This is a genomic window from Sphingopyxis sp. H053 (genome assembly GCF_001468225.1).
GTDB lineage: Bacteria > Pseudomonadota > Alphaproteobacteria > Sphingomonadales > Sphingomonadaceae > Sphingopyxis.
In genome coordinates this window covers 57,672-115,342 of record NZ_LNRU01000008.1, presented here as the reverse complement: position 1 = coordinate 115,342, position 57,671 = coordinate 57,672, and the positions used below count along the sequence as shown (strand labels likewise).

At 64.9% G+C, this 57,671-nt stretch carries 37 protein-coding genes (2 of these 37 cut by a window edge); 24 read left to right on the top strand and 13 right to left on the bottom strand.

Going from position 1 to position 57,671, the window contains the following annotated elements; translation table 11 throughout:
• Together ATE70_RS16850 and ATE70_RS16845 are read left to right on the top strand one after the other, a co-directional pair.
• Nucleotides 1–134, top strand: the 3' end of a protein-coding gene (locus ATE70_RS16850; protein WP_058539010.1) for an SDR family NAD(P)-dependent oxidoreductase. 652 nt of this gene lie to the left of the window's left edge; the window shows 134 of its 786 coding nt (coding positions 653–786); its start codon lies beyond the left edge, outside the window; its stop codon occupies nucleotides 132–134.
• A gap of 20 nt (nucleotides 135–154) precedes the next feature.
• Complete coding sequence (locus tag ATE70_RS16845) at nucleotides 155–1,288, top strand: tyrosine-protein phosphatase (RefSeq protein WP_058539009.1); 1,134 nt, start codon at nucleotides 155–157, stop codon at nucleotides 1,286–1,288.
• Nucleotides 1,289–1,414: 126 nt separating this feature from the next.
• Here ATE70_RS16845 and ATE70_RS16840 read toward each other — a convergent pair whose 3' ends face one another.
• Entirely contained in the window at nucleotides 1,415–5,206 is a 3,792-nt protein-coding gene (locus ATE70_RS16840) for a CHAT domain-containing protein (RefSeq protein ID WP_058539008.1), read from the bottom strand.
• Here ATE70_RS16840 and ATE70_RS24930 point away from each other — a divergent pair.
• Nucleotides 5,195–5,425: a helix-turn-helix domain-containing protein gene (locus tag ATE70_RS24930; RefSeq protein WP_156419697.1), complete on the top strand. Its 231-nt coding sequence runs from the start codon at nucleotides 5,195–5,197 to the stop codon at nucleotides 5,423–5,425. The genes ATE70_RS16840 and ATE70_RS24930 overlap by 12 nt on opposite strands.
• A gap of 290 nt (nucleotides 5,426–5,715) precedes the next feature.
• Here ATE70_RS24930 and ATE70_RS16835 read toward each other — a convergent pair whose 3' ends face one another.
• Nucleotides 5,716–6,621 carry a LysR substrate-binding domain-containing protein gene (locus tag ATE70_RS16835; protein WP_058539007.1) on the bottom strand — a complete coding sequence of 302 codons (906 nt, stop codon included), beginning with the start codon at nucleotides 6,619–6,621 and terminating at the stop codon, nucleotides 5,716–5,718.
• A 101-nt stretch (nucleotides 6,622–6,722) separates the two neighbouring features.
• Between ATE70_RS16835 and psrA the strand changes: the two genes are divergently transcribed.
• The 16 genes from psrA to ATE70_RS16755 all read left to right on the top strand — a co-directional run bounded on the left by psrA (nucleotide 6,723) and on the right by ATE70_RS16755 (nucleotide 31,038).
• Nucleotides 6,723–7,832 carry an iron-containing alcohol dehydrogenase PsrA gene (gene psrA / locus ATE70_RS16830; protein WP_058539006.1) on the top strand — a complete coding sequence of 370 codons (1,110 nt, stop codon included), beginning with the start codon at nucleotides 6,723–6,725 and terminating at the stop codon, nucleotides 7,830–7,832.
• 17 nt (nucleotides 7,833–7,849) lie between these two features.
• On the top strand, nucleotides 7,850–9,091 hold the full coding sequence (gene phnA / locus ATE70_RS16825; RefSeq protein WP_058539005.1) for a phosphonoacetate hydrolase: 1,242 nt from the start codon (nucleotides 7,850–7,852) through the stop codon (nucleotides 9,089–9,091).
• 1 nt (nucleotide 9,092) lies between these two features.
• Nucleotides 9,093–10,550, top strand: a complete 1,458-nt coding sequence (phnY, locus tag ATE70_RS16820; RefSeq protein ID WP_058539004.1) for a phosphonoacetaldehyde dehydrogenase — start codon at nucleotides 9,093–9,095, stop codon at nucleotides 10,548–10,550.
• Nucleotides 10,551–10,721: 171 nt separating this feature from the next.
• Nucleotides 10,722–11,930, top strand: coding sequence for an MFS transporter (locus ATE70_RS16815; RefSeq protein ID WP_231732910.1), 1,209 nt, complete (start codon nucleotides 10,722–10,724; stop codon nucleotides 11,928–11,930).
• 114 nt (nucleotides 11,931–12,044) lie between these two features.
• The gene (locus ATE70_RS16810) at nucleotides 12,045–15,275 is read left to right on the top strand and encodes a TonB-dependent receptor domain-containing protein (protein ID WP_058799880.1); all 3,231 of its coding nucleotides are present in this window, start codon (nucleotides 12,045–12,047) and stop codon (nucleotides 15,273–15,275) included.
• A gap of 38 nt (nucleotides 15,276–15,313) precedes the next feature.
• Entirely contained in the window at nucleotides 15,314–16,612 is a 1,299-nt protein-coding gene (locus ATE70_RS16805) for an alkaline phosphatase family protein (RefSeq protein WP_058539001.1), read from the top strand.
• An 8-nt stretch (nucleotides 16,613–16,620) separates the two neighbouring features.
• Entirely contained in the window at nucleotides 16,621–18,558 is a 1,938-nt protein-coding gene (gene acs, locus ATE70_RS16800; RefSeq protein WP_058539000.1) for an acetate--CoA ligase, read from the top strand.
• A gap of 516 nt (nucleotides 18,559–19,074) precedes the next feature.
• Nucleotides 19,075–21,531 carry a TonB-dependent receptor gene (locus ATE70_RS16795; protein ID WP_197411495.1) on the top strand — a complete coding sequence of 819 codons (2,457 nt, stop codon included), beginning with the start codon at nucleotides 19,075–19,077 and terminating at the stop codon, nucleotides 21,529–21,531.
• A gap of 26 nt (nucleotides 21,532–21,557) precedes the next feature.
• Complete coding sequence (locus ATE70_RS16790) at nucleotides 21,558–22,796, top strand: YdcF family protein (RefSeq protein WP_231732777.1); 1,239 nt, start codon at nucleotides 21,558–21,560, stop codon at nucleotides 22,794–22,796.
• A 22-nt stretch (nucleotides 22,797–22,818) separates the two neighbouring features.
• Nucleotides 22,819–23,808 (top strand): hypothetical protein, encoded by a 990-nt coding sequence (locus ATE70_RS16785; RefSeq protein ID WP_058538998.1) that lies wholly within the window; start codon nucleotides 22,819–22,821, stop codon nucleotides 23,806–23,808.
• Between the two features lie 449 nt (nucleotides 23,809–24,257).
• Nucleotides 24,258–25,631, top strand: a complete 1,374-nt coding sequence (locus tag ATE70_RS16780; RefSeq protein ID WP_231732776.1) for a 3-keto-disaccharide hydrolase — start codon at nucleotides 24,258–24,260, stop codon at nucleotides 25,629–25,631.
• Nucleotides 25,632–25,642: 11 nt separating this feature from the next.
• Nucleotides 25,643–26,956, top strand: coding sequence for a Gfo/Idh/MocA family protein (locus tag ATE70_RS16775; protein ID WP_058538997.1), 1,314 nt, complete (start codon nucleotides 25,643–25,645; stop codon nucleotides 26,954–26,956).
• A gap of 14 nt (nucleotides 26,957–26,970) precedes the next feature.
• Nucleotides 26,971–27,819 (top strand): FAD:protein FMN transferase, encoded by an 849-nt coding sequence (locus tag ATE70_RS16770; protein ID WP_058538996.1) that lies wholly within the window; start codon nucleotides 26,971–26,973, stop codon nucleotides 27,817–27,819.
• Nucleotides 27,812–29,077 (top strand): Gfo/Idh/MocA family protein, encoded by a 1,266-nt coding sequence (locus tag ATE70_RS16765; RefSeq protein WP_058538995.1) that lies wholly within the window; start codon nucleotides 27,812–27,814, stop codon nucleotides 29,075–29,077. The genes ATE70_RS16770 and ATE70_RS16765 overlap by 8 nt, the downstream gene beginning before the upstream one ends.
• A 14-nt stretch (nucleotides 29,078–29,091) precedes the next feature.
• Nucleotides 29,092–30,261, top strand: coding sequence for a Gfo/Idh/MocA family protein (locus ATE70_RS16760; protein ID WP_058538994.1), 1,170 nt, complete (start codon nucleotides 29,092–29,094; stop codon nucleotides 30,259–30,261).
• 42 nt (nucleotides 30,262–30,303) lie between these two features.
• The gene (locus ATE70_RS16755; protein ID WP_058538993.1) at nucleotides 30,304–31,038 is read left to right on the top strand and encodes a FadR/GntR family transcriptional regulator; all 735 of its coding nucleotides are present in this window, start codon (nucleotides 30,304–30,306) and stop codon (nucleotides 31,036–31,038) included.
• A gap of 24 nt (nucleotides 31,039–31,062) precedes the next feature.
• Here the strand turns inward: ATE70_RS16755 and ATE70_RS16750 are convergent, their stop codons facing one another.
• Nucleotides 31,063–32,070: a sugar kinase gene (locus ATE70_RS16750; protein ID WP_058538992.1), complete on the bottom strand. Its 1,008-nt coding sequence runs from the start codon at nucleotides 32,068–32,070 to the stop codon at nucleotides 31,063–31,065.
• Between the two features lie 588 nt (nucleotides 32,071–32,658).
• Between ATE70_RS16750 and ATE70_RS16745 the strand changes: the two genes are divergently transcribed.
• From ATE70_RS16745 to ATE70_RS16735, 3 genes are read left to right on the top strand one after another with little or no spacing between them, the layout of a single operon-like run.
• Nucleotides 32,659–33,972: an MFS transporter gene (locus tag ATE70_RS16745; protein WP_058538991.1), complete on the top strand. Its 1,314-nt coding sequence runs from the start codon at nucleotides 32,659–32,661 to the stop codon at nucleotides 33,970–33,972.
• Nucleotides 33,969–35,381 (top strand): glucuronate isomerase, encoded by a 1,413-nt coding sequence (gene uxaC / locus ATE70_RS16740; RefSeq protein ID WP_058538990.1) that lies wholly within the window; start codon nucleotides 33,969–33,971, stop codon nucleotides 35,379–35,381. Before ATE70_RS16745 ends, uxaC begins: the two co-directional genes overlap by 4 nt.
• A complete protein-coding gene (locus ATE70_RS16735) occupies nucleotides 35,378–36,706 on the top strand; it encodes a mannitol dehydrogenase family protein (RefSeq protein WP_231733425.1) in 1,329 nt (442 codons plus the stop codon). Before uxaC ends, ATE70_RS16735 begins: the two co-directional genes overlap by 4 nt.
• A gap of 125 nt (nucleotides 36,707–36,831) precedes the next feature.
• Here the strand turns inward: ATE70_RS16735 and manD are convergent, their stop codons facing one another.
• The 4 genes from manD to ATE70_RS16715 form a co-directional block, all read right to left on the bottom strand.
• Nucleotides 36,832–38,040 carry a D-mannonate dehydratase ManD gene (manD, locus tag ATE70_RS16730; RefSeq protein ID WP_058538989.1) on the bottom strand — a complete coding sequence of 403 codons (1,209 nt, stop codon included), beginning with the start codon at nucleotides 38,038–38,040 and terminating at the stop codon, nucleotides 36,832–36,834.
• Nucleotides 38,041–38,261: 221 nt separating this feature from the next.
• Nucleotides 38,262–41,210 carry a TonB-dependent receptor gene (locus ATE70_RS16725; protein ID WP_156419835.1) on the bottom strand — a complete coding sequence of 983 codons (2,949 nt, stop codon included), beginning with the start codon at nucleotides 41,208–41,210 and terminating at the stop codon, nucleotides 38,262–38,264.
• 355 nt (nucleotides 41,211–41,565) lie between these two features.
• A complete protein-coding gene (locus ATE70_RS16720) occupies nucleotides 41,566–42,960 on the bottom strand; it encodes an HlyD family type I secretion periplasmic adaptor subunit (protein WP_058538987.1) in 1,395 nt (464 codons plus the stop codon).
• The gene (locus tag ATE70_RS16715; RefSeq protein ID WP_082639729.1) at nucleotides 42,957–45,032 is read right to left on the bottom strand and encodes a type I secretion system permease/ATPase; all 2,076 of its coding nucleotides are present in this window, start codon (nucleotides 45,030–45,032) and stop codon (nucleotides 42,957–42,959) included. The genes ATE70_RS16720 and ATE70_RS16715 overlap by 4 nt, the downstream gene beginning before the upstream one ends.
• On the opposite strand from ATE70_RS16715, the gene ATE70_RS25480 reads away from it, so the two are divergent.
• On the top strand, nucleotides 44,982–45,143 hold the full coding sequence (locus ATE70_RS25480; protein ID WP_197411571.1) for a hypothetical protein: 162 nt from the start codon (nucleotides 44,982–44,984) through the stop codon (nucleotides 45,141–45,143). The genes ATE70_RS16715 and ATE70_RS25480 overlap by 51 nt on opposite strands.
• 214 nt (nucleotides 45,144–45,357) lie before the next feature.
• The gene (locus ATE70_RS16710; protein ID WP_197411494.1) at nucleotides 45,358–50,169 is read left to right on the top strand and encodes a calcium-binding protein; all 4,812 of its coding nucleotides are present in this window, start codon (nucleotides 45,358–45,360) and stop codon (nucleotides 50,167–50,169) included.
• 8 nt (nucleotides 50,170–50,177) lie between these two features.
• On the opposite strand, the gene ATE70_RS16705 is transcribed toward ATE70_RS16710, so the two are convergent.
• The 6 genes from ATE70_RS16705 to ATE70_RS16685 form a co-directional block, all read right to left on the bottom strand.
• Nucleotides 50,178–52,271, bottom strand: a complete 2,094-nt coding sequence (locus tag ATE70_RS16705; RefSeq protein ID WP_058799879.1) for a calcium-binding protein — start codon at nucleotides 52,269–52,271, stop codon at nucleotides 50,178–50,180.
• Between the two features lie 315 nt (nucleotides 52,272–52,586).
• Nucleotides 52,587–52,760, bottom strand: a complete 174-nt coding sequence (locus ATE70_RS24925) for a hypothetical protein (RefSeq protein WP_156419762.1) — start codon at nucleotides 52,758–52,760, stop codon at nucleotides 52,587–52,589.
• Nucleotides 52,757–53,896 carry a PepSY-associated TM helix domain-containing protein gene (locus tag ATE70_RS16700; RefSeq protein ID WP_058538984.1) on the bottom strand — a complete coding sequence of 380 codons (1,140 nt, stop codon included), beginning with the start codon at nucleotides 53,894–53,896 and terminating at the stop codon, nucleotides 52,757–52,759. The genes ATE70_RS24925 and ATE70_RS16700 overlap by 4 nt, the downstream gene beginning before the upstream one ends.
• A 4-nt stretch (nucleotides 53,897–53,900) precedes the next feature.
• Nucleotides 53,901–56,003 carry a TonB-dependent siderophore receptor gene (locus ATE70_RS16695; RefSeq protein WP_058538983.1) on the bottom strand — a complete coding sequence of 701 codons (2,103 nt, stop codon included), beginning with the start codon at nucleotides 56,001–56,003 and terminating at the stop codon, nucleotides 53,901–53,903.
• 183 nt (nucleotides 56,004–56,186) lie between these two features.
• Nucleotides 56,187–57,116: a hypothetical protein gene (locus ATE70_RS16690; RefSeq protein ID WP_058538982.1), complete on the bottom strand. Its 930-nt coding sequence runs from the start codon at nucleotides 57,114–57,116 to the stop codon at nucleotides 56,187–56,189.
• Nucleotides 57,113–57,671, bottom strand: the 3' portion of a protein-coding gene (locus tag ATE70_RS16685) for a dipeptidase (RefSeq protein ID WP_058538981.1). 506 nt of this gene lie beyond the right edge of the window; 559 of the gene's 1,065 nt are visible here — the last part of the coding sequence; its start codon lies beyond the right edge, outside the window; it ends in the stop codon at nucleotides 57,113–57,115. Before ATE70_RS16685 ends, ATE70_RS16690 begins: the two co-directional genes overlap by 4 nt.

Below are 57,671 nucleotides of genomic sequence, written 5' to 3'. Positions count from 1 at the left end.
TCCTGCTCGAACGCATCGGCGTGCCCGAGGAAATCGGACGCGTCGTGCGCTTCCTGCTCTCGAACGAAGCGAGCTACATCACCGCCGCCGAACTCGTCGTCGATGGCGGCAACATCTCGTCGCAGCGCGGCTGAGCGCAGGAAGGAAGCTGAAAATGCGGAATGACGATCACCGGATGTGGCGGGCGGCGCTTGCAGCCGCATTGGTCCTGACGCTGCCGGCATGTGCGACGGTCGACAAGCGGCCGGTCGCCGGCGCGGTTGCCGAACAGTCGGGCGTCATTCCCTTCACCGCCGCCAGCGTATCGGCGGATGGTACGATCAACTGGTCCGCGCCCGGCGCGGGTCAGGTCCGGGTTTATGCGGGCACCGATTCTGCAGTGAGCGACCGGTCGAAACCGGTGGGGCAGGGCGATGCTACGGGCAGCATCCACGTTTCCGGCCTAGCCCCCGGCAAGCGTTGGTTTTTCGCGCTCGTTCCCGATCGCGGCGCCCCGCTGGTCATCGCCGACCGCGGGCTTCACCTGGGGACGGCCCCCAATTTGCGCGACATCGGCGGCTATCGCACCACCGACGGCCGCTGGGTGAAGATGGGGATGATCTATCGTTCGGATCAGCTCGACCGCCTGAGCGATAGCGACCTCGGTGCGATGGGCGATCTGGGCCTCGCGCTCGTCGCCGATCTGCGCACCGCAAGCGAACGCAGCCATGAACCCGATCGTCTGCCCGCTGGCGCCGAGCATCTCTTGCTCGACGTCGTCGCGGACAGCAAGGGCAGCGTCGGCGGCGACATGCGTCAGGCAATGGCAACGATCGCGGCGGGCAAGGGCGCGGAGATGCTGACCGAGGCGAACCGCGATTTCGTCTCGTTGAACAGCGCGCGCAGCGCCTATCACACGCTGCTCTCCCGCATCAGTGCAGAAGGCGCCGGACCGACGCTATATCACTGCACCTCCGGCAAGGACCGCACGGGCTGGGCGAGCGCGGTGATCCTGACCCTCCTCGGCGTGCCGCGCGAAACGGTGATGGCCGATTATCTTGCCAGCAACGACTATCTGCGCGCCAAGAACGAAGCGACAATCGCCATGCTCGCCCGATTGCCGACGCCGATCGCGCGGGAAAATCTCGAGCCGGTCTTGACCGTGCGCGCCGCCTATATCGAGGCGGCCTTTGCCGAAGTCGATAAGCGCTATGGCTCGTTCGACCGCTATGTTCGCGAGGGGATTGGCCTGGATGATGCCGCGATCGACCGGCTTCGCACGACCTTGCTGGCGGGGGCGCCGCAATAGCCGCCGTGTTTGCGTCCGGCTCTGCACAGCAGGCAGCATTTGGCGTTCACCAGAAAACGGCCATGTTTCGTGGTCCAAATTAGCAAAATATAAGCGGACGCTCGGACTCGAGGATTCAGCCCCGTGTCAATTGTCCGTCGCAATCAGGGTGAATGGCGCCCAAGCGGCGGGATGCGCCCAGTCACTGGTCCAGCCTTCCACCACGGTGCCGTCTTCGCGCCTGCCCGATCGGATCGCGCGCATGGCCGATTGGAAGGCCGCCGCCTTGCCTGCCTTCCTGTTCCGCGCCGCGTTGACGAGTGTTTCGACCGTGAGCGCAGCCGTGACCCTATCGCCGACGCGCCAGCGGCTCGCGAGCAGTGCGTCGGTGCCGGCATATAGGAATGAACGTGCCAGCGCCGATAGGGCGTCGGCCCCGCCAGGCCCTTCGGTCGTTCCCGTGTTGCAGGCCGACAGAATGACCCACTCGGCCGAGAGGTCGAGCTCGGCGGCTTCGGCGGCGGTCAATATACCGTCGTCGGCGTATGTCGCGTGGCCTGGGGGCGTGAAGATCAGGCCGGGCTCGGCGAAACCTTCGATCTCGCCGGGCAATATGCCATGCGTGGCAAAGGCGACGATGCGCGCGTCGCGCAATCGCGTGTTCGTTCGGACGGCGGTCTCGGTGGCATCGGGGCCGAGGTGGATTGCGTCGATGTCGGCGTCGAGCGCGCGCGCCATCGCGTTCAGCTCGACCTCGGTGCCGGGAAGCGAAGGAAGCGCGCGCAGGCGTTCGGGATCGGCGAGGGTGCCGCCGATCCCTCCGGTTCGTGGCGAGAGTCCCGTGGCAGCGGCCCGTTTGCTCCCCGCTTTGGCCAGCACCGGTGCGCCATAACCGATGAAGGGGCGTGCGTTTCGCCCGGCCGACCGCGGCTTTCCCGTCCGCAAGGATTCGATCGACGGCAGGGTAACGATCGCAAATCGATCGCCGAGCCAGGGGGTGGCGGCGAGCGCCTTCTCGGAGTCGGGCCCTTTGGGTTCGGCGGTGATGAAGGCGGCGAAGGGAAGGTCGGCGAGCGCACCCGAAGTCGTCACATAGAGGGTCTTTACATCCTTGAGCAGCGGCTCATGCGGTTGGACGAGGAAGCGATAGAGATCCCAGGCGTAGCGGCGCTCGAACAGCGGCGACGCGGTCCAGATGCCGCTGCAAGTCTGGGGATCGACCTCGCAGCGAAACGCGTCGATCGTGCCGCGCAGGAAGGATTGGAGTCGCGGCACCGCGTGCCAGCCCGCCCCCTTGGTCGTCACGACAAAGGTGAAATCATAAAGTTCGCCCTCGGTGACGAGAAGCAGCGCCTCGCCCGGACGCAGACGGCGGCGCACCTCGTCTTCGCTCAGGGGCTGGGGCAGTGCGAGGCGCGCGTAATCGGGGTAGGAACGACGCAGCCGGGCGTCGATTTCACTAAGTTCCCGGCCCAGCGTCCCGATCCTGTCCTTCAAATTTTCGGCGGCGTCGGGCGCGCCGATCATGGCCGTGCCAAGGGTGTGGTTGAGGTCGCGGATTTCCGAGGCCAGATCCTGCTGGCGTCGCACCAGCAGGGCGAGCGGGGTATCGCCAAGCGCTTCGCGGGCGACGATACCGGCCAGCGCGCGGGTCGATGCGCTCGATGTCAAATCCTGCGCAATACGGAAGGATTCGGATCGCAGCTTCGCTTCCTCGCTCCGGACCTGCGTCGCCCGATTGGCGTAGAGGGTGAGCGCCAGCGCGAAGGTGCCGGCCCCCGAGGCGTCGGACCAGCCGCCTTCACTGACGGCGGCGGCGACCGCGCGCTCACCCGCGCTTGCTCCCGCCACATCCCGCGCCGACAGCACGCGCGTTCGTTCCGCGCGCGCGCGCGCGACCGCACCGCGCATAAGGCTGACATATTCGGGCGAAGCGGGATCCTTGCGCGCGATCGATCGGGCCAGTTCCATCGACGCGATCGCGACATGGCGGTGACCGGGATCGAGCGAGCCGGCCGCGCGCGCCAGCGCGCGCCGCTGATAATCGATCGCAGCTTCGGCCTTGCCCTGCTTGGCGAGGATCGCGCCCATTCGGCCGAGGTCGGCGATATTCTCTTCCAGGTTGCTCTCGGGAAGTGCGGAACGCAAGGCGATGACGCGTGCCTGGAGCGCGCCGGCATCGTCATATTTCGCGCTCTTGATGAGCAGGCCGACGAGATTGCCGAGCGAGCGGAGCGTGTCGGGATTGCCCGCTCCCAGGTGGCGCTCGCGGATCGCGATCGCCTGGCGCAGCCGGACCTCGGCTTCCAGCTCCTGCCCTTGACGGTCGAGGTTGGTCGACAGCAAGGCGAGCGTTCGCGCGGACCCAAGGCTTTCGCGCCCCTTCGTGCGGACGAGGGTTTCGAGATTACGGCGATAGATCGCCTCGGCGCCCGGCAGGTCGCCCATTTCCTCAAGGTTCAGCGCAAAATCATTATATTCCTCGAGGACGAAAGGGTCCTCGGGGCCGAGCGCCAGCCTGCCATATTCGATCGCCTTCTGGATTGCCGTCGAGGCTTCCGGCCGGCGGCGCTGCCCGGCGAGCACTTCGCCCAGGGTGCCCCACGCCGCCGACAATGATCGCGTTTCCCCATCCGATGGCGTGAGCAGTTCGATCGCGCGGCGCGCACTGGCTTCGGCCTCCGCATAGCGGCCGCGTACACTCTGGACGAGCGCGAGCCGCCGCAACGCCGCGGCGTGCGCGGCGCGGTCGCCGAGCCGCTCGCGAATGCCGATGGCGTTCCGCATCAGCGTTTCGGCGGTGTCAGCGCGGCCGGTCAGATAGAGAATGTTCGCGAGCGTCTCCATGTCGGTTGCCGCGCCCGGCGATCGGTCCCCGGCTGAACGCCGGGCCATCCGTGCCCGAACTGCGGCTTCGGCCTTGACGAACTTGCCGCCATCGATGAGTTCGCGGATCTCCTTTTCGGTATCGCCGACCATGGCGATGCTCGCCGGGTCTGGCGGCGCTGAATCGCCTTGCTGTTCATGGGCGGGAGCGCGCGCTTCCGCACCGCGGCGGAGTATCGTGGCAAGCTGGTAGAGCGACGCGCGGGTGTCGGCGTGATCGCGCCCGAGCACGCGGGCCTGGATTGCATAGGCCTGTTCCGCGGTCGTTTCGGCCTCTGCGATGTCGCCCTGCAGCACCAGATAGAGCGACAGCAAATAATGTTCGCGCGCGGTTTCGACACTGTCGCGGCCTGTCGCGTCCGCGACCGCATCGACCTTGCGGCGTTGCCCCGCGGAGCGTTCGCGATAGGCCGACATCTTCGCTTCGGCATCGACGAGCAGTGATTGCAGTGCAGCGACCACCGCATTGTCGTCGCCGAGCATCCGCCGACCGGCGCCGACCCCTTCGCTATAGGCCGTAATAGCTTCCGGAAGCCGGCCGCGGGCTTCGAGTATCCGTCCGGCATTGCCCCAAGCCGCGATCAGCCGATCGTCGGCCAGGCCGGGTGCCGAGAGCAGGGTTATGGCGCGCCGCGCTGCGGCCTCGGCCTCTTCATACCGCCCGCGTTCGAGCAAGACCGATGCGAGGCGGTTGAGGCTGCGGCCCGTCAGCCTGTCGTCGCCCAGCTGTTCGCGTGTTCGCACCGCGGACCGGATCAGGGGTTCGGCTTCCTCGGCGCGCTTTGTCATGGCGAGCAGGAGTGCCAGCCATTCGGTGTCGCCCGCAGCCGCGGCGGTCTCCATGCTGTCCGCTATGACATGCGCCTTCAGGCGATCGCGCAGGATCGTTTCGGCTTCGTCAAATTTGCGGGCATCGATGAGCGGCTGGACCGCGGTGTCGCCCGGTTGCGCCGCGGATGTCGTTTGCGCCCGGAGGGGCGCAGGCTGCACCGTCATCAGGATGCAGGCCAGCCAGCCAAGGCGATGGATGACGCGAAGTGAATGTTTTTCCATGAACGATTGCGGTCGATCGAAAATCGGTCCCATTGGGTGTTGGAACAGGCGGGCACGGCATTGGTTCCGCCAGCACGCTTCCCAGTTCGTACCGCTTTCATCCAGACAACACCCGCGAGCGAGGTGGCTTTCGATGCGGGCTTCGGCGACTTCTCGGAATTCAACCGGCGATTTCGCCGATTTACGGGAGCGACGCCGGTCGTGTTTCGTCCCCGCTGACGGCTGCCGGTTCCTCGCGACTGCGGCGTGCGCGTGACCACTGGCGAGGGGAGCCTCATCGAGGAGAAAGCTTACCTTTTGTACGGCTCGTTAGGTGGAGCAGCCGGCAGCGATCGCAGCGGTATATCCGGAGCTGCAACTCAGAGCGTCGAACCACAGCAAGCGCCTCCTCCTCCGATCGATAGGAGGCCTTCTTTACGCAAATGCTTAGTCTCGTGCGCATACTGCCTCATTGCCAAAGATCGCCGACGGCTGCTTCTCGCACAAAAGAGGCCGAAAGAAATTGTCTGCTATCGGCCAATAGCAGCCAAGGATCGGTGCTCGGTGGAATGCAATGCGCTGGTGACATCCAGAAACGCGGAAATCAGGCGCGATTGCAACCGGTCCTGCCGGCACACGATATGGGCATAGTTGAAGATTTCGGCATCGACGACCGGCAGGCTGCGGATGCGTTCGTCGGCGATATATTCGGCGCTCGAGACGAAACCGAAGCCGACGCCGCTCGCGACCGCCTCGCGCACCGCTTCGCGGCTGCCGATCTCCATCACGATTTTCGGCCGCACATTCGCCTTCGCCATGGCCTCGTCGCTCGCGCGGCGGGTGTTTGAGCCATGTTCGCGTGCCACCATCGGCTGGTCATGGAGGTCCGCGATGCGGATATGGTCGCGGTCCGGCGCGAATAGGGGATGGTCGCGGCGCCCGAATGCCACGATCGGGCTTTCGCTATATTGGGAATACCAGAGCCGGTCGTCATTTTCGACATAGGCCAGCACCGCGACGTCGGATTCAAACTCGAGAAGGTTGCGCAGGACGACGTTCGAGTTGCCGATCGACACCGAGATTTCGATTTCGGGATAGCGGGCGTGAAAGGCGACGAGCATCTCGGTCACATGAAAAGGTCCGACCGCGCCGACGCGGAGATGGCCGGTGCGCAGCTCGCGGCTCTCGGTCAGGAAATGCCGGGCGTCGGCTTCGTCGGCAATCATTCGCCGCGTGATCTGTTGAAGCTCGCGGCCGGCGTCGGTGAGGCGCATCCGCCGCCCGGTGCGCACGAACAGCTCGACCGCATATTCCTCCTCGAGCTGGCGGATTTGCGTGGTCAGCGTCGGCTGGCTGATGTTCAGCCGGTTCGCCGCGGCGGTGACGCTCTCGGTTTCGGCGACCGCGTGGAAGGATCGGAGCTGTGTGTATCTCATAGATTTTTTATATAGATGCGGCGAAAACTATCAATTGGATAATCTGTCGCGCTTCGGCTTCAAGGCTCTCCAACAAGAGCAAAGGGAGGACGAAAGCGCCGATGTCCGTTTCGTGGAAATATGGAAATCCTGTCGAGGTGACATTTTGCGAGGACGCCGTGACGGCGGTCGGCGACAAGGTGGCGGGCCGCAGCTTTTGCCTCGTCACCTATAATGACCATCCCTATTTCGACGACATCGTCGCGGCGATTTCGGCCCGTGTCGGCACCCCCGCAGTCGTAGTGCGCGAGGTTGAGCCGAACCCGAGCTTCAACGGGCTGCGCGGCCTGTGTCGCACCTTTGGCGCTGCCGCTACGACCCCCGAAGTCATCGTCGCGTTCGGCGGCGGATCGGTGATCGATTCGGCCAAGGCGCTCGCGGTCTCGAGCGGCGACTTCGCCAACGTCCAGGACTTCCTCGAAGGTCGCAAGGGCGCCGAGGCGGTGAAAGCGATGCCGATCATTGCGGTGCCCACAACCTTCGGCACCGGCAGCGAGGTGACGAGCTGGGCGACGATCTGGGACACCGATGCGCGCAAGAAATACTCGCTGAACCGCCCCGACCTTTATCCCGAGCACGCGATCATCGACCCATCCACGTCGCTGGGGGTGCCACGCGGGCTGACGCTGGCGACGGGCCTCGATACGCTGTCGCATGCGCTCGAAAGCATCTGGAACGTCAACGCCAACCCTGTCTCGGCCAACCACGCCATTTTCGCGGCGAGCGAGCTGATCGATGCGCTGCCCAAGCTGGTCGACGACCTTGGCAATCTCGAGCTGCGGACCCGCGTGGCGCGCGCCAGCCTTTTTGCGGGGCTCGCTTTCTCGAACACCAAGACCGCGCTCGCGCACTCGCTGTCCTATTATCTGACGCTGCACCACGGCACCGTCCACGGGATCGCCTGCTCGTTCATGCTGCCCGCCGTGATGCGCAGCGCGATCGGCCAGAACGCGGCCTGCGACCACGCGCTGGCGCGGATATTCGGCGCCGACCTCGCCGCGGGCGCCGACCGGCTCGACGCCTTCCTGACCGGGCTCGGCGTGTCGACCGACGCGACCGATTACGGCGTCACGCGCGAGAATTGGCTCGCGGCGATCGACGATGCCCTCGACGGCGAGCGAGGGCGCAATTTTATCGGCACCCGCGATGCCTTTTTGTCCAGCGCGGCCTGAGGAGAATATTTGTGAACATGCCTACCACCCCCGCCGACCTCGTCGTCAACGGCCGCGCCTACGCGCATCCTGACCGGCCTGTTGTCGTCATCTGCCTCGACGGTTCCGAACCCGGTTATATCGAGGCCGCGATCGAGGCGGGGGTCGCGCCGAACCTCGACCGCATCCTGAAGACCGGAACGAACCGGACCGCGCTGTCGGTGGTTCCAACCTTCACCAACCCGAACAATTTGTCGATCGTAACGGGCCGCCCGCCGGCGGTGCACGGCATTTCTGGCAATTTCTTCTATGACCGCGAGGCGGGCGTCGAGGTGATGATGAACGACGCCAAATTCCTGCGTGTGCCGACGATCTTCGCGACGGCGCAACAGGCCGGGATGAAGATCGCGGTGGTGACCGCCAAGGACAAGCTGCGCACCTTGCTGGGCAAGGGGCTGGATTTCGGAAGCGGCACTGCGATCGCTTTCTCGTCGGAAAAGGCCGACCAGGCGACCAGGGCCGCGAACGGCATCGAGGACGTGCTCGATTTCGTCGGCCTGCCGCTGCCGAACGTCTATTCGGCCGACCTTTCGGAGTTCATCTTTGCGGCGGGCGTCAAGCTGCAGAACAGCTTCCGCCCCGACCTCATGTATCTGTCGACGACCGACTATGTGCAGCACAAGGCGGCACCGGGGGCCAAGGCGGCGAATGATTTCTATGCGATGTTCGACCGCTATGTCGGGCAGCTCGATGCCGCCGGCTGCACGATCGTCATCACCGCCGACCATGGCATGAACGACAAGCACGACAGCGACCAGCAACCCGACGTCATCTATCTTCAGGACGTGCTCGATGCGGCGCTCGGCGCGGGCACCGCCCGCGTGATCCTGCCGATCACCGATCCCTATGTCGCGCACCACGGCGCGCTCGGGTCCTTCGCGACCGTCTATGTCGATGCCGACAAGGTGCAGTCGGTGATCGACATCGCGGGCGCGGTCGCGGGCGTGACGGTCGCGATTTCGGCCGCGGAAGCAGGCGAGCGCTTTGAACTGCCGATCGACCGCATCGGCGACGTCGTCGTCATCTGCGATCGCCACAAGGTGCTCGGCACGACGGCCGCGCGGCACGATTTTTCGGGCCTGACCGAGCCGCTGCGCAGCCATGGCGGATTGACCGAGCAAAGCGTGCCGCTGATCTCGAACCGCCCGACCGAGGTGGCCCCCGATCGCGTCCTGCGCAATTTCGACGCGTTCGACATGGCGCTGAACCTGGTGCGCTGAGATGAACATCCACACCAGCCCCAGCCAGCCCGTTCGCCTCGAATCGATGCGCATCGCCGGCAAACTCGTCCAGACCGACGACGTCATCGAGGTCCGCAATCCCTATGACAACACGCTGACCGGCACCGTCCCGGCGGCGCGGCCCGAGCATGTCCGCGAGGCGTTCCGCACCGCCAAGGCGTTCAAGCCGAAGCTGAGCCGGTACGAGCGCCAGCAGATCTTGCAGCGCACCGCCGAACTGCTGCGCGATCGCAAGGAAAAGTTCGCGCGGCTGATCGTCGCCGAGACGGGGCTGTGCTGGAAGGACGGGCTTTACGAAGCGAGCCGTGCCTATGACGTCTGGTCGTTCGCGGCGCAGCTCACCATCAAGGACGATGGCGAAATCTATGCCTGCGACATTTCGCCGATGGGCAAGGAGCGCAAGATTTTCACGACGCGCGTCCCGCTGCTCGGCGTCGTGTCCGCGATCACGCCGTTCAACCACCCGCTCAACATGGTCAGCCACAAGCTGGCGCCGGCAATCGCGACGAACAATCGCGTCGTGCTGAAACCCACCGAGCTCACGCCGCTCACCGCGCTCGCGCTCGCCGACGTGCTGTATGAGGCCGGCCTGCCGCCTGAGATGCTCTCGGTCATCACGGGCAATCCGTCGACGATGGGCGACGCGATGATCACCGATCCCGATGCCGACCTTGTGACCTTCACCGGCTCGGTGCGCGTCGGGAAGCACATCGCCAACACCGCGGGCTACAAGCGCAAGGTGCTCGAACTCGGCGGCAACGATCCGCTGATCGTGATGGAAGACGCCGACCTCGACAAGGCGGCCGAGCTCGCGGTGGCGGGGGCGACGAAGAATTCGGGCCAGCGCTGCACCGCGGTAAAGCGAATCCTGGTGGTCGACAGCGTCGCCGACGATTTCGCGAAACTCGTCGCCGAAAAGGCGAAGTTGCTGAAGAGCGGCGACCCGATGGACCCGTCGACCGACGTCGGCACGGTGATCAACGAACGCTCGGCGATCCTCTTTGAAAACCGCGTCAACGATGCGGTCGAGCGCGGCGCGGAAATCCTGCACGGCGCGCCGCGGCGCGGGGCACTGTTCGCGCCCACCGTCGTCGATCATGTGCCGGCCGACTGCGAGCTGGTGTTCGAGGAAACCTTTGGCCCGGTGATCCCGATCGTCCGCTGCCCCGACGATATTTCGGAGGTGATCCGGATATCGAACTCGACCGCCTACGGCCTGTCGTCGGGCGTCTGCACCAACCGCCTCGATTATGTCACGCGCTTCGTCGCCGAGCTCGAGGTGGGGACGGTCAATGTCTGGGAAGTCCCCGGCTACCGGATCGAAATGTCGCCCTTCGGCGGGATCAAGGATTCGGGCCTCGGCGACAAGGAAGGCGTCGTCGAGGCGATGAAGGGCTTTACCAACGTCCGGACGTGGTCGCTTCCCTGGAATATTTAATATTTTGTCATAAAAACTGAACAAGAATCACTAAATAGAGAGCGCATAAAGTGCCTATTCACGGGACAGATGCAAATGAACGTGGTTCAAAAAGGTGTTACGGATCTCCGTAACTTGACAGATAGCAGTATATTATTTCGCAAAGCTCAGCATCGTATGCTGTTTGCGGCGATGTTTTGCTATCTGTTCTTTTACACCGGTCGGCAGACTTTCGGGTTCGCGATCCCGGGCATCCAGGCCGAATTCGGCGTGTCGAAAGAAACGCTGGGCTGGGTCAGCGCGGCACTTTTGTGGTGTTATGCGATCGGGCAGGCGATCAACGGCAACCTCGGCGACAAATATGGTGGCCGCCGCGTGATGAGCGCGGGCGCGATCCTTTCGTGCATTGCCAACTGGGCCGCGAGCTTTGCAACGGGCGTGCTCAGCCTTGGCGCGCTGTGGGGGCTCAACGGCTATTTCCAGGCGATGGGCTGGGCACCGGGCAGCCGGCTGTTGTCGAACTGGTTCGGCAAGCATGAACGCGGCAAGGTATTCGGATTCTATGTGTTCGCCGCGGGCATGGCGTCGGTGCTGTCCTTCGTCACCTCGATCATCGTCGTCCATGTGTTGCAGCTCGACTGGCGCTGGATCTTTCGCCTGCCCGTGCTGTTGATGCTGGTCGGGGGTATCGCCTTCTATCTGATTGCGCGCGAACGCCCCGAAGACCTGGGGTTTCAGTCGCCGCACGACGATGTCGCCGACGAGGACACCGCCCCCGATGTCGCCGACGACGAGAGTTCGTGGGCGCGCTACAAAGCGGTGCTTTCCAACTGGCGCTTGCTGCTCGGCGGCCTTGCCATCGGTTTCCAGAATTCGGCGCGCTACGGTTTGCTCGTCTGGGTGCCGGTGCACTTCCTCGGCGGTGCGGGGGAAGCGGCTCCATCAAACAGCTTCATCGATCCTCAGTGGATCAGCGTCGCGCTGCCCGTCGGGATGGCGATCGGGGCCGCCACCAACGGCTGGGTATCCGACAATGTCTTCGGATCGAAACGCTATCTCGCGATCGTCCTCTATATGGTGCTCGCCACCGTCACCTCGCTGTTCATGTACACGATCCCCGCCAGCGACGTGTATCTCGGCCTCGCCACGCTCTTCCTGTGCGGCTTCTTCGTCTACGGCCCGCAGTCCTCCTTCTGGGCGCTGTGCCCCGACCTCGTCGGGCACAAAAGGGCCGGCACCGCGATCGGGATCATGAACTTCTTTGCCTATCTGTTCGCGGGGCTCGGCGAACCGCTGATCGGCGGCTTCATGGACACGCATCACGACACGTCGCTGGTGTTCCTGATCGTCGCGGGGGCGAGTGCCGCCAGCGCAACGGTGGCGTTGTTCATCCGGCGATGAACCGCCCCTGAGGGGCCGCCCGGCAAAGTTTCACGTGCTCAGTTTATCCGGCCGCGCCGATCGGTGGCCGCCTGCCTACCCAGACTGCGATTTTTGCTTAATGCGGAGGGAAACATGAAAGCTCGTCATTCGATTCTATGCGGCACCGCGATGGTGTTCGCGCTCGCCACAGCAGCCGGCGCCCGCGCGCAGGATGCGGCTCCGTCCGCCGACGCGGCACCCGCCGAAGCCGATGCGCCGACGAAGGAAATCGTCGTGACCGGCACCAATATCCGGCGCGCCGAAACCGCGCTGCCGGTCACCGTCATCGACCAGTCGGAAATCGACCTGCGCGGCGGATCGACCGGCGCCGATCTTTACGAGACGCTGCCGTCGGCGTCGCCGCCCGAAATCAACGAAGGCACGATCGCCTCGCAGGGCGCGCGTGGCGACGTGTCGTCGCCCGACCTGCGCGGCATCGGTTCGGGCAGCACCTTGCTGCTGATCAACGGCCGCCGCATGGCGCCGCATCCGATTTCCGGGACCGATCAAGGCGTGCCGTCGCTTTCGGCCAATGCCAATGTCATCCCCACCGCGCTGATATCGCGCGTCGAAGTGCTGCGCGACGGCGCATCGGCGATCTACGGTGCCGATGCCGCGGCTGGGGTGATCAACAACATCATCTCGCCGACCAAGGATCGCGGACGCATTTCGATGGAAAGCGCGATTACGCAGCACGGCGGTGCCGAGGAATTCCGCGTTACGGCGGCGAAGACCTTTCAGTTCGGCCAGACGTCGATCGGCATTTCGGCCGACTATTTCCGGCGCAACGACCTGCTGTTCGGCGATCGCAAATGGGGGTCGCAGTCCGACCTGCGACGCACGCGCAAACTGCCCGCGCCGTGGAACGGCCTGCCGATCGTCAATCCGGCGACGGGCGCGAACTTCTCGCTCGACAACGACCTCGATAACGGCAGCACGATCACCCATTATGGCCAGTTCCGCCGCGGGTTCATTCAGTCGGACTTCCTGACGTTCAACGGTGGGCGGCCCGACGGCAACCGCGGGATCTCGACCTCGACCTCACCCGCGGGGGGCGTCGCGACGGTCGCGACCGACGGCACCTTCTTCCTTTATCCCGGCGCCGATGGCGCGGTGAATTTCAAGCAGACGGCGCCGTCGCGCAACCTCGGCAACCCCGAGGACGAATATTATGACAACCGCCTGCCGCACCGCACGCTTGTGCCGGGGCTGAAGCGGCTCAATCTCGCGATGTTCGTCGAACATGAGTTCAACGACAGCTTCACCATATTCGGCGATGTCCTCTTCTCCGGCTCGCACGCGAACAGCCAGCGCGAAGCGGCGAACATGCAGAACGTCAACGAACCGGGCCTCTATGTCCCGGCGTCGAACCCCTATAACCCGTTCGGCTCGCGCTTTTATCATCCGCAGGGCCTGCCCAACGCCGATGGCACCGCGCGCATCGCCGGCACACCCGCCGACGTCACGATCGTGTCGGGGCTGATCCCGCCGGGCACCAAGGATCGCTATATCGAAGTCGATTCGACCTTCTACCGTGCTATGGCGGGCGCGCGCGGCAAGTTCGGCGACAGCTGGGCCTGGGAAAGCGGCCTGCTCGTCTCGGGCGCCTACAGCCACGAGACCGAGTCGAACATCTTCCGCGAATCCTTGCTGCGCCGGGCGCTCGCGCGCACCGATGGCAGCGCCTACAATCCGTTCCCGGTGACGTTCAAGGTGGTGAACAACCGCGTCGTTGTCGATCAGCCCTATGTGAACCCCAACACGGTCACCGAGCCGATGTACGACACCGACAACCGCTATGGCAAAACGCAGATCATCGTGTGGGACGCGAAGATTGGCGGCGAGCTTTGGAAGCTTCCCTTTGGCGGCGGCCCCATCCAGGTCGCGGCGGGTGCCGAGGCGCGCTGGGAAAGCTATCATGCGTGGAAGGCACCGTTCGCGGGCCTCAACCCGCCCGGATCGGGAAATGATTTCCCGTACCTGCGCGAAAACGACAACGACTTCATCGCGATGAGTCCCAATTCGGACATCGACGCCAAGCAGAATGTGCAGGCCGCCTATGCCGAGGTCGCGCTGCCGCTGGTGACCGACGACAATCGCTTCTTCCTGTTCGACCGGCTCGAGCTGAGTGCCGCGATCCGTCACGAGCGCTTCTCGATCCACGGATCGAGCACGACACCCAAATACAGCATCCTCTGGGCGCCCGCGTCCTGGGTGAAGCTGCGTGCGTCCTATAATGAATCGTTCCGCGCGCCGAACCTGGCGCAGACCAACACCACGCCGCTGCTGCGCGTGAACTACACCGCCGATCCCTATCGCCGCGACGTCACCAATTCGGCGGCGGACGACAGCGCGCCGCGGCGCACCTTCCGCCAGGGCAACGACCGGCTCAATCCCGAAAGGGCGAAGAACTTCGGCGCGGGCATTGCGATGGAGGTGCCGGGCATCCGCGGGCTTTCCTTCACGGTCGACTATTGGCGGCTGAACCAGCGCGACGCGATCACCGCGCTCGGCAACACCGAGGTGCTCGCGACCGACGAACTGCTGCTCGACCTCGCCACCCAGGCGGCGCTCGCGTCGGGCAAGACGGCCGACCAGATCGATCTCGGATCGGGGACGGCCAATTATGCGGGCAACAGCCGCGTCACCCGCCGCGCCCCTACGCCGGTCGATATCGCGACCTTCAACGCGTACAACGCCGCGCAGCCAACCAACGCCACCAAGCGCGCCGTCGTCGGTGAGATTACCAGCCTGATCAACGACTATATCAATCTCGGCTCGCGCAAGCTCGCGGGGCTCGACCTCGCGCTGCAATATCGCGTGCCCGACTTTGGCCTCGGCCAATTCACGCTGAAGGCCGAAGCGACGCACTATCTGAAGCGCGACGAGGAGCTGGCCGACGATGGCATCGTCAACGACGAACTCGGCAAGAACAAGCGCGCCAAATGGAAGGGCATTGCGTCGGTCAACTGGAAGAGCGACGGCTGGTCGCTGGGCTGGTTCACCAGCTACTACGGCCCCTACGCCGACACGTCGGCGTCGACCACCGAGGCGATCTATGAAGCCCTCGGCCGGCCCAAGAGCATCATGACCTTTGACGATAACGGCATCAAGCGCTTCTATCTGCGCGTGAAGCCCGCGATCCTGCACAATGCGCGCATCACCTATGCCTTCGGCCCCGGCAACGACACGCGCGTGACCTTCGGCGTCAACAATGTCTTCGACGCCGATCCGCCCGTCGCGGACGAGGATGAGGGCTATTTCGTGGGCACCGTCAACCCGCGCGGCCGCCAGTTCAAGCTGAAGCTCGAGCACCGGTTCTAAGATTCCGCCCGACCCATCATTCATTTGTGGAGCCAGTCATGAAACTTTGGCGGACAATCCAGTTTTCGATCGCACTCGTGATGGCAACAAGCCTGCCGGTGGGCCAGGCGGGCGCCCAAACTGGGGCGGCGACACCGGACGACGCCGAAGTGTCCGGCCGTCACCCGGTGCTGATGATCTCGATCGACGGGCTGAGGCCCGACGCCGTGCTCGACGCCGATAAACATGGCTTGAAGATTCCGATGCTGCGCAGCTTCCTGACCGGCGGGAGCTACGCACAGGCCGTGATCAACGTGAACCCCACCGTGACCAACCCGAACCATACGACATTGGTCACGGGCGTGCTGCCCGCCGAGCACGGCATCTATAACAATCGGCCCTTCGCGCCGGCCGCTAAGCTGCCGAAAAGCTATAGCAGTTATGCGCAGATCAAGGCGCCTACGCTGTGGGGGGCGGCAAAAGCAGCGGGCCTCAAGACCGGCAGTATCTTCTGGCCGGTCACCCAAAGGGCTACCGATATCGATTTCAACCTCGTCGAAGGCAATGACGAGGATGACGCGAAGATCGCCGACGACGCGATCGCGCTGATCGAGCAGAAAAACCCCGAATTGCTGACGGTCCATTTCGTCAATTTCGACCATCAGCAGCATGAGTTCGGTCCGTTCAGCGCCGAGGGCAACGCGGCGCTTGAACGGATCGACACCGCGCTCGGCCGCGTCGTTGCGGCGTACCGGAAGACGCATTCCGGCGGCGTCGTCGCGGTCGTGTCCGATCACGGCTTCGACAGGGTGACGCATCAGGTCAATCTGAACGCCGCCTTCGTCGACGCGGGCTTCATCAAGCTCAGCGGCAAGGGCGACGAGCAGGAAGTCACCTCGTGGAAAGCCTTTGTCTGGTATGTCGGCGGGTCGGCGATGGTCGTGCTCCAGGACCGGAAGGACCAGAAGACGAAGGCAAGCGTCAGCGAATATCTGCAGAAACTGGCGGCCGACCCGGCCAACGGGATCGAGCGCATCTACGCTCGCGACGAATATGCGAATCGCGGGCTTCCGCCGGCAGCGGAATATGTCGTAGCGTTCAAGCCCGGATACCGGATGGCCAACGCGATGACGGGGCCGATCGTGAAGCCGTCCAAAGGCGGAGCGCATGGTGCCTTCTCGAGGCGGACGGTCCGTGCCGACATGCATTCGTCCTTCTTCATCACGGGGCCGGGGATCGCCGCGGGCCAGAATCTGGGCGTGATCGACATGCGGCAGATCGCGCCGACGCTTGCCGCGGAACTGAAGGTTTCGCTTCCCGCCGCCCGCGCGCCGGTGCTTCCGATCCGCGGCCAATGACGGAGGAGATGCGCGTGTCCGATATATATCCGGTTCCGGCCGAGTGGAAGGAGCGGGCACTTGGCGAAGCGGCCTATGCCGCGATGTACGAAACCTCGCTCGCAGAGCCCGACGTTTTCTGGCTGGAGCAGGCGAAGCGACTCGACTGGATGAACGCGCCGGACACGGCGGGCGACTGGTCGTTCGACGAAGGCGATTTCCGCATCGCGTGGTTCGCCGACGGCACGCTCAACGTCGCGGCCAATTGCATCGACCGGCATCTCGCGAGCCGGGGCGACGACGTCGCGATCATCTGGGAACCCGACGATCCCGCCGAAGACCCGCGTCGTATCAGCTTTCGCGAACTACACAGCGAGGTCTGCCGCTTCGCCAATGTCCTGAAGGCGCAAGGGGTCGGCAAGGGCGATCGCGTCACCATCTACATGCCGATGATCCCCGAGGCGGCGTTTGCGATGCTCGCCTGCGCGCGGATCGGAGCGATCCATTCGGTGGTGTTCGGCGGCTTCTCGCCCGAAGCGCTGGCGGGCCGCATCACCGATTGCGACAGCCGCGTCGTCATCACCGCCGACGAAGGGCGGCGCGGCGGCAAGCGCATCGCGCTCAAGGCCAATGTCGATGAGGCGGCAAAGCGCGCGCCCGCGTTGGAGAAGGTGATTGTTGTGCGGGCGACCGGCGGCGCGGTGGCGATGACCGCGGGCCGCGACATCTGGTATCACTATGCTGCCGCAGAGGTCGCCGCCGACTGCCCGCCTGAGGAAATGAACGCCGAGGATCCCCTGTTCATCCTCTACACGAGCGGCTCGACCGGCAAGCCCAAGGGGGTGCTGCACAGCAGCGCGGGCTATCTGCTCTGGGCGAGTCTGACGCATGAGCTTTGCTTCGACTATCGTCCCGGCGAGGTGTGGTGGTGCGCCGCCGACATCGGCTGGGTTACGGGGCACAGCTACATCCTCTATGGCCCGCTCGCCAATGGCGCGACGACCCTGATGTACGAAGGGCTGCCCAACTGGCCCGACGCGAGCCGCATCTGGCAGGTCGTCGACCGGCACAAGGTCGACACGCTGTTCACCGCGCCCACCGCGCTGCGCGCGTTGATGAGGGACGGCGATGATTTTGTGGCAAGGACGAGCCGCAAGTCGCTCCAGCTGCTTGGCACGGTCGGTGAGCCGATCAACCCCGAGGCGTGGCGCTGGTATCATGCGGTCGTGGGCGAGGGCCGCTGTCCGATCATCGACACCTGGTGGCAGACCGAAACCGGCGGCGCGATGATCGCGCCGATGCCGGGCGCGACTGCGCTCAAGCCCGGCAGTGCGACGAAACCCATGCCCGGCGTCGATCCGCAACTCGTCGATGGCGAGGGGCATGTTTTGCCCGGCGCAGCCGAGGGCAATCTCGTCATCGCGCGGAGCTGGCCAGGACAGATGCGCGGCGTCTGGGGGGATCGTGCGCGCTTCTTCCAGACCTATTTCACCACCTATCCGGGCAAATATTTCACCGGCGACGGCTGCCGCCGCGATGACGACGGCTATTACTGGATCACCGGCCGCGTCGATGACGTCATCAATGTTAGCGGCCACCGCATGGGCACGGCCGAGGTCGAAAGCGCTTTGGTGCTCCACCCCAAGGTGGCCGAGGCTGCGGTGGTCGGGATGCCGCACGATGTGAAGGGGCAGGGCATATACGCCTATGTGACGCTCAATGCCGGCTGCGCCGCGGACGACGCGCTGCGCGGCGAACTGGTGAAATGGGTACGCAGCGAAATCGGCCCGATCGCGACCCCCGACGCGGTGCAGTTCGCACCCGGCCTGCCGAAAACCCGCTCTGGGAAGATCATGCGCCGCATTCTCCGGAAGATCGCCGAAGGGGATGTGTCGTCGTTCGGCGACACATCGACACTCGCGGACTCCGCGATCTTGGAAGCTTTGGTGGCCAATCGAATCCGTTGAGAGGCGAAAGCGCCGTATCAAGATTGGTGGAATTGCCACCGCGGGCGCATTGCAAATCGAACGGCCGCATGTTCCCGTTTTTTTTCATAAGCGGACATTCCGCAAACGGTGATTTGCTGTCAGGTCGGTCGCTCGTGGAACGGCGCGCCAACGACCTGATGGTACATGGCTCAATCCGCTCGTGTCGCCCGTTTACAGCGATTTCGCAGCCGGTTTCCCGCCGACGCTGATTCAGGGCGGCACGCGCGAAACATCAATGTCTCCGGGTTTTTCGATTGGATAGCGGTGACCCATTCGTCGGCGTGAGCCAGGACATATCGGTGCTTCGCCCCGTCGAGGCATGCGCCGACAGGAAAATTCCGCCCTGTGAGGATCTGAAGGGACAGCGTGTAACCGCATTGACGCGAAGCGCCCCTAACCGGCCGAGTTCCATAAGGGGACTCGACAATGCAACTCGCACACAAAAAAACTTACGCTCTGACGCTTCTATCTTCTTTGACCGCGTTGGCATGGTCAATGCCCAGCATCGCTGCGGAACAGGATGCAACCCAAACGGCCGCTCCGGAAGCGGAGGCAGAAGCAGAAGAGACGGCGCAATCGGACATCGTCGTGACGGGAAGCGCCCGCGCCCAGCGCCGGTTCGACGTATCCTATGCCGTGAACTCCCTTGGACAAGAAGAGGTCCAGCGGATCGCGCCCAAGAATTTCGCCGACCTGCTGGGCACCGTTCCGGGTATCCAGGTCGAAGCGACTGGCGGCGAAGTGCAGAACATCACGCGCGTCCGCGGCATTCCTACCGATCGCGGATACCTGATCTTCCAGCAGGACGGGCTGCCGCTCTATCATGAGATTGACGGCGTGTTTTTCAACTCCGGTGAAGGCATGAACCGCTTCGACCTGATGACCGAGCGCGTCGAAATCGTGCGCGGCGGTCCGGCGCCGATCTATGCCAGCAGCGCCGCAGCGATCGCGAATAACATCACCGTGTCGGGCGGGCCCGATGCGCGCGGCAAAGCGCAGCTAACTTTGGGTGATACCGGCCTGTACCGGCTCGACGCGATGCAGTCGGGACCGATCGGCGAGCGCACCTATTTCGCCATCGGCGGCTTCCTGCGCCAGCATGACGGCTATCGCGACGGCGGCTTTCCCAGCGACAAGGGTGGCCAGATCCGCGCCAACCTGAAGCACGACCTCGACAACGGCTTCGTCAAGGTGTCGATGCAATATACCAACGACCACAACATCTTCTACCTCCCGATCCCGGTCGCCGATCCGCGCAATCCCTCTCTCTCACTCGATCCTTATATCGATTATCACACGGGTACACTGAACTCTCCGGCGCTCCGCAACGTCAACGTCAAATATCGCGATGGTGCCGGCGTGCTGCAGGGTTTGAACCGGGATCTTGCCGATGGCCGGCACATGCGCTTCTTCAACGTCGGCCTGCAATATGAAGGCGATTTCGATGGCTGGCTGGTTTCGGCCAAGGGCGGCTTCACCAAAGGCAAGAGCAGCTTCGACGCTTTCTATTCGACCACCAACCCGGTTAGCGCGAACACCTTTGCGGCAAGCTATCTGACGGCCGCTCGCACCGCTTTCGGGGCCGATGTGGCGCGGCTCGGCTATGCCGTTGCGGGCACCAACGGCGCGACGGTTTATGATCCGGGCGCGGCTTCGGGCCTCATCATGTCGGGCCAGTATCGCGTTTCCGAATCGGACTTTTATTCGGGGCAGGCCGATCTCAGTGTTACCCGCAAGTTCGAGACCGGCCTGGGCACCCATGACGTGCGCGTAGGCGTTTATGGGGCGGCTTATGGCAATACGCTCTTCCAGGCCTATCAGGACATGCTGATCGAAGTGCAGAGCCAGCCCCGCACGATCGACCTTGTCGCCTATTCTGCGACGGGCGCCGTGCTCGGCTCGGTCACCCAAAATGGCGTGTTGCGATACACCACCACGCTGAACCAGGGCGAGGCCGATGCGAAGATGGTCGCCGTCTATGCCAATGATACCTGGGAGATTACCGACGGACTGCGGGTCGACGGCGGCATCCGTAAGGAATGGTATGACTATGAAGGCTTTGCGCTGTTGTCGACCGCCGCTGATCTGGGTGATGCGACGACGCTGGCCGACAACGCCACCCGCGCTTTCAGCGGGGCCATCGTTTCGAACAAGCTCAAACCCTCGGCGACCAACTGGACGGCCGGCGTCAATTATGACTTCACGGACAATTTCGGCGCTTACGGCCGCGTTTCGAACCTGGAAGTGCCGCCCCAGATGGGCGTGGTATCCAGCACCGCCCCGACAATCATCAAAACCAAGGCGCGGCAGTATGAACTGGGCGTCAAGGCCAGCTTCGGCCCGCACTACCTCTACGTCACCGGCTTTTACACCAAGTTCGATCCTTTCAACGCGACGTTCATCGCGTTCAACCCGGTGACCGGCCGCAATGACCAGCCCGTGCCGTTCATCGGCGAGGCTGTCGCAAAAGGCGTCGAGGTTGACGGCCGGATCAAGCCGGTGAGCTGGTTCGAACTGGCCGGTTCGGTCACCTGGGCCGACCCCCAATATCGCAATCTCGCGAACACGTCGGGCGCCGATCCGACCGCGGTGAACGGCAACCAGATCATCCGCGAGGCCAAGTTTTTCGGCAATGTGCGTCCGTCTGTCCGTTTCCCGGTCGGCGGAGGCGAAGTCGAGATTGCAGGACGTTACGAATGGGTGGGCCGCCGCTACGTCGATCTTTTCAACCTGACGGCGTTGCCCGCTTATCAAACCTTCGGCGCAAGCGCGTCGGCGAGCTTTGGCAACTGGCGCTTCCAGGTGGTTGGTGACAATCTGACCAACGCCAAGGGATTGACCGAGGGGAACCCGCGGACCGACCAGCTCGCCGGCCAGGGCGCGAGCGATGCGATCTATGGACGGCCTTTGTTCGGCCGCAGCTTCCGCTTTATCCTCAGCCGCAGCTGGTAAGGGTGCGCGCAATTCGCACCACAGCCTTGAGCATCTGCCTGGCCGTCGCCTCGTCCCTTTATCCGGGAGTGGCGGCGGCGCAGGACCCGGCCGGCTACGCATCACCCTTTGCCGCCACGCTGGCGACCCGCATCTTTCCGCTGTTCGCAATGATGCGAACGGCGCCGGATTGGGCGCAGGCGCTGCGTGACGATCCCGTTCTGGTGGAACTTGCCGCCGCGCGCGCCGCGCGGGTGCCGGAAAACAGCTGTGCGCCGTCTCCGCAATGTCTGGCCGATGCGTGGATATGGACCGAGGCGGATATCGCCCTGGTGCAGACGCGGTTGCGGCTGATGGTGAGCGATAAAAAGCGCGCCAGGGCGCTCGTGACGCGGCAAATGCGACCTTCCGGGCGCTTCGCCCGCCATGCGGCACTGTCCGATGCGGATCTTGTCGCCACGGCGTGGGCCGAAACGGCGGCAGCGGTGAACCAGGTCATCGCCGTCTATGCCAAAGGGGCATCACCGCGTTATCCCGTTATCGACTCCATCATTTTCAATATTGCCGACCCCAAGATGGCGGACGTGCTGGATACGCACGGCGTCGCCACGGCCGCGCAGGCCAAAGCCGATGATCTTTTCTTCGATCCATCGTTGCGTTACGCGATTGGCCTCCTCCAGATGAACGAGCGTATCGACGCGGGCAGCTACCGGCCGCTATTGGGCGGTGACAATGCCGACACGGCCCGGGCTGTCGCCCGGATGAACTGGCGAGCAAAGCCCTATACCGCGCTGCTGGTGTTCGGCCATGGCCCGGAAGACGTGCAATCGCGCACGGGCGTGATGGGGCATATCCGCCTGGCCATTGCGGCCGATCTGTTCGCGCGCGGTTTGGCCCCTTTCATCATCGTATCGGGGGGCAATGTGCACCCCAACCGCACGCCGTTCAACGAAGCGGTCGAGATGAAGCGCCTGCTGGTCACGCAATATGGCATTCCGGCCGACCGCATCCTGATGGAGCCGCATGCGCGCCATACCACCACCAACCTGCGCAACTGCGCGCGGCTTCTGCTCGCCGCCGGCTTTCCAGAGGATCGGCCGGCGCTGATCGTCTCCGACCATCGCACGATCCAGTATATCGGCGGCGAGGAACTGGCGCTCCGCAACCTGAAGGAAATGGGGGTGCAGCCGGGCCGTCTGGCACCCGGCCCCGATCGCTTCACGCTGCGCTTCGTCCCCGACCCGGTCGCGTTTCACGTCGAACCGGCCGATCCGCTCGATCCCTGACGTCCTGTTCGGAGCAAAGTCCGTGCGCCATTTCCTGTTAGCTTTTGCTGCGGCCGCGTGCGCCGCCGTTCCTGTTCCCGTCCTCGCCTGGGGCGAACGCGCCCACGCAGTAATCGACAGAGCGGCCATCGCAGCGCTGCCCGCCGACGGCCCCATATTCCTCCACAGATATGCCGACTATATTGCAGCTTCTTCGACCATGCCCGACAGCTGGCGCAGCGCCTCCGAGCCCTTTTCAAAGATCGAGGAGGATCCCAATCACGGATGGTTCAAGGAGCAGTTCGCATTTTTGAACCCCATCCCGCGCTCGCGCTACGAGTTTATCCTCGCCTTGCATGACGAGTATCTGCGGATCAAGGACAGCGATCCGGAGCGGGCCAAGCGGACCAACGTGCGCTGGACCGGCACGCTGCCCTATGCGGCAATGGAAAGCTATGGGCGCCTTGTCGTTTGCATGCGCCAGATTCGCGCTGCGCAAAAAGCGGGTGCCGACGCCAGTGTGCCGGAACAGAACTGTGCCTATCAGGTTGCCCGCCTTGGGCATTATATCGGCGACGGTTCGCAGCCGCTCCACGCTTCGGTCAACAGCGATGGATGGCTGGGCGCCAATCCGAAAAACTATACGACCGATCGAAGCATCCATGGCCGTTTCGAGAGCGAGTTTGTCGATGCGATCGCGCTGGAGCCACAGAACCTCGCCGACCGGATCGGCGCACCGGCTCGGCAGCGAGGCGATTTGTTCGATGCCGTCCTGTCCTTCCTCGACGAGGCGGGGAGCCATATGGAAACCGTCTACATCATCGAGAAGAGAGGTGGCTTTGCCAATCCGGAGGATCGGGACGCGCGGGCTCTGGTCTACGGCCGGGCGGCAGCAGGCGCTGCGATGCTCAGGGACATGATCTACCGCGCATGGACCGAGAGCGCCGACCCGCCCGCTCAGGTGAATCCGTCCCCGCTCGATCCTGCAAATCCTCTCTATAATCCGGCAACTGGTTCCGCGCCCAGTCACTGAGCGCGTTCTCGACGGGATTCGGTCGGGGTCTTCGGCACAGCCCCGCCTGAAGGGGCAAATGGCATCGTGCGTGACCGATTCGGTTCAGACCGATCGGGTCCTTGCGACGAAGGTCGTGGTGTTCAGAAGCGCGTCGCTACGATAGCAAGGCGCAAATAGCCGCGATGCGAGAAGCGTCGCTCATCTGCGAGCCCCTCATTTGCTTCCAACGTCGATTGACCGCCCCGGTCCGCTTGCCGTCTCGCGAACCACAATCGGTCTGACATATCTATTGCAAGTGGCCTGACCACATATTAGTGGTTGGCAGGCACAAGCTGTGTTCGCGTGTTCACGCTAGCGGCAATATAATGCGAGAGCCTGGCGCGGCAGGAAATGAAGCGTGTTCGGGATGCCCTCGCAATAAAAAATTGAGAGGAGCCACGATGTTTCGAAGGATCGCATTTCTAGCTTTGGCCACCGCACCGCTGATAGCGCTGACGCCCGGTTCGGCTGCGCAGGATCAGCGGCAGGCTCCGTGGCAGGACGTCACGCCGCGCGCCGGACTCGCCGGCTGGCACAGCGCCGGGGGGCAGGCGCCCTATCGCGTTGTCGACGGCGAGGTCGTTGGCAGCGCCGTGCCGAACTCGGCGAACAGCTGGCTGGTGTCCGACGCGCTTTACGGCGATTTCATCCTCGAATTCGATGCCAAGACCGACCCGACGCTGAATTCGGGCGTGATGATCCGCGGCCAGAGCCGGCCCGATTATCGAAACGGTGTGGTTCACGGCTATCAGATGGAGATCGATCCCTCGTCGCGGCGCTGGAGCGCCGGCATCTATGACGAACAACGCCGTCAATGGCTCTATACGCTCGGCCGCAACGATGCGGCGCGGCAGGCCTTTCGCTCGGGCGACTGGAACCACTATCGTGTCGAAGCGATCGGGACGCGCCTGCGCACCTGGATCAATGGCGTGCCCGCCGCCGACGTTGTCGACGATGTGGACGCGCGCGGCTTCATCGCTTTCCAGGTGCACTCGGTTGCCGATGCGGTCGCGGCGAAGAAGCCCGAGGCACGTTTCCGCAACGTGCGGATCATCACCGACGCGCCCGCCCGCTTTGCCTCGCCCGCGACCAAGGTCGAGCAGCAGGGATGGCTGGCCAATCGCCTGACCGACGCCGAGCGCGGCGCCGGCTGGAAGCTGCTTTGGGATGGCAAGACGACGCAGGGCTGGCGGAGCGCCAAGGGGCCCGCTTTTCCGAAGAAGGGCTGGTCGATCGCCGACGGCATCTTGTCGGTCGAAAAATCGGGTGGCGCCGAAGCGACCAATGGCGGCGACATCATCACCACCCGCGATTACAAGAGCTTCGAGCTATCGGTCGACTTCCGGCTGACGCCGGGCGCCAATAGCGGGATCAAATATTTCGTCGATCCGAACCTGCTCAAGGGCGACGGATCGGCGATCGGTCTCGAGTTCCAATTGCTCGACGACGAACGCCATCCCGATGCGAAAATGGGCCGCGATGGCAATCGGACGATCGGCTCGCTCTATGATCTGATCACCGCGCGCAACCTCTCCGATCCCGATAGCCCGGGCAAGCGGGTCAACGCGCCGGGCGAATGGAACCGGGCGGTCATCGTGGTGCGCGGCAAGCATGTCGAGCATTGGCTGAACGGGTTCAAGGTCGTCGAATATGAACGGGGATCGCCCGCCTTTCGCGAGCTTGTCGCGCTTAGCAAATATGCGAAATGGCCGAACTTCGGCGAGTGGGAGCAGGGACCGATCCTGCTCCAGGATCATGGCGACCGGGTCGACTTCCGGTCGATCAAGCTGCGCGAATTCTAAGGGGACAGGACATGATTGACCGCCGTACGATGTTGAAGGGCGCCGCAGCGACGCTGGGCGCCACGATGAGCGCGCGCAGCTATGCGCAGATCAAGGGTGCGAACGATCGCTTGCGTGTGGCGGTGGTTGGCGTGAACGGGCGCGGGCAGGCGCATATGAGCGCCTTTTCGAAGCTGCCGAACGTTTCCGTCACCCATTTCGTCGACGTGGATTCGGCCATCCTCGCGAAGCGCGCGAGCGAATTTGCCGCCAAAGGCCATCCTGCCCCCAAGATCGTGGGGGACTATCGCCGGCTGCTCGACAGCAAGGACGTCGACATCGTCAGCATCGCGACGCCCGATCATTGGCACGCAAAGCTCGCGATCGATTCGATGAATGCGGGGCGCCACGTCTATCTGGAAAAGCCGATCGGCATCGCCCCCGCCGAAGGCGAAGCGCTGATCGCGGCACAGCGCCGCACCGGGCGTCAGCTGCAGGTGGGCAACCAGCAGCGCTCGAGCGTCGAGACACGGCAGCTTGTCGACATGGTCCGGGCCGGCGAACTCGGCGAAGTCTATGAGGCCCAGACCTGGTATGCGAATAATCGCGGGTCGATCGGCAAGGGGCAGGAAATCGCGCCGCCGGCCAATCTGAACTGGGATTTGTGGCAAGGACCGCGTCCGCGCGGCCCGTACCGTTCGAACTTGGTGCATTATAATTGGCACTGGTTCTGGAAATACGGGACGGGCGAGATTTGCAACAATGCGATGCACGAACTCGACATTGCGCGCTGGGTGATGGGCCTGACCTATCCGACCAGCGTATCGACGCAGGGCGGACGGCATTTCCACCGCGGCGACGATTGGGAAATGTATGATTCGCTCGCGCTCGACCTGATCTATGACGATGGCCGCGCGATCCGCTGGAACGGGCAAAGCTGCAATGGCATCAAGACCTATGGGCGTGGCCGCGGCGTGCTGCTGCTCGGCACCAAAGGGTCGGCCATCGTCGATCGCAACGGGTTCGAGCTGTACGATCTGGAAGGCAAGTTGACGCGGGAGGTGAAGGCCCCGGCCAGTTCGGAAACCACCGGAACGGTCGGCGAGGGTGCGCTCGACATCCTTCATGCCGGCAATCTGGTCGACGTCATCCGCGGCCGCGCCAGCGCGCTCGCATCGCCGATTGCCGAAGGGCATATCAGCACCGCGCTCTGTCACCTCGGCAATATCGCCTATCGCACGAGCGGCGCGCTGACGATCGATCCGGCGACGGGCAAACCGGCCAATGCCGATGCCATGAAGCTGTGGTCGGTCGATTATGAGCCGGGCTGGGAGGTCAAGGGCTGACCCCTGGGGCGATCATGACCGACGTTGTGCGCTTTGCTTCGATGGGGACGCGCGTCGAACTGCATCGGTTCGGTGCGGGTGACGACGACGCGTTGACGGCGGCGCAGCGCGCGATCGAGGCGGTCGACGATGCGTTGACGATCCATCGCCCCTCGGCAACGACCGCGCTCAACGAACGCCTGATGGCGGGGCAGGGGGCTGCCATCGACGATGCGCTGTTGTTCGAAGCGCTGGTCACGATCGAGGAGTTGCGCGCCTCGACGCTCGGGCTGTTCGATCCCGCGGCCGACCGCCGGTTCGCGTCGGCGGGATGGAGCGCCATCGCATTTGATCGCGGCGCCGCGCGGATCGAGATATCGCAGCCCGTCGCGCTCGATTTCGGCGGATTCGGCAAGGGCTTCGCGCTCGATCGCGCCTGCGCCGTCCTGCGCGAGAAGGGTGTCGTATCGGCGTGCCTGTCGGCCGGGGAAAGTTCGATTGCCGTCGTCGGCGAACACCCGCTTGGCGGCGGCTGGCCGTTCGCGATTTCCCATCCGCTGCGTCCCGACGAGATTCTGGTCGAACTCGAACTCACCGACGAATCGGTATCGATCTCGTCGACCGTCGGTGCGGGGACGAACGCGCCCGAACGCGCCGCGATGATACGCCCGACCGATGCCACCATCGTGTCTGCGCCGCGCTGCACGGTTGCCGTCGACCGGCTTGGCGCGCATGCCGAGGCGATGAGCACCGCTTTGCTCGTCGCCGATGAAGATCAGGCGGAGCGCTTGCTGAACGGCGACCGGACGCGCCGTTTTCTATTCGATTTCCCCCGGGGAGCGGCGATCCCCGATCAATCTGCCAGGATGAGTTTTAATGACTGACAATGATTTCGACCTGTCACGGCGATCGTTCATCGATCGCGTGCTGATGGCGACAGCTGGCGCGGGGATGGCCGCAGCGGCGCCCTGGGCAAGCACAGCCGCCCTCGCCGCACCGGTGGCGAAGGGCGATCGCGTACGGCTGGGGGTGATCGGCACGGGCGATCGCGGTCGGGGACTGATCCAGAATATCGCCAAGACCCGCAACTGCACCGTGGCGGCGATCTGCGACAATTTCGAGCTGCATCTGGCAAAGGGGCGCGCGCTGGTCGATGCGTCGACGCGTGCCTTCACCGATCACCGGGCGATGCTCGATGCGGGCGGTCTCGATGCCGTGGTGATCGCGACCCCGCTCGACCTTCATAAACAGCAGAGCTTCGATGCGTTCGATGCGGGGCTTCATGTGTGGTGCGAAAAGGCGATGGCGCGCACGATCGACGATTGTAGCGCGATGGTGAAACGGTCGCAGGACAGCGGCAAGGTGCTGCAGATCGGCCATCAGCGCATGTTCAAACCCACCTATCTGAACGCGGTCCGCCGCGCGAAAGAGGGCGAAATCGGATCGCTTACGCAGATCCGCGCCAGCTGGCACCGGCAAAGTAGCTGGCGCCGGCCGGTTCCCGCCGGGGCCACCGACCGCCAGATCAACTGGCGCCTGTATCGCGACAGCTCGGCGGGGTTGATGACCGAACTGGCGACGCACCAGATTCAGGTCAGCAACCTGTTCTTCGACGCCGTACCGACCCGCGTGATGGGATCGGGCAGCATCTGTTTCTGGAAGGACGGGCGCGAGGTCTATGACCATGTCGCGCTGATCTATGAATATGCGGGGGGCCGCAAACTGATCTACACCTCGCTGCTGAACAACGCGCGTTATGGCTGCGAAGAGCAGATTCAGGGCAGCAAGGGGACGATCGAACCCGAACTCGGTCGCATTTACAAGGAACTGCCGCCGAAAGAGCTGGCGCTGCTGCGCATGCAGGCCGACGTGGCGAGCGGGAAAAAGCGTACGGTCCCGATCGGCGGTGCGACCTGGTTCGCCGAACTTCCCGTCACCACGCCCGGCGATTCGCTCGGCTGGGGCGAATATGACGAGACGATGCTGCAGTTCGAGGGTTTTGGCGAAGCGGTACGAACCGGCAAGCCGCTGCCCGGCCTGTTGTCGCAGGCCTATTACGCGAGCGTCGCGTCGCTGCTTGGCGAACAGGCGATGGATAGCGGTCAGGTGATGGCCTGGCCGACGTCGCTGGTCGCCATCTGAAAAAGGAACAAGCCATGACCGACACCAACCGGCGCGATCTTCTGGGCCTTGGCCTGACCGCGGGGCTCGCCGCGGGCTTCGCGGTCGATGCGCTGGCGCAGTCCGCGGCGCGCGGCGATGCGCCGACCGAGGGCGCACCCGCACGCCCGGCGCCGGAAGCGAAATATCGCGTGCCGTTCGCGGTGATCGGGCTCGATCATAATCACATCTATGGCATCACCGACGCCGTGATCCGGGGTGGCGGCGTTCTCACGACCTTCCATGCGACCGATCCCAAGCAGATTGCGATGTTCCGCGCGCGCTATGGCGATATCGCGCTGGCGCGTTCGGAAGACGAGATTCTCGACAATGTCGCGATCAAGCTGGTCTGCAGCGCAGCCATCCCCGGGCTGCGCGCGCCGCTGGGCATCCGCGTCATGCGCGCGGGCAAGGATTATCTCAGCGACAAGGCGGCGATTACCTCGCTGAAGCAGCTTGCCGACGTTCGCCGCGCGATCAAGGAGACCGGCCGCAAGTTTGCGATCATGTATTCCGAACGGCTGGAAGTGCCCGCCGCGGTCATGGCGGGGCAGCTCGTCCACGACGGCGCGATCGGGCGTGTCATCCAGACCGTCAACCTTGCCCCCCATCGACTGGCCGCGGCATCCCGCCCCGGCTGGTTCTGGGACACGGCGCGCAACGGCGGGATCCTGACCGATATCGGCAGCCACCAGGCCGATCAATTCGTCTATCTGACGGGCAGCAAGCGTGCGCATGTCGTCGCATCGCAGACCGGCAATTTCGCGCATCCCGAACATCCGACGTTCGAGGATTTCGGCGATATGATGCTGAGCGGCGACGGCGGCACCGGCTATGTCCGCGTCGATTGGTTCACGCCCGATGGTTTGCCGACCTGGGGCGATGGCCGTCTCTTCATTCTCGGCACCGAAGGCTATATCGAGCTCAGGAAATATGTCGATATCGCCGGCCGGCCCGGCGGAAATCACCTGCTTATCGCCGACCGGAAGGGTGTTCGGTATCTGGACTGCTCCAAAGTGCCTCTGCCATTTGGCCCGCAGTTCGTCACCGACATCGTCGAAGGGACATCGGTGGCGCAAGATCAGGAGGGAGCGTTGCTCGCCGCCGAACTGGTGCTGACGGCGCAGGCGCATGCCAAGCCCGCCCGGCAACAAGCGACCTTGTAACGCATAGGCCAACAAGATAGCGGTTTCCTCATGGGGAATGGCATGGAATCAAAACGGCTCTACGAACGCGTATCCACCGATATCGCGGCCAAGATCGAGGCGGGGGAATATCCGATCGGTACGCGGTTGCCGTCGGAGCGGCAACTCGCCCAGTCCTATGACGTATCGCGGCCGACGGTTCGCGAGGCGATCATCGCGCTCGAGGTCGACGGGATGGTCGAAGTGCGCAAAGGATCGGGCGTCTATGTGACGGCAATTTCGCATGCCGATGTTGACGGCCCCTCCGCCGACGTCGGTCCCTTCGAACTGCTCGAAGCGCGCCGTCAGATCGAGGGGGAGGTTGCCGCGCTCGCTGCCGGACGGATCACCGACGAACAGCTTGCGGAGCTCCGTACGCTCGTAAAAGCGATGGGCGATGCCGGCGGCGACAGCGCGCGCGCCGAAGTGGCCGACCGCCAGTTCCACGAACTGATCGCCAGCGCGAGCCTGAACAGCGCCTTCGTCGCGGTCGTGGAATCGCTGTGGGACATGCGCGCGCGCTCTTCGCTCTATCGTCTGCTCAGCAGCAAGGCGCATATCGCGGGGGTGACCCCGAGCGTTGCCGAGCATGAGGATATTGTCCTCGCGCTGGAAGCGCGCGATCCAGCGGCGGCGCGCGCCGCGATGCAAAAGCATCTGGCGCGCGCGCTCGAAGCGCTGCTGGAGGCAACCGAAGTGCACGAGGTCGAACTGGCCCGAAAGCGGGTCGCCGACGAACGGAGCCGCTACGCCCAGTAATCGGGCTATACCCTTTGCCTATCCCTATCGCCTGACATCGAAACCCTCGCTCAGGAAGGCTTCGATATCGGATCGCCCGAACAGGCTCGCATCGCCGGGAAGCGAATGCTTCAGCGCGGCGAGCGTCAGCCCGGTTTGCGCCGCAACCGCGATGGATTGGTCGCGCAGCAGCGCATCGAACACGCCCGCAGCGAATGCGTCGCCGGTGCCGATGCGGTCGACGATACCGGCCACCCTGATCTCCTCGGTCTGGGCGAAGTCGTCGCGCGTATCGATCCGCGCGGCGAGGCGGTGATGGTCCACATCCTCGACATGGCGCGCGGTCGAGGCGATCAGCGCCAGCTTGGGAAAGGCATCAAATGCCGCGTCCGCCGCGGTCCGTCGTCGCGCCGGCCCGTCATCGCTAAAATCGCGGCCGAGCAGGAGCGCGATGTCGCGATGATTGCCGAACATGATATCGGCCAGGCCGACCAGCCGGGACAGGATGGCCCTGGCATCGCCGTCCCAGCTTTCCCACAGGCGCGCACGATAATTGCCGTCGAACGAGACAGGAATAGCAAGCCGCGTCGCGGCGTCTGCGGCAGCGAAGGCCGCTGCCGTTCCGCCGGGGCCCAGCGCCGGGGTGATTCCCGACAGGTGCAGACGGCCGGCGCCGGCGAGGAGCCGATCCCAGTCCCAGTCCGCTGCGGGGGCGTCAGCGAAAGCGGAATGGGCGCGATCGTAGATTATGTTGGTAGCGCGCAAACCGGCGCCGTTCACGGCATAATAGACCCCCATCCGTCCGGGCCGCCGCGCGACGGCCGAACAATCGACGCCGTGCCCCCGCAGCGCGGCGACGGCCGCGTCGCCGAGCGGATCGTCGGGCACGGCGCTGACGATCGCCGTGTCGTGGCCGAGCCGCGCGAGCGCGGTTGCGACATTGGCCTCGGCGCCGCCGATCCAGACGTCGAGCCGCGGCGTCTGGAGCAGGAGTTCGCGCCCCGGGGGCGACATGCGCAGCAGGATTTCGCCAAAGGCGACAAAGCGTCCCATGTTGGTCAGTTCCTTTCGGTCGGAATCCCGGCCGCGCCGGGCATCGTCTCGGCTGGTGCCGGTCCGCTCATATCGTCCTCTCCAAGTTCGACCTGCTTCTTCGGGCTGGTCGGTTCGGAGCAGGTGCAAGCCTATTTGGTATGGCCAATTTTGACAATCGCTTTTTTTGCTGAGCGAGTGGGGCGGTGCGAAATCTTGGGAATATTTGTTTTCCATTAGGCCAGTTCGGTTTGCCGAAAATGCTTTCCTGCGCCTGATAATCGCAGAACATTGGGAAATTTCTCACATGTTTCGCTGGCAGGTCGATCCGTGTGACGAGTTTGGCATGTAACAAACCACTTGTTGCAATCGGTCAGACCAATCCTTATGGATATTGCAGAAAGGGGCGCGGAAAGCGTCCGGACTGTTGTGGAGAATGTGATGCGGGCCTTCCTTTTCGATAGCGCATTGGCGCGGCCTTTGATCGGCGCCGCCGTGCTGCTTGCGGGGGCCACCGGCGAGCGCGCGCCGACCTTCTAGCCATCCCCAGCCTTGCCGGGGTTCGTTCGGACGGATCCCGGCATTTTTCTGGTGCCACGGGAGAGACATATGACGCAGGGCATTGCAGCAGGATCGGCGCCGCCGGTATCAAAGACGGGACGCTATCGTTGGCTGATCGTCGCGGTGCTGTTCGCGGCCACGACGGTCAATTATATCGACCGCACGATGCTCGGCCTGCTGGCGCCCGTCCTCGGCGACGAGATGCGGTGGAGCGAGAATGACTATGGCAACATCGTCATGGCGTTTCAGGCCGCCTATGCGCTGGGTTTCCTGTTGATGGGCTGGCTGATCGACCGCTTCGGCCCCAAGATCGGATACAGCATCGCGATCGCCATCTGGACGATCGGCCATGTCGCCCATGGTTTCGCGGGATCGATCGCCTCTTTCATGGCCGCGCGTGTCGTCCTCGGGGTCGGCGAGGCGGGGCATTTCCCCGCGGTCGTTCGCGCGTCGAGCGAATGGTTCCCCCAAAAGGAACGCGCTTTTGCGATCGGCTGGGTCAACAGCGCAACGACGATCGGGGTCATTTTGACCGCGCCGACGATCTGGCTGTTCATGGTCTGGGCGGGTTTCGACTGGCGTCAAACCTTCATCTACACCGGCGCATTTGGCGCTCTCCTGCTGGTATTGTGGCTGTGGCTCTACAGCAATCCGCGTGAGAGCGGGAAGGTCAGCGATGCCGAACTCGCGTGGATCGAGCATGATCCGCCCGAGCAGGTCGCGCGCCTCGGCTGGTCGAAAATCGTCACCAAGCGCGAGGCATGGGCGTTCGCGGTCGCGAAATTCCTCATCGATCCCGTCTGGTATCTGATGCTGTTCTGGCTGCCCAAATATTTCGCCAGCACCTATGATGTCGACCTGAAGGTCGTGCTGCTGCCGATGATCATCATGTACCTTCTCTCCGACGTCGGCAGTATCGCGGGCGGCTGGCTCTCCTCGAAGCTGATCCAGCGCGGGCGCACCCCCAATTTCGCGCGCAAGCTGACGATGGTGATCGCCGGTTGTTTCGTCCTGCCGCTGTTGTTCGTCACGGGCCTCGACAATATGTGGCTGGCCATCGTCCTGATCGGTCTCGCGCTCGCCGGGCATCAGGCCTTTTCGTCGACGATCCTCTCGATCCCGCCCGACATGTTCCCCAAACGCGCGGTCGGGTCGGTGATCGGACTTGGCGGCTTCATGGGCGGCATCGGCGGGATGATCATGGCCAAGTCGACCGGGCTCGTGCTCGATGCGACAAACGGCAATTACACGATCATCTTCGCCGTGTGCACGACGGTCTATTTCCTCGCCGTGCTGGCGCTCCATCTCCTGAGTCCGCGCCTGACGCCGGTCACTGTCGAAAGCGAAGGCACCTCCGCATGACCCGCCCGTTTCAGCTTCATCCCGATCGCCTGTTCCCGTCCGATCTCGCGCAGCGCGATATTTGCCGGCGCCTTTATGCCGAGGTTGCCGACCTGCCGATCGTCAGCCCGCACGGGCATACCGATCCGGCGTGGTTCGCGGGCAACGCATCGTTCGGCAATGCCGCCGAGTTCCTGCTGCATCCCGATCATTATGCGTTCCGGATGCTCTATTCGCAGGGCATTTCGCTCGATGCGCTGGGGATCCGCAACAAGGCGGCCGGCCCGCGCGAGAGCTGGCGGCTGTTCGCGCAAAACTATCATTTGTTCCGCGGCACGCCGACGCGGATGTGGATGGACTGGGTGTTCGCCGAGGCATTCGGCTTCGACGTGCAATTCTCGGGCGAGACGTCGGACCTCTATTACGATCTGATAACCGAGAAGCTCGCGACCGATGCCTTTCGGCCGCGCGCGCTGTACGATCGGTTCGGTATCGAAGTGATCGCAACGACTGAAAGCCCGCTCGATACGCTCGAGCATCACGCGGCCGTTCGCGCCGCCAACGCCAGCGGCGAATGGCTGGGTAAGGTGATCACAGCCTATCGCCCCGATCCGGTGGTCGATCCCGAGTTCGAGGGCTTTCGCGACAACCTCAAGCGCTTCTCCGAGTTGAGCGGCGAGGACGCCTACAGTTACGCCGGCTATCTCGCCGCGCACCGGAATCGCCGCGCCTTCTTCGCCGAGATGGGCGCGACCTCGACCGACCATGGCCATCCGACCGCCGCGACTGCCGACCTTTCGGAGACGCAAGCCGAAGCGCTGTTCGCGCGCGTCACCGGCGTCAATGTCAGCGCCGCCGACGCCGAGCTGTTCCGCGCGCATATGCTGACGGTGATGGCGCGGATGAGCCTCGACGACGGGCTCGTCATGCAGATTCACTCCGGCAGTTTCCGCAACCACAACCCGTGGCTGTTCGAGCATTATGGCCGCGACAAGGGCGCCGATATCCCGACCGCGACCGACTATGTCCATGCGCTGCGCCCGCTACTGGGGCGTTATGGCAACGAAGCCGCGCTGACGATCATCCTCTTTACATTGGACGAGACAAGTTATGCGCGCGAACTCGCGCCGCTCGCGGGCCATTATCCGGCGCTGAAGCTCGGCCCCGCCTGGTGGTTCCACGACAGCCCCGAAGGCATGCGGCGCTTCCGCAGCCACACGACCGAGACCGCGGGCTTCTATAACAGCGTCGGCTTCAACGACGACACACGCGCTTTCCTGTCGATCCCCGCGCGCCATGATGTCGCGCGGCGCATCGACTGCGGCTTCCTTGCGCAGCTCGTCGCCGAGCATCGCATGGAGGAATGGGAGGCGGCCGAGCTTGCCGTCGACCTCAGCTATAATCTCGCCAAGGCCGCGTACAAGCTGTGAGGCTGTCGGCGCAAACGAAGCTTCCGGCGTCGGTGCAGGCGCCGGGTTACGACCGCGAGCGCCAAGCCGCGGGCATCGTCCATATCGGTATCGGCGCCTTCCACCGCGCGCATCAGGCGGTCTACACCGACGATGCGATGCGCGCGGGGGATCGCGACTGGGGCATCATCGGGGTGTCGCTCCGTTCAGGGGACGTCGCGGCACAGCTGAACCCGCAGGATGGGCTTTACACGGTCAGCACACGGAGCGTCGCCGGAACCGAAATACGATTGATCGGCGCGGTCCAGCAGGTGCTCGTCGCTTCCGACAATCCGCAGGCCGTGGCCGATGCGATTGCGGCACCGACGACGCGCATCATCAGCTTCACGGTCACCGAGAAGGGCTATCTGCGCCGGGCCGATGGCTCGCTCGATCTGGCTGCGGCGGCCGGCGGTTCCAGCCTCTATCGCTTCGTCGCGGCAGGGCTCGCGGCGCGCAAGGCCGCGGGCCTGCCCGGGCTGACGCTGCTCAGCTGCGATAATCTGGCGGGCAATGGCGCGGTGCTGCGCGCCTTGATGCGCGACTATCTCGCCGCTTGTCATCCCGACCTTTCGGCGTGGTTCGACAGCGAATGCCGATGCCCGGCGACGATGATCGACCGCATCGTCCCCGCGACTACTGAGGCAGACCGCGCCGAAGTCGAAACCACCCTTGGCGTCCGCGACGAGGGCGCGGTGGTCACCGAAGGCTTCAGCCAATGGGTCATCGAGGATGATTTTGCCGGCCCGCGGCCGCGCTGGGAGAATGTCGGGGCCGAGCTGGTCGCCAACGTCGCGCCCTATGAAACCGCCAAACTGCGTATGCTCAACGGCGCGCATTCGGCGCTCGCCTATATCGGGCTTGGAGCAGGGCACGTATTTGTCCATCAGGCAATCGCCGACCCGGCGATCCGGCCGGTGATCGAGCGGCTGATGCGTGAGGAAGCCGCCCCGACGATCGACGCCGCGCCGGGACAGGATCTCACGGCTTATGCCGGCGCCCTGCTCGACCGCTTCGCCAACCCCGCGCTGAACCACCGGCTGATCCAGATCGCGATGGATGGCAGCCAGAAAATCCCGCAACGCTGGCTCGAAACGCTGGCATGGCACCAGCACCGTGGGCAGCGTTGCCCTTCGCTCGAGGCTGCGATCGCTGCATGGATCGCTTTCCTGCGCAGCGACCATACGATCGACGATCCGCTTGGCGATAAGCTACGCGAAGCGGTCGCAGCTCCCGATGCAACGCAAAGGCTGTTCGGTGAAGGCGCGCTGATCGCCTCCGAGTGGCGGCCCGAAAGCCTAGCCTAATTCCGTCATCCCGGCGAAGGCCGGGATCTCGTCGTCGAAATATGATGCACCGGCGAGATCCCGGCTTCCGCCGGGATGACGATTAGTTTGGCACCAGCACCCCGGCTCTCCCGCACCTCAACAGATCACCAGTTGAACATCGTTCCGTCTTCGAGCCGGGCGACGGGCAGATAGGCGGGCTGATAGGGATATTTTGCCGCCAGCTTCTCGTCGATGTCGACGCCGTGCCCCGGGGCATCGCCCGCATACATATATCCCTGCTCGAAACGGTAGTTGTGCGGGAAGACTTCGTCGGTCTCGGGTGTATGGCGCATATATTCCTGGATCCCGAAATTGGGGACCCAGCTGTCGAAGTGGAGCGCCGCGCCCATGCACACGGGCGACAGGTCGGTCGCGCCATGGCTGCCGGTCTTGATCTGATAGATCGCGGCGAGGTCGGCGATCCGCCGCAAATGCGTGATTCCGCCGGCGTGGACCACGGTCGCGCGGATATAGTCGATCAGCTGGTTCTGGATCAGGTCCTTGCAGTCCCATATCGTGTTGAAAATCTCGCCGACGGCCAGCGGGGTCGTCGTATGCTGGCGAATGAGTTTGAACGCTTCCTGATTTTCCGCCGGCGTCGCATCTTCGAGCCAGAATAATTTTGCGGGCTCCAGCGCCTTGCCGAGTTGGGCGGCTTCGATGGGGGTCATCCGATGATGGCCGTCATGGAGCAGATGATGCTCGAACCCATAGGTGTCGCGGATTTTTTCGAACAATTTGGGGATGTGGTCGAGATATTTCTTCGTATCCCAGATCGTCAGCGACGGCAGCGCGGCGTCGGCGGGCTCATAGAAGAGCTTGCCGCGGCCGACGCCATAGGCGTCCTTGATTCCCGGGACCCCCGATTGCGCGCGAATGGCCTTATACCCGAGGTCGATATACTGGCCGACCGCGTCGACGGTTTCGGCAATGTCGGCGCCATTGGCATGGCCATAGACCATCACGCCGTCGCGGCTCTTTCCGCCGAGCAGGTCATAGATCGGCATGCCCGCCATCTTGCCCTTGATATCCCAAAGCGCCGTGTCGACCGCCGCGATCGCCGACATGGTGACGGGACCGCGCCGCCAATAGGCGCCGCGATAGAGATACTGCCAGATGTCCTCGATCCGGCGCGGGTCCATCCCGATCAGGCAAGGGATGACATGATCCTCGAGATAGGAAACGACCGAGAGCTCGCGCCCGTTCAGCGTCGCGTCGCCGATTCCGAAAACCCCCTGATCGGTTTCGATTTTCAAGGTCACGAAATTGCGCCCCGGACATGTCACGATGACGCGGGCAGACTGGATCTTCATGCTATTTTCCTGTTCTCGTTTCGGGGAGCCGATCGGCTGCTCCCATTGCTCATAGCATCTGCCTTACCATTTTCAATAAAATTGGTAATACCAATTATGACAATTTATGGACCGGTTTTAACCTGGTTTCCGCCGCGCGCACGAGAGCGGTCGCCGCCCGCAACATATCGCCGCGAGCATAGTCGGAAAACCGACCGATGCTCACGGCGACAGGGAGAAGCTCAGAACTGAAAATTGACTGCCAGGCTGAACGTGCGGCCGAAATAGGAGGTGTAGAGCGGGTCTTTCCGCGTGGTGTCGGTGTAGAGGCGATTGGTTTCGTTGGTGATGTTCGACACCTCGGCGATGAGCTTGATATTCTCGTTGATGTTGTACGAGGCCGAAGCGTCGACGAAGATCGAGCTCGCATTGACGTTCGCGTCGCTGTCGGTCGGACCCGGGACGCCGGTGAGGAAGGCCGCCCGATAGTTGACCGTCGACCGGACGCTGAATTTATCGTCCTCATAATAGAGCGTGGCGCTGGCGGTTTCCGGCGAGAGGCCGACGAGAGGCGCCCTGCGCGTGAGGGTCGGCGAGATGATGTAATTGATGCTCGAGCGCACCCGCGTGAAGTTGGCGAGCAGGCCGAAATTGCTGAGCGCGCCGGGCAGGAAACGGAACGGCAGCTGGAGGTTCGCCTCGAACCCGCGCAGCGGCCCGCCGTCGGTGTTGTTGCTGCGCGTCACGCTGAACAGTTCGTCGGGCGTGATGCCCGTGCCCGTGCCCTCCAGCAGCGACAGCGGGAGCCCGAGATCGCGGAACGGCACCAGCTGGTTGGTATTCTGGATATAGGTCTCGATATTCTTGTAGAAATAGGCGACCGACAGCAGTGAACCGGGCGCGAAATACCATTCGAGTGCGGCGTCGATCGTGTTGGCCCGGATCGGATCGAGATAGGGGTTGGTGATCGAGGCGGTGCGGATCACGATGTTCGCGCTGCCGCTGGGGATGAGCTGCCCATAGGACGGACGCGACATCACGCGCGCCGCGGAGAAACGCGCGATAAGGTCGGGCGTGACGTCGAGCGCGAGGTTTATCGACGGCAGCCAGTCATCATAGCTACGCTCCACTGTCGAGATCACATATCGCGTGGGATAGGGCGACCCGGCCGGCGCGGCGGTGGGGATCGGCCCATATGTGTCGAAGCTGGTGCGGACATAGCGGACGCCGGCATCGCCGCGCAGCGCGAATGGCAAGACGTCTTCGGTGTCGAACTTCACCATGGCATAGCCCGAAGTATATTTCTCGTCGACCCCGCCATAGGTGCCCTTGGCGCACTCCAGGTTGCAATATTGATAGCTGCTGAAGTTCACCGCTTCGCGGAACTTGTCCGGATCGATCGCGAGGAAATCCTGCATCTGGCCGTTCAGATTCTTGCCGATGTTCTTCGTCACGAAGGTGATGTCGGCGAGCGACACGCCGGCGGGGAGCACCTGCGGCAACGACTGGGCGGGGATCAGCTGCCGCTCGCGCGCGGTATATTTGTTGGTGCGATACTGGCCACCCACCTGAATGGTGAAGTTTGGCGCCGCCTCCCACTCGCCGTTGAGTTCGAAGGTCTTGCTGACGATCGTATTTTTACGGATGAAGCTCGAAATCTGACCGCGCTGCGTGCCGTCGGCCAGCGGCGGGCCAAACAGGAAATTGGCCGGATTGGTCAGGTCGATGCCGTAACCGATCTTCGGGACATCCGGATTGTCGCGGAAGTCGATCGAGAAATTATCGGTGTCGTTCGAATCCATCGCGACCTGGAGGCGATCGACGTTCAATTTGGAATCGTTGATGCCGGCCAGGCCGAAGACGCGGAACGTGTCGGAGAAACGATGGTCGAAGTTGAGGTTCACCTGGCGGAAGGTCGAGGTGAAACGCTCGTCCTGCATTTCCGATCGCAGGTCGACGCCGTCCCACAGGCCATGGATCAGCGACCCGTTGTCGTCGACTTCGATGTCGCGGATCGACATCATCGGCTGGCCGTTGTTCGAGGCGGTGCGGCCCATCGAGCGCGCATCGAGCATCGTGTCGAGACGATTGACCTTGAAGCGCGAATACAGGCCGTCGAGCGAGATATCGGTGTCGTCGGTGGGTTTCCACTGCAGCGTCAGCGACCCGGCCATACGCTCCTGATTCTGGCTGCCCTTCACCGGACGGGGCAGGCGCGGCAGGAACACCCCGCCACCCGGGCGGCCCGACACGCCCGTGCGGCTCATGATATAATCATAGGCTTCCTTGGTGCTGGTGCGGGGGTTGCCGGCGCTGCAGTTGTTGGCGTCGGCGCCGACCGGGGTGCCGCCATTGGCATAGCCCGGCGCGGGGCTGTTCACCGGTACGCCGCCAAAAGTGTAGCCGACGGGCGTGCAAAAGGGAAAGATGATGCCGCCCTGCGACTGCCCGGCGACGTAGGACGGCAGGATGTCGACCGCCGAATAGGCGTATTCGTCGATGTGGCGCTTCGAATAGGCGAGGCTGGCGAGCACGCCGAATGTGTCGCCGAACTGCTTGGAAACGAGCGCGGACAGCCGCGGATCGGCCTTTTTGCTGATGTCGTTGTAGATTCCGCGCGCCGTGCCCGAGAAGACGAAGTCCTCCTTCTGGTCGAACGGCCGGGGTGCGCGCAGGTCGACCGTCGCGCCGAGCGAGCCTTCCTCGACGTCGGCGGAGGTCGTCTTGCGGACCGAAAGCGCGGAGAAGATTTCGGTCGGGAAGGTCACGAAGTCAAACGAGCGCCCCGTGGCGACGCCGCCGCGGATATCGCTGCCGCTGACCTGCGAGGTGCCCTCCATCCCGTTGATCCGCACGCGGGTGAATTGTGCGCCGAGACCGCGAACCGAGATATTGCGCCCCTCGCCGCCATCGCCGCGCGACAAGGCGACGCCAGGAATGCGCTGCATCGATTCGGCGAGGTTGGAATCGGGAAATTTGCCGATGTCTTCGGCGACGATACTATCGACCGCCGCGGTTTCCTGCCGCTTCAGGTTCAGCGCGCTATTTAGCGAACCACGGAAACCGGTGACGATGATCTCTTGCGTATCGGCTGGGGGGGATTCGGTGTTCTCGGCTGTCGGACTGGTTTGTTCGGCCGGTGCCTGCGTAGCCGTCTGGCCATGGGCCGGCGACATGATCAGCAAGCTCATCAGACTCGTTGAAATAAGCAGGTGGCGCCTGCTGCAGCTCTCGCGACTCATTCTTCTCTCCCTTCGGCCTGCACCAAGATCCGACGCCCTTTTGTGATCAGGGCGACCGATTTGACGTCGTGTGTCCTGTTGCCGGATAGACTTGTCAGTCCAATTTGGCAAGAGTGCCTTACCAATTATCGGAATGACGGGGATTACGCGCAGATTTCGCGCGTATAGGCGGCCGCCATCGCGCGTTCGGGACATTTGGTCAGGCCAATACTGACCCTGTGGAATGGGCCGGCCCACATTAACGTGCGGGCTCCATGATGCCGTGCGTCATCGGCGCTTCCCTCTCTTCAGAGGGGAGAAGGCGTTAGCGCTCCCGCGCCGCCGTCGTGCGGATCTCGTCGATCGGGCTCAGCAGATAGGAGGCGAGCGAGCGGCGGCCGGTGCGGATGTCGGCGGTGACCGCCATGCCGGGGGTGAGGGGGATCGCCCTGCCATCGCGCACGATCGTTGCGCGGTCCAGCGTCACCCGCGCGGTATAGATCAGCCCGCGCTTCTCGTCCTGCACCGCGTCCGAGCTGATCTGCTCGAGCCTGCCCGGCACCGCGCCGTAGCGCGTGAAGGAAAAGGCCTCGACCTTGAGCGCGACGGGTTGGCCGGCGCGGACGAAGCCGACATCCTTGTTGGCGATCATCACTTCGGCGACCAGCTTCCCGCGCGCCGGCACGATCACCATGATCGGCTTGGCCGCCTCGACCACGCCGCCGACGGTATGGACGGCGAGCTGCGTGACCGTGCCGTCGACGGGGCTGACGAGGCGCTGGAGGCTGCCGCGCTTGGTCGCCTTGGTCAGCTCCTCCTTGCGCAGTCGCGCCTCGCTCTCGGCCTTGGCGAGATCGGCGAGGATGCGCGCGCGGGCTTCGGCGGTGGATTGGCTCGAATGGCCGCCGGCTACCGCGATCTGCGCCTCCGCCTTGCGCGCGGTGGCGAGCGCGGCGTCGCGGTCGCGCGCGGCGACGAGGCGCTGGCGGCGCATCTCGATCACGCGCAGCTTCGAGACATAGCCCTTTTCGAGCAGCGTCTCGTTGGCGGCGATCTGCTCGTCGAGCAGCGGCAGGGTCTCGGTGAGCTTGGCCGCCTGGATCTGCGCCTCGGCCCCGGCCGCGCGGGCGGATTCGGTGTCGGCGGCGCGCGTCTGGCTGCCCGCCCGGATCTCGGCCAGCTGGGCGCGGGCGAGCGCGATCTGGGTGGCGGCAACGTCGGCCGTGGTTCCGGCGGGCGGCGTGAAGCGCAAACCCTGGCCGTCGAGCGCGGACAGCATGGCGCGCAGCCGCGCGGCGTCGAGCATCGCCGTCTCCAGCGCCTTGCCGGCTTGCGCCGTGTCGGCATCCGAGACGGTGGGATCGAGCTCGACCAGCGGCTGGCCGGCGCGGACGCGCTGGCCGTCGCGGACCAATATGGCGTGGACGATCCCCGTCGCACCGGGCTGGATCAGCTTGACGTCGTCGGCGGGGACCAGCTTGCCCGGCGCCGAGGCGACGACGTCGACCCGGCCAAGGACCAGCCAGAGCAGCGCGGCCGCGAACAGGCCGAGCAACAGCCAGGCCGTGACCCGCCCGGTCGGCGATACGGGGCGCTCGACCACTTCGAGCGCGGCGGGAAGGAAATCGGTCTCCTCGGTACGCAGAACCCCGCGCGATCGCGCGCGCTCATTGTCGAGCGCGTCGCGAACGGCCGTCCAGTGACGCGTGAGCGCGTTCATGCCGCGGCCCCCGCCTGGACGCCGATCTGGCGGTGATGGAGCGCGGCATAGCGGCCGCCGAGGCGGAGCAGCTCGTCATGCGTGCCGCTTTCGACGATCCGCCCCTTGTCGAGCGTCAGGATGCGGTCGCACTGGCGGATCGCCGAGAGGCGGTGCGCGATGATCAGCACGGTGCGACCGGCGGCGATCGACTTGAGGTTGCGCTGAACGATCTCCTCGCTCTCGGCATCGAGCGCCGAGGTCGCCTCGTCGAGGATCAGGATGCGCGGGTTGGTGATCAGCGCGCGGGCGATGGCGAGGCGCTGGCGCTGGCCGCCCGAGAAGTTGACGCCGCGCTCCTCGACGATCGTGTCATAGCCCCGCGGTAGCTCCAGAATGAAATCGTGCGCTCCGGCGAGGCGGGCGGCGGTCATTACCCGCTCGATCGGCGTGACGGGATCGGCGAGCGCGATATTCTCGCGGATCGATCGGTTGAACAGGATATTCTCCTGCAACACCACCCCGATCTGGCGGCGCAGCCAGGCGGGATCGATCTGGGCGATGTCGACGCCGTCGATCAGCACGCGGCCGCTTGCGGGCAGATACAGGCGCTGGAGCAATTTGGTGAGCGTCGATTTGCCCGAGCCCGAGGCGCCGGCGATGCCGAGCGTGGCGCCGGCGGGCAGGTCGAGGCTGATGTCGTCGAGCGTCCAGGGCCCCTCGGCGGCATAACGGAAGCGGACGGCCTCGAAGCGGACATGGCCGGCGAGCGCAGGCAAAGTTGTGCGCGATCCGGCGCCGGGCTCGGGGCCGCTGTTGAGGATGTCGCCGATCCGCTGGACCGAGAGGCGGACCTGCTGGAAGTCCTGCCAGAGCTGCGCCATGCGGATGACCGGGCCGGAGACGCGCTGCGCGAACATGTTGAACGCGACCAGTCCGCCGATGGTGAGGGCACCGGCGATCACCTGCTGCGCGCCGAAGAACAGGATCGCGGCGAGGCTGAGCTTGGAGATGAGCTGGACCGCCTGACTGCCCGAATTGCCGAGGTTGATGACGCGCTGGTTGGCGGCGCTGTACGCGGCGAGCTGGCGTTCCCAGCGGTCCTGCCATTGCGGCTCGACCGCCGCCGCCTTGAGCGTCTGCATGCCCGAGACGCTCTCGACAAGCAGCGCGTTGTTGGCGGCGCCGCGCGCGAATTTCTCGTCGAGCCGGCGGCGCAAGGGACCGGTGACGACGAGCGAGACGATCACATAAGCGGGGAGGGTGAGCGCGACGATGACGAAGAGGAGGGGTGAGTAGAGCCACATCGCGATCATGAAGACGATGGTGAACAGCGGATCGACCAGCACGGTGAGCGAGGCACTGGTCATGAACTCGCGCACCGTCTCCAGCTCGCGGACGCGGGTAACGGTGTCGCCGACGCGGCGATTCTCGAAATAGGCGAGCGGCAGGCGGAGCAGGTGGCGGAAGAGGCGGCTGCCCAGCTCGACGTCGAGCTTTTGGCTGGTCTCCGAATAGAGCCGGGTGCGCAGCCAGCCGAACGCGACTTCCCACAGCGAGACGATCACCAGCCCGATGCTCAGCACCTGCAGCGTGGCCAGGCTGTTGTGCGCCAGCACCTTGTCGACGACATTCTGGAAAAAGAGCGGCGCGGCGAGGCCGAGCAGGTTGAGCGCGAGGGTGATCAGCAGCACCTCGCCGATCAGCTTTCGATATTTGACGATCTGGGGAACGAACCACGTCATGTCGAAGGCGGGCGCGGCAACCTGCGCGGCGTCGCGGGTGGCGACGAGGAGCAACTCGCCCGACCAGCGGGCCTCCAGCGCGGCGCGGTCCCATCGCTCGATTTCGGCACCGGGGCGCTGGATCGCCACGGCATCCTCGCCGACGCGGCCGATCACGAACCAGCCCTCGGCGCCGCTCGCCATCACAGGCATGGGTAGGCGTCTCAATCGCTCGAAATCGGCGGTCGTGGCGCGGGCGCGGACACCGTCGATGCGCTTGGCCAAGCGTAACAGATCGGATGCCGTGACAGGGTCGGCATGGCCGAGATCATGGCGCAGCTCGGCCGGGTCTGCGACGATGCGGTGCATGGCGAGGATCAGGGCGAAGGCCGCGAGCCCGTCGTCCGCGGGCGGCTGCGACGTCCCGAGGGACAGGTCCTGCTGTACGGTGGATCTCCGATCGGATTCTTGAGGCGTTGACAATCTGCGGGGTGCGGCAACGTGAAGCGTCCGGCGCGAACCTTGGTAGCGGCCAAAGTCTGGAGAGCGAAGGCGCGGTGGCTCCGGTCGTCGGAGCAAAGGGGCGATTCGGCGTTCGCAGATGCAGCATATGGTTGACCCGGGTGCCGTCGCGGGCTGTTTGGTCGCGATTGCGCGGGGGGTGTCTTTTCAGGCTTATGACGGGAACCTTGCCATGCCGACCCTCTACATCTCGCCGACCGGCAGCGGTTCGGGCGACGGCTCGAGCGCCGCGAACGCCGCGACGCTGAAGGACCTGCCGCAGCTGATCGCGGCGGCGGGACCGGGTGGGCAGGTGCTGCTGCTCGCCGACCAGGGGGCCTATACCGCGCCGACCGGGGCGCTGGCGATCGTCGCGGGCGGGACGGCGAGCGCGCCGGTGACGATCCGCGGGGTCGATGGCGCGGGCAATGCGATGGCGGCGACGATCGCCGGCACCAGGACTGCACCGTTCGATCCGGCCAGTCCCCCGGGCGAGGAGGTCTTTCGGCTGCTCGGCGGCGCGAACAATCTGCGCTTCAGCGACCTTGCCTTCGAGAATGTCGGCACGGCCTTTCGTGTCGGCGCGGACGTGCGCAACCTCACGGTCGAGCATGTCGACGCCGCGAACGTTTCGCGCTTCTTCGACAATATGGTCTCGGGGGCCAACGCCAGCGCGACGATCACCGGCCTGACGATCCGTGACGTCGCCGTCGATGGTTATTCCAAGGGCGCGATCCGCGTCCAGTATGACAGCAGCAACGTGCTGATCGAGGATGTGCGCGGCGACAGCCAGTTCCAGGATGGCGACAATTTCGCGATCGGCGTTCACATCACCGGCACCGCGCACGATGTGACGATCGATCGCGTCGCCATGCGCAACGCGCTCGACACGGTGAACGACTATCGCAACGGCGACGGTTTCGCGACCGAACGCGGCACCTATAACATCACGCTGCGCGATGTGATCGCCACCGGCAACAGCGATGGCGGGCTCGATTTGAAGAGCGACAATATCGTGGTCGACGGCGCGATCGTCTCGGGCAATGGCCGCAACATCCGGCTGTGGGGCACGGGCGCTGAGCTCAGCAACATCGTCAGCCTCGACGCTGGCGCGCCGCTCGCTGGAGGGAATCGCGAGCATATCTGGCTGGCCGAGGGCGCGAGCGCGACGATCGACGGGGCGCTCTTCTCCGACCCTGGCTCGCCGACTTTGTTCAACCTCGCCGAGAGGAACGGCTTGCTGACGGTGCGCGACTATGGCCTCGCCACCGGTGCGGGCACGGTGACATTGAAGAAGGGCACGGGATCGGTGCTGACCCTGGACGGGCAGCGCGTGGTGGTCGCGGCGGGGACCGCGGGCGACGACCTGATCGGCGGCACCGCGGGCGCCGATGCGCTGATCGGCGGCGCGGGCAGCGACATGCTGGTCGGCAATGCCGGCGACGATATGCTGGCCGGCGGTTCGGGTGCGGACATATTGGTCGGCGGCGCCGGGCGCGATATGCTCAGTTACGCAGGCAGCGATGCTGCGGTGCAGGTCGATCTGATGCGGCTCTCCGCCAGTGGCGGCGATGCCGCGGGCGATCTGTTCGACGGGTTCGAGGATGTCGAGGGCTCGGCCTTTGCCGATGTGCTCGCGGGCGACGCGGCCGCGAACCGGCTGTTCGGCGGTGCGGGCGACGACGCGCTTTCGGGCGGTGCCGGCGATGACATGCTCGATGGCGGTTCGGGCGCGGACCTGCTCGACGGCGGCGCCGGGATCGATCGGGTCGATTATGGCAGCAGCAGCGCGGCGGTGGTCGTCGATCTCGCCAATGGCGCGGCAAGCGGCGGTGAAGCGGCTGGCGATCGGCTGGTCAAGATCGAGGGCGTCGAAGGCTCGGCCTTTGCCGATACGCTGTCGGGCAATGACGGCGCGGACTGGATCGGCGGCGGCGCGGGCGACGACCGGATCGATGGGCGCGGCGGCGACGATCTGCTGGTCGGCGGCGCAGGTGCCGACACGCTGATCGGCGGCGCCGGTTTCGATAGCGCGGATTATTCGGGCAGCGGCGGCGCGGTCACGGTCGACCTCGTCGCCGGCATCGGGATTGGCGGCGATGCGGCAGGCGACCGGCTCCAGGGGGTCGAGCGGCTGATCGGCTCGGGTTTCGCCGACGTGCTGACCGGCGACGGCTTCGCCAATGCGCTGGTCGGCGGCGCGGGTGCGGACCGGCTGACCGGCGGCGCCGGGATCGACACCGCCGATTATTCAGCAAGCGCAGCGGCGGTGAATGCGGTGCTGGGCGGCACCGGTAGCGGCGGCGATGCCGAGGGCGATGTGCTGGCTGGGATCGAGAATCTGGTCGGTTCGGGCTTTGGCGACGTGCTGGTCGGCGATAGCACGGCCAATGCGCTGTCGGGCGGCGACGGCGACGACCGGCTGGCCGGCAAGGACGGGGCGGACCGGCTCGACGGCGGCGCGGGCACTGACGTTGCGGACTTTTCGACCAGCGCGAGCATGGCGACGGCGGATCTTGCGGCGGGCACCGCTTCGGGCGGGGTGAGCCTCGTCGCGATCGAGGGCCTGATCGGCTCGGCGTTCGGCGATGCGCTGAACGGCGATGCTGGCGACAATCTGCTGGCCGGCGGCAAGGGCGCGGACCTGATCAATGGGCGCGACGGCCTCGATACCGCCGACTATTCGGGCTCGGCGGCGGCGGTGCAGGTCGATCTGGCGCTGTCGGTGCAGGGCGGCACCGGCGATGCCGCGGGCGACCGGCTGATGAGCATCGAGGCGCTGGTCGGCTCGGCGTTCGACGATGCGCTGGCCGGGGTGGGGGCTGACGAGACGTTGTACGGCGGCGCAGGCGCGGACCGGCTCGAAGGGCGCGGCGGTGATGATCTGCTCCAAGGCGGCGCGGGCGCCGATGTGCTGATCGGTGGGGACGGTATCGATACGGTCGACTACAGCGCCAATTCGGGTGCCATCTCGATCAACCTCCAGACCGGCGCGAGCAGCGGCGACGATGCCGAAGGCGACCGGTTCGACGGGATCGAGCATTTCATCGGCACGGGCTTCGCCGATACGATCATCGGCGATGGCGGCGATCAGATCCTCGCCGGCGGCGCGGGCGGTGACCGCATCGACGGTGCGGGCGGGTTCGACACTGTGGTCTATTCAGACAGCGCCGTGGGCGTGAAGGTCAACCTCACCACCGGCGCCGTGTCGGGCGGCGATGCACAGGGCGACGGTCTGTCGGGGATCGAGGCGGTGGTGGGCAGCGCCTTCGCCGACACGCTGACGGGCGATGCGAACGCCAACCGGATCGACGGTGGCGCGGGCAACGACATACTCGACGGCGGCGCGGGCGCGGATGCGATGAACGGCGGCGAGGGCGACGATAGCTATGTGGTCGATAATGCGGGCGACCAGGTGACCGAGACGGTCGGCGGCGGACTCGATATCGTGCGCACGGGCCTGTCCTCGCTGACGCTCGCCGATGGGGTCGAGGATCTCAGCTATACCGGCACCGGCGGCTTTACCGGCACCGGCAATGCGCTCGATAACAGCCTCTACGGCAAGGCGCTGGCTGACGCGCTCTACGGGCTCGACGGCGACGACAAGCTGGTGGGCGGCGCGGGGGCGGACTTGCTCGACGGCGGGGCGGGACGCGACCAGGTCGACTACACCAAATCCGCTGCGATCACCGTGAACCTTGTCACCAACGTCAATCGCGGCGGCGAGGCCGAAGGCGACCGGCTGGTCGGCATCGAGACCGTGATCGGCTCCAACTATTCCGACAGCATCACCGGCGGGGACGATCCGCTGCTCGGCGATATCCTCTATGGGCGCGGCGGCGACGACCTGCTGTTCGGCGGAGCAGGCGATGACCAGCTCGATGGCGGCGGCGGCAACGATGTGTTGCGCGGCAGCACCGGCAACGACCTCTATGTCGTCTTTGAGGCCGGCGATCAGGTGATCGAGGCGGCGGGCGAGGGACGCGACCGCATCCGCACCGCCGCGACCAGCTACACGCTCGGCGCCAATGTCGAGGAGCTGGTCTATACCGGGACGATCGGCGCGACGATGACCGGCAACGCGCTCGACAATTTCGTCGTTGGCAGCGGCGGCGAGGATCGGCTGGCCGGCGGCGACGGCGCGGACGTGCTGCGCGGCGGCGCGGGCGGCGATCTGCTCGACGGCGGCGCGGGATCGGACACCGCGGAATATGCGGGCTCGCTCGGCGGCGTGCTGGTCAACCTGCGCGCCCAGACCGCGACCGGCGGCGATGCCATGGGTGACCGGCTGGTGAGTATCGAGAATGCGCAGGGCTCGGCCTTCGCCGATGTGCTGCTCGGCAGCGCCGGGGCCAATATACTGACCGGCGGCGAAGGCGACGACGCGCTTTCCGGCGACGACGGCAACGACACGCTGCGCGGTGGCGTCGGCGCCGACCGGCTCGATGGCGGCAAGAACGAGGATATGCTCTCGGGCGAAGACGGCGACGACACGCTGTACGGCGGCTCGCAGACCGACCGGCTATATGGCGGCGCTGGCAACGATCTTCTGGTCGGTGATGCCGAATGGGTCTCGTCGCTCGCCGCCAGGGACACGCTGGATGGCGGCGATGGCGACGACATGCTGGTCGGCGACGGGATGAGCATGACCGCGAGCGGCGTCGGCGGCGCGGACACGCTGATCGGCGGGCTCGGCGACGACATATTGTACGGCGACGCGGTGACCATGGCGGCTGGCGCGCGCGGGGGCGCGGACAAGCTGACCGGCGGCGGCGGGGGCGACCGCTTCGTCTTCGCGGTCGGGTCGGGCGCCGACGAGATCACCGATTTCACGCGTGGCGGCGCCGAGGCCGACCGGATCGACCTCAGCGCTTTCGACATCGCCTATGAGGCGCTGCGCTTCACCACCAGCAGCGCGGGGGTGACGATCCAACTGAGCGCCACCGATACGATCTTCGTGCGCGGCGTCGGCGCGCTCGATCAGGCGGACTTTGTCTTTGGCTGACGTACGCGTCAGCCAAAGACGAAATCATTGGGCGACAACCCCTGCGCGCCGCGGACGAAGATGCTGTCGGTGCCCATGGTGATGCGGGTCCCATCCGCGCTCGTGGTGAACCTAAGTTGCTCATACGCGATGTCGAAAGCGCTGAGGTCGATATAGTCTGCGCCCGAGGCGAAATCGCTGATCTCGTCGGCGCCCGAGCCCGGCGCGAAAACGAACCAGTCGGCGCCCGCGCCGCCCGCAAGCAGGTCGTTGCCGCCGCCGCCGATCAGGTGATCGGGGCCGTCGCCGCCATAGAGCTTGTCGGCGCCGCCGGCGACCGCCGCGGTCGTCTCGCGGCCGTCGCCATAGAGCCAGTCATTGCCGTCGCCGCCCTCCAGCGTGTCGGCGCCGCCCCTGGCGCTGTCCGTCATCACGTCGCCGTCGCCGATCAGGATGTCGTTGCCCGCGCCGCCGGTCAGCCGGTCGTTGCCGCCCCTGCCGCTACCATAGACATTGGTCGCATCGCCGATCAGCAGGTCGGCATCGTCGCCGCCGTCGAGCCGGTCGTTGGCGCCCTGGCTGCTCAGCCATTCCTGGTCGCCGACCAGCCGGTCCGCGCCCGTGCCGCCGAAGAGCGTGTCCGACTGCCAGCCGCCGATCAGCATATCGGCACCCGACTGGCCCCGGAGCAGATCCTCGCCATTGCCGCCCACGAGCGTATCGTCGCCCGAATTGCCGGCGATGTCGTCGCCGCCACCGAGTCCGCCCAGCGTGTCGCTGCCCGCGCCGCCGATCACCGCGTTGGCGAGTGCGTTGCCATTGCCCGTGAAATCGCCGCCGCCGCGACGGATCAGTGCCTCGATATTGCCGGCGAGCGTGTAGCTGTCCAGCGTCGTCTCGACCCGGTCGAACCCGGCGTCGGCGGCCTCGGCGATCCGGTCGTCGGCGTGATCGACAAGAAAGATGTCGTCGCCAGCGGTGCCTTGCAGCGCATCCGCCGTGGCGGTGTCGGGCAGGGGGAGCAGCGCGATATAGTCGGTCGCGCCGGGCGAGGCCTCGCCCTGATCGACGGTCAGCGTTTCGCGGGTCGTCTCGATGCCGACGAGGCCGGGGAGCGAATCGCGCGTGGCGAGCGTCGAGAGTTCGGACCGGGTGACCTCGACGCCCCGCAACGTGAGCTGCCCTTGCGAGGAGATCACCTTGGTGCGCGATCCGGCATCGTCGAAGCGCCCGCCGATCACGGTGACGTCGGCGTCGTCGTCGAGCCAGAGCTGGTTCTGCTCGGAGATGCCGCCGCGCAACACCGGGTTCAGGCCGACCGAGTCGATCAGCGTCGCCTCGTCCCAGAGGCGGTAGTTGCGGCCATTCTCCTCGCTGAGCGCCCGGACGATCAAGGTGCCGCTCGACTTGAGGTCATAACCGCCGTCGCTGTTGCCGCGCGCGACCGTGTCGATGAAGCGTATGTCATGGACGCCGCGCTCGCTCGCGAAACCGTCGCCGTTGAAATAGGCGCCGGCGGTGCTCTGGATATTCTCCATGACCACCCGGCTCAGCGTAACGTTGTGGACGGTGCCGTCGAGATGGACGCCCGCGGGCAGATCGTCGCCCGTCTGCCCGGCCATGTCCGCCGTGACATTGTCGATCACCACATTGTTGGTGTCGTACTGGACGCGGATCGCGACCCTCGAGAAGCCGTGTATGTCGACGTCGCGGATCGTCAGCCCGGTGATCGTCGCGGTGCCCGAAGGCGCGCTGGAATAATCCTCGAAGAAGCGGCGGACATTGTTCGCGTCGACATCCTCGATATGGAGGTTGGCGAGGTCGGCGGTGACGCGGAAGGCCGTGCCGACATTGTCGATCTGCAGGTCGCGGAATATGAGATTGTCCGCGCCCGCCCCGAGCTTGAACAGCTCGTTGCCGGAGGCGTCGCCCGCCTGCCAGTCGGCCGGTCGCGAGCCGGTGAAATGCGCGGCCATGGCATTGCCGCCCGAATCGACGCCGCGCACCACCACCGACTGGCCATCCGTCCCGCCGCGAGTGATGCCGAGGATGCCGGTGACGTTATAGTCGCCCTGGTCGGCCAGCAGCAGCACCTCGCCCCCCGGTCCCGCCCTTCCGATCATATTGTTGAGCGAACCGATGGACGCTGCGTTATTGATATCGCTGCCACTTTTGTCCCCGGAACCGGCTGGCGAGATGTACAGGCTTGGCATGGCGAACGACCCCTTGCTGTTACGACGAGGTTAACCTCGGCCAATCCGCCATGCTGCACTGCACTATGGTTAAGCCAGCGTTAAGCTGATCATCGGAGTGGTTATCGCGATGGACCGCCTGCCCCGGGGTGCAACCTGGCCCGGCGCTTAACATATTGGCATGTGGGCTTTTGGAGGCCGAGCGGCCGGTTCGAGGACGGCAAGATCATACCCAAAGGGGCCGACCTATTTGCGCGCGAAAAGCCGTAACAGGCAGTAACCCGGAACCGCCGCCAGGGCGATGACGGCCAAAATGTCGAAGAGGCCGACCGCCAGCAGGCCCGTCACGAGCGAAGCGATCGTGACAATCGCCATCAGCAGCGGCAAAGCATATGTTCGGCGGACGGTCTGCCTGGTCATATTGCGTCTCCGCCTTCGACGACTTCGTGGACGCGCCGCTGCAGCGACTGGCCGCGATGCCCGATCCAGAGATAGATGCCGCTGCCGAGGATGGCGATCGCGATGATATCGAGCAGCGCCCAGACGATCTTGAGCGGCAGGCCCGCATAGTCGCCGAAGTGCAGCGGCTGCGACAGATACATGGCGCTGAGGCTGAGCGGCCAGGTCGGGACGCCGGTCAGCTTTGACGTCGCGGCGTCGACGAGCACGGGTTGATAGTTGCGCTGGTCGAGCTGCGATTGGCCGATCATGAACACGCCATAATGATGCTCGCCGCTATAACCCGTGCCCGGGTAGCTGACGAAGGCGGGCTTGAGTTCGGGCCGCGCCGCTTTCGCCTCGGCGACCGCCTTTTCGATCAGGCCGAATTGTGCGGGGGCGGGGCGACCCGCCCATTCGCGGGTCAGCTCGGCAAGCTGGTCCTTCTGCCACTGGTCATAGAGCGGCTCGTCGAGCGTGTTGATGACGCCGGTGAGCCCGACGACCAGCAGCCAGGCGGTGGCCGCGATGCCGAGCAGGTTGTGGATGTCGAGCCACTTCAGCCGCGTGCTGCGCGCCTTGCGGATCGTCCCGAACTCGAGCTTGCGCATGAAGGGACGGTAAAGCACGACCCCCGATATGGTGGCGATGGCGAAGAGCAGGCCCATCACGCCGAGAAAGAGCTTGCCGGGAAGCCCCGCGAACATGTCGGTGTGCAGCCGCAGGATGAAGAACATGATGCCTTCGTTGAACTGCGGCGCGGGAACGGCCGTGCCGGTGTAGGCATCGAAAAGCGCGGTCTTCATCTCGGCCGGCGGGGTATCGGCGGTGGGGCCGAGATTGACGTAGACGATCGGTTCGTCGGGATACCAGCCGAGGAACAGCGGCCGGTTGCCGGGATATTGCGCCTTCGCGTCCTCGATCAACCGGTCGAGATTCGCCGGCTCGGCGCCGGGCGGCGGCGCCGACAATTCGGGCTCGGCGCCCGCGAGATGCGCGATTTCCTCGCCGAAGATCAGCGGCAGGCCGGTGATGCAGAGGAGCAGCAGGAAGGCCGTGCAGACAAGGCTGGTCCACTTATGAACCAGATACCAGGCCTGCACGGTCTTCCGTTTCATGGCGTCAGAACCGGTAGCCGAGCGAGGCGATGACATAGCGGCGATTGCCGCTGAAGCAGTCGCCGAAGGTGCGGCACGCGGTGAAATAGCTCTTGTCGAACAGGTTCGAGGCGTTGACCGCGGCGGTCCAGCGGTTCCAGTCGACCGACACCAGCGCATCGACGAGCGTGTAGGAGGGGGTCGTGATCGCGCTCGTCGGGCCGGTCGATCGGGTATTGCCGATATGGCGCACGCCCGCGCCGATCCGCAGCAGCGCATCGGCGCCGAGCGGGACCGCCTTCACCGCCCAGAGCGACGCCTGGTCGCGCGGCACGTCGTTGACGCGCGCGCCCTCTTCATAGGTGTAGAGGCTTTCGGAAACGCGTGCATTATTGTGGCTGTAGGCGGCGGTCAGCTGGAAATCGCCGGGCAGTTCGAACGCGCCTTCGATCTCGAACCCCTTCGAGGTCACCTCACCGGTCTGGAAGACGTTGATCGGGTCGGCCGGATCGTTGGTCGGGCGGTTCTGCTCGACGATGTCGTAATAGGCCGCGGTGACGAGAATGCCGCGCTGCGGCTGCCACTTGATGCCGCCTTCATACTGCCGTCCGCGCGTCGGGACATAGGGTTCGCCGGTGCGCGGGTTGATCCCCGAAACCGGCTGGAACGCCTCCGAATAGCTGAGGTAGGGCGACAGGCCATAACCGATCTCGCCGATCAGGCCGACCTTGAAGGTCCACGCCGTATCGACGACCGCGGGGGCGCCTTCGGTCTTCGACCGCGCGCGGTCGTGGCGGACACCCGCGACCAGCGTGACGCGGTCGGCATAGCGGATCTGGTCCTGGACATAGACGCCGAGCTGCGTGTTGCGCTGGTCGGGCAGGGCGGCATAGGGCAGCACGTCCGCCGCGACGCCGCTATTGTTCGGGTTATAGGCGTCGACCGGGGTGATGCCGGGCGTGAACGCGCTGCCGCCCGACGCGCTGAGCGTCTGCTCGAAATAATTGGTGTAGTCGAGGCCGACGAGGAGCTGGTGGCTGAACGGTCCGGTGTCGAAGGTCAGGCGCGCGTTCGTGTCGCTGGTAAAGATCTTGCCGTGCGGTTTGGTCTGATAGGCGTAGCGATGCAGCGTGCGGCCCGTTTCGGCGGTGCCGTCGATGAACGGATTCCCCGGGTTCGAATAGACGTCGGGATACAGCTCGCGGAAGGTCGCCTTGGCGTCGGTGTAACGCGCCCGCGCGCTGAGGCTGAGCAGGTCGGAAACCCGCTGGTCGACGCTGAGCGTCGCCGACAGCGTGCGCTGGCGGAGCGTGTCATAATTCTCGTCACCCAGGAAGGTGCGGTTGCTGAGCCGCCGGGCGTCGTTGGGGGCGCCGATCGCCGACACGACGGGAATAAACTGCTGGCTCGATGCAGAGCGGTCGCGCTGGTAGAGGCCGATCAGCGTCACCGCGGTGTCCGAACTCGGCCGCCAGCTCAGCGACGGCTGGACGAGCACGCGATTGTCGTCGAGCAGCCGCGTCTGCTGGCCCGCGTCGCGCACGACCGCGACGATGCGGCCGGCGAGCATATCGCCGCTGAGCGGGCCGGTCAGGTCGACCATCGCCTGCTTGCGGTCCCACGATCCATATTCGATCCGCGCGCTGCCGCCCGCTTCGAATTCGGGGCGCTTGCTGACGCTGTTGATGATGCCGCCGTTGGATGCCTGACCGTAAAGCACCGAAGACGGTCCGCGCAGCACCTCGACGCGCGACAGCGTGTCGACCGCGGCGCGGGCGAAGGGCGCGAAGGTGTAAAGGCTCCGCATCCCGTCGAGGAACTGGACGGGCGCGAGCCCGCGCACGACGCTCGCGTCGCCGCGCGTGTCGAGGCCATAGGCCTCGCCGGTGACGCCGGCTGAATAGCGTAGCGTTTCCTGCAAATTGAGCGCGCCGCGGTCGCGGAAAAGTTCTTCGGTGACGACGCTGATCGCCTGCGGGGTTTCGACGAGCGGCGTGTCGCTCTTGGTCGCGGTGACGGCTCTGTCGGCGGTGACGGTGATCTCCGCGCTGGTCTGGCTTTCCTGCGCCTGCGCGGCGCCCGTCCAGGCCACCGTTACCAGCAAGGCATTGATCATTTTATATTTCATCGCGAACCTCCAATATGGGAAGCGCGCTAGACGCGAATGATCGCTACTGCAACCCATTTGCAAGAGCGCAGCCTGCCAGCCGGAAAGATCGCGCGTCGAGCGCGCGACCAAGCAATCCGCAACCGGACCAAAGCTGGCCCCTCCGCCTGATGAACAGGCTTGGTGGAGCCGGGCAGGAAGGGATCAATAGGCTTTTCGGTCCGGGTGCGCCAATTCGGCTTCCGAAGGCCAATGGCCCTGCGGATTTTCCCGAACGATCTCGGTCAGCAGCGCCTTTGCGCCCATCTCGTCGCCGGCAAAGCGACGCTCCATCGCGATCGCGAACTTGATGGTGCTGTCGCGGCTGTCCTTGAAGCCCGTGGGGTCGAGACGACCCTGCATGATCTGCACCGCCTGGTAATAAGTGAAATTCTCGATCAGCTTCAGCCCCGGCTCGATCGCGTCGATCGCGGCGCGCGCCTTGTCGTGCTGCCCCATCTTCCGGTACGCGAGATAGGTCCAGTAGGCCGTCGGCACGCGCATGTCGTCGCGCGCGAAATCGGCGGCAAGCTCCAGCGATTTCGCCATGCCCGACACCATCGTCGGATAGTCGCCCGTCGCAAAGCTCGTTTGCGCGTGATAATAGACGATGTTCCCGCGATAGGTGCTGATCGTGAGGCCGATCGGGTTGGGCATGCCGTCGGGTTCGAAACTGTCGGGCGTGTCGCCCATCAGCGCGAGCGCCTTTTCATAATCGGCGAGCGCCTCCTTGAACTTGCGCGCGCGCGTCAGGTCGCGGGCGCGGAAGCGGTAGAGCTTGTAGCTCTCCGGGAACTGCTTGATCCCGGCGCTGAATGCATCGACCGCGTCACAGATGCGGCCGGCATAGTCGAGGCGCCGCCCGTACCAGATATGGCTGTCCTCGCGGCCCGGCGCGATGCGCAGCGCTGCCGCGGCGATCGCGATATCCTCGTCGAGCAGCTTTTGCGTCGCGGGCGAGAATTTAGGCACGGTCAGCGGCGTGCCGATCAGGCTGGTCGCGCAATTCCCCGCGTCGGCGCCAGGGACGTTCGCCGACGCAGGGGCTGCCGTCAGCAGCAAGGCAAGGGTGAGGGCGGAAAGACGGAGGCTCATCCGATCACTTCCTGATAGATGCGGCGGACGTTGGTCCCCATGATTTTTTCGACCGTGCTGGTCGGATAGCCGAGCTTGCGCACGCCATCCCACACCACCTCCATGCGCCGCGGACCGTTGAGTTCGTTGATGAACAAAGGCCAGTCGGGCTCGTGGAAATTGGCGCCCTCCTCGCGCTTCAGCTCGGCGATATAGGCGTCGGTCATCTCGACGACGCGGTGGTCGCGGTCGCTGCCGATCGCGACATGGTCGGCGCCCATCACCTTCACCGCATGGTCGATATGGCGGAAATATTCGGGCAGCGCGTCGTCGCGCTTCGTCGTCAGGAACGGTCGCATCTGGCAGATGCCGGCGACGCCGCCCTTGTCGGCGAGCAGGCGCAGGTTCGCGTCGGTCGTGTTGCGGACATTGCTGTGCACCGCCATGCACGCGGTGTGCGAGACGATCACGGGCATTTTCGACGCGGCGATCGTATCGGCCATCGTCTGCATGTTCGAATGCGACAGGTCGATCAGCATGCGGCGCTCGTTCATCCGCCCGACCAGATCGCGCCCG

Coding starts and splice junctions, on each gene's coding strand:
- ATE70_RS16750 (WP_058538992.1), bottom strand. CDS start 32,070: ATGGGACGCTTTGTCGCCTTTGGCGAAATCCTGCTGCGCATGTCGCCC.
- ATE70_RS16715 (WP_082639729.1), bottom strand. CDS start 45,032: ATGCACCGCATCGTCGCAGACCCGGCCGAGCTGCGCCATGATCTCGGC.
- ATE70_RS16755 (WP_058538993.1), top strand. CDS start 30,304: ATGGAATCAAAACGGCTCTACGAACGCGTATCCACCGATATCGCGGCC.
- ATE70_RS16765 (WP_058538995.1), top strand. CDS start 27,812: ATGACTGACAATGATTTCGACCTGTCACGGCGATCGTTCATCGATCGC.
- ATE70_RS16690 (WP_058538982.1), bottom strand. CDS start 57,116: ATGAGCCTCCGTCTTTCCGCCCTCACCCTTGCCTTGCTGCTGACGGCA.
- ATE70_RS24930 (WP_156419697.1), top strand. CDS start 5,195: ATGTTTTTCCATGAACGATTGCGGTCGATCGAAAATCGGTCCCATTGG.
- ATE70_RS16700 (WP_058538984.1), bottom strand. CDS start 53,896: ATGAAACGGAAGACCGTGCAGGCCTGGTATCTGGTTCATAAGTGGACC.
- ATE70_RS16775 (WP_058538997.1), top strand. CDS start 25,643: ATGATTGACCGCCGTACGATGTTGAAGGGCGCCGCAGCGACGCTGGGC.
- ATE70_RS16745 (WP_058538991.1), top strand. CDS start 32,659: ATGACGCAGGGCATTGCAGCAGGATCGGCGCCGCCGGTATCAAAGACG.
- ATE70_RS16705 (WP_058799879.1), bottom strand. CDS start 52,271: ATGATCGGAAGGGCGGGACCGGGGGGCGAGGTGCTGCTGCTGGCCGAC.
- ATE70_RS16845 (WP_058539009.1), top strand. CDS start 155: ATGCGGAATGACGATCACCGGATGTGGCGGGCGGCGCTTGCAGCCGCA.
- phnA (WP_058539005.1), top strand. CDS start 7,850: ATGCCTACCACCCCCGCCGACCTCGTCGTCAACGGCCGCGCCTACGCG.
- ATE70_RS16805 (WP_058539001.1), top strand. CDS start 15,314: ATGAAACTTTGGCGGACAATCCAGTTTTCGATCGCACTCGTGATGGCA.
- ATE70_RS16810 (WP_058799880.1), top strand. CDS start 12,045: ATGAAAGCTCGTCATTCGATTCTATGCGGCACCGCGATGGTGTTCGCG.
- ATE70_RS16815 (WP_231732910.1), top strand. CDS start 10,722: ATGTTTTGCTATCTGTTCTTTTACACCGGTCGGCAGACTTTCGGGTTC.
- manD (WP_058538989.1), bottom strand. CDS start 38,040: ATGAAGATCCAGTCTGCCCGCGTCATCGTGACATGTCCGGGGCGCAAT.
- ATE70_RS16720 (WP_058538987.1), bottom strand. CDS start 42,960: ATGAACGCGCTCACGCGTCACTGGACGGCCGTTCGCGACGCGCTCGAC.
- phnY (WP_058539004.1), top strand. CDS start 9,093: ATGAACATCCACACCAGCCCCAGCCAGCCCGTTCGCCTCGAATCGATG.
- ATE70_RS24925 (WP_156419762.1), bottom strand. CDS start 52,760: ATGACCAGGCAGACCGTCCGCCGAACATATGCTTTGCCGCTGCTGATG.
- psrA (WP_058539006.1), top strand. CDS start 6,723: ATGTCCGTTTCGTGGAAATATGGAAATCCTGTCGAGGTGACATTTTGC.
- acs (WP_058539000.1), top strand. CDS start 16,621: ATGCGCGTGTCCGATATATATCCGGTTCCGGCCGAGTGGAAGGAGCGG.
- ATE70_RS16795 (WP_197411495.1), top strand. CDS start 19,075: ATGCCCAGCATCGCTGCGGAACAGGATGCAACCCAAACGGCCGCTCCG.
- ATE70_RS25480 (WP_197411571.1), top strand. CDS start 44,982: ATGGCCGAGATCATGGCGCAGCTCGGCCGGGTCTGCGACGATGCGGTG.
- ATE70_RS16770 (WP_058538996.1), top strand. CDS start 26,971: ATGACCGACGTTGTGCGCTTTGCTTCGATGGGGACGCGCGTCGAACTG.
- uxaC (WP_058538990.1), top strand. CDS start 33,969: ATGACCCGCCCGTTTCAGCTTCATCCCGATCGCCTGTTCCCGTCCGAT.
- ATE70_RS16710 (WP_197411494.1), top strand. CDS start 45,358: ATGCCGACCCTCTACATCTCGCCGACCGGCAGCGGTTCGGGCGACGGC.
- ATE70_RS16725 (WP_156419835.1), bottom strand. CDS start 41,210: ATGAGCTTGCTGATCATGTCGCCGGCCCATGGCCAGACGGCTACGCAG.
- ATE70_RS16840 (WP_058539008.1), bottom strand. CDS start 5,206: ATGGAAAAACATTCACTTCGCGTCATCCATCGCCTTGGCTGGCTGGCC.
- ATE70_RS16695 (WP_058538983.1), bottom strand. CDS start 56,003: ATGAAATATAAAATGATCAATGCCTTGCTGGTAACGGTGGCCTGGACG.
- ATE70_RS16760 (WP_058538994.1), top strand. CDS start 29,092: ATGACCGACACCAACCGGCGCGATCTTCTGGGCCTTGGCCTGACCGCG.
- ATE70_RS16835 (WP_058539007.1), bottom strand. CDS start 6,621: ATGAGATACACACAGCTCCGATCCTTCCACGCGGTCGCCGAAACCGAG.